The sequence below is a fragment of the Buttiauxella gaviniae ATCC 51604 genome, assembly GCF_001654835.1.
Lineage (GTDB): Bacteria > Pseudomonadota > Gammaproteobacteria > Enterobacterales > Enterobacteriaceae > Buttiauxella > Buttiauxella gaviniae.
In genome coordinates this window covers 57,672-115,342 of record NZ_LXEP01000020.1, presented here as the reverse complement: position 1 = coordinate 115,342, position 57,671 = coordinate 57,672, and the positions used below count along the sequence as shown (strand labels likewise).

At 49.4% G+C, this 57,671-nt stretch carries 57 protein-coding genes (2 of these 57 cut by a window edge); 30 read left to right on the top strand and 27 right to left on the bottom strand.

Going from position 1 to position 57,671, the window contains the following annotated elements; all coding sequences use genetic code 11:
• Both M977_RS10590 and M977_RS10585 read left to right on the top strand, forming a co-directional pair.
• On the top strand, positions 1-268 hold the 3' end of the coding sequence (locus tag M977_RS10590; RefSeq protein ID WP_064514745.1) for a dicarboxylate/amino acid:cation symporter. The gene continues 1,019 nt to the left of window position 1, outside the view; only the last 268 of its 1,287 coding nucleotides appear in the window; the start codon falls outside the window, past its left edge; it ends in the stop codon at positions 266-268.
• A 215-nt stretch (positions 269-483) separates the two neighbouring features.
• A complete protein-coding gene (locus tag M977_RS10585; protein ID WP_064514743.1) occupies positions 484-1,968 on the top strand; it encodes a M16 family metallopeptidase in 1,485 nt (494 codons plus the stop codon).
• Positions 1,969-2,129: 161 nt separating this feature from the next.
• On the opposite strand, the gene kdgK is transcribed toward M977_RS10585, so the two are convergent.
• Positions 2,130-3,062 (bottom strand): 2-dehydro-3-deoxygluconokinase, encoded by a 933-nt coding sequence (kdgK, locus tag M977_RS10580; RefSeq protein ID WP_064514740.1) that lies wholly within the window; start codon positions 3,060-3,062, stop codon positions 2,130-2,132.
• A gap of 232 nt (positions 3,063-3,294) precedes the next feature.
• On the opposite strand from kdgK, the gene pdeH reads away from it, so the two are divergent.
• The 4 genes from pdeH (at position 3,295) to M977_RS10560 (ending at position 6,829) form a co-directional block, all read left to right on the top strand.
• Positions 3,295-4,068: a cyclic-guanylate-specific phosphodiesterase gene (pdeH, locus tag M977_RS10575; protein ID WP_064514738.1), complete on the top strand. Its 774-nt coding sequence runs from the start codon at positions 3,295-3,297 to the stop codon at positions 4,066-4,068.
• A gap of 65 nt (positions 4,069-4,133) precedes the next feature.
• A complete protein-coding gene (locus M977_RS10570; protein WP_064514736.1) occupies positions 4,134-6,200 on the top strand; it encodes an AsmA family protein in 2,067 nt (688 codons plus the stop codon).
• Positions 6,201-6,278: 78 nt separating this feature from the next.
• Entirely contained in the window at positions 6,279-6,518 is a 240-nt protein-coding gene (locus M977_RS10565; RefSeq protein ID WP_064514733.1) for a type II toxin-antitoxin system CcdA family antitoxin, read from the top strand.
• A gap of 2 nt (positions 6,519-6,520) precedes the next feature.
• Entirely contained in the window at positions 6,521-6,829 is a 309-nt protein-coding gene (locus M977_RS10560; protein ID WP_064514731.1) for a CcdB family protein, read from the top strand.
• A gap of 39 nt (positions 6,830-6,868) precedes the next feature.
• On the opposite strand, the gene M977_RS10555 is transcribed toward M977_RS10560, so the two are convergent.
• The 3 genes from M977_RS10555 to M977_RS10545 form a co-directional block, all read right to left on the bottom strand.
• Positions 6,869-8,194, bottom strand: a complete 1,326-nt coding sequence (locus M977_RS10555) for an MFS transporter (RefSeq protein WP_064514729.1) — start codon at positions 8,192-8,194, stop codon at positions 6,869-6,871.
• Between the two features lie 249 nt (positions 8,195-8,443).
• Positions 8,444-9,511, bottom strand: a complete 1,068-nt coding sequence (gene yhjD, locus M977_RS10550; protein ID WP_064514727.1) for an inner membrane protein YhjD — start codon at positions 9,509-9,511, stop codon at positions 8,444-8,446.
• 55 nt (positions 9,512-9,566) lie between these two features.
• Complete coding sequence (locus M977_RS10545) at positions 9,567-10,466, bottom strand: LysR family transcriptional regulator (RefSeq protein WP_064514724.1); 900 nt, start codon at positions 10,464-10,466, stop codon at positions 9,567-9,569.
• Positions 10,467-10,585: 119 nt separating this feature from the next.
• On the opposite strand from M977_RS10545, the gene M977_RS10540 reads away from it, so the two are divergent.
• Complete coding sequence (locus M977_RS10540) at positions 10,586-11,344, top strand: SDR family NAD(P)-dependent oxidoreductase (protein WP_064514722.1); 759 nt, start codon at positions 10,586-10,588, stop codon at positions 11,342-11,344.
• 175 nt (positions 11,345-11,519) lie between these two features.
• Positions 11,520-11,765, top strand: coding sequence for a YdgH/BhsA/McbA family protein (locus M977_RS10535; protein ID WP_064514721.1), 246 nt, complete (start codon positions 11,520-11,522; stop codon positions 11,763-11,765).
• Between the two features lie 40 nt (positions 11,766-11,805).
• Here the strand turns inward: M977_RS10535 and M977_RS10530 are convergent, their stop codons facing one another.
• Positions 11,806-12,333, bottom strand: a complete 528-nt coding sequence (locus tag M977_RS10530) for a GNAT family N-acetyltransferase (protein ID WP_064514719.1) — start codon at positions 12,331-12,333, stop codon at positions 11,806-11,808.
• A gap of 82 nt (positions 12,334-12,415) precedes the next feature.
• Positions 12,416-12,589, bottom strand: coding sequence for a DUF1127 domain-containing protein (locus M977_RS24375; protein WP_074392015.1), 174 nt, complete (start codon positions 12,587-12,589; stop codon positions 12,416-12,418).
• Positions 12,590-12,766: 177 nt separating this feature from the next.
• Between M977_RS24375 and M977_RS10525 the strand changes: the two genes are divergently transcribed.
• Complete coding sequence (locus tag M977_RS10525; RefSeq protein WP_064514717.1) at positions 12,767-14,185, top strand: aminotransferase-like domain-containing protein; 1,419 nt, start codon at positions 12,767-12,769, stop codon at positions 14,183-14,185.
• Positions 14,186-14,297: 112 nt separating this feature from the next.
• Entirely contained in the window at positions 14,298-15,914 is a 1,617-nt protein-coding gene (locus M977_RS10520) for an STY4199 family HEPN domain-containing protein (RefSeq protein WP_064514715.1), read from the top strand.
• Between the two features lie 31 nt (positions 15,915-15,945).
• Here M977_RS10520 and M977_RS10515 read toward each other — a convergent pair whose 3' ends face one another.
• From M977_RS10515 to M977_RS10500, 4 genes are all read right to left on the bottom strand, one after another.
• Entirely contained in the window at positions 15,946-17,325 is a 1,380-nt protein-coding gene (locus tag M977_RS10515) for a carbohydrate porin (protein WP_064514713.1), read from the bottom strand.
• Between the two features lie 185 nt (positions 17,326-17,510).
• Positions 17,511-17,813, bottom strand: coding sequence for a PTS lactose/cellobiose transporter subunit IIA (locus M977_RS10510; protein ID WP_151993846.1), 303 nt, complete (start codon positions 17,811-17,813; stop codon positions 17,511-17,513).
• Between the two features lie 31 nt (positions 17,814-17,844).
• Positions 17,845-19,170: a PTS sugar transporter subunit IIC gene (locus M977_RS10505; RefSeq protein WP_064514709.1), complete on the bottom strand. Its 1,326-nt coding sequence runs from the start codon at positions 19,168-19,170 to the stop codon at positions 17,845-17,847.
• 12 nt (positions 19,171-19,182) lie between these two features.
• Positions 19,183-19,497: a PTS sugar transporter subunit IIB gene (locus tag M977_RS10500; protein WP_064514706.1), complete on the bottom strand. Its 315-nt coding sequence runs from the start codon at positions 19,495-19,497 to the stop codon at positions 19,183-19,185.
• Between the two features lie 295 nt (positions 19,498-19,792).
• Here M977_RS10500 and M977_RS10495 point away from each other — a divergent pair, with 295 nt between their 5' ends.
• A complete protein-coding gene (locus M977_RS10495; RefSeq protein WP_064514704.1) occupies positions 19,793-20,749 on the top strand; it encodes a LacI family DNA-binding transcriptional regulator in 957 nt (318 codons plus the stop codon).
• Positions 20,750-20,832: 83 nt separating this feature from the next.
• Here M977_RS10495 and M977_RS10490 read toward each other — a convergent pair whose 3' ends face one another.
• The 5 genes from M977_RS10490 to M977_RS10470 form a co-directional block, all read right to left on the bottom strand.
• Positions 20,833-21,165, bottom strand: coding sequence for a hypothetical protein (locus tag M977_RS10490; protein WP_064514702.1), 333 nt, complete (start codon positions 21,163-21,165; stop codon positions 20,833-20,835).
• An 80-nt stretch (positions 21,166-21,245) separates the two neighbouring features.
• Complete coding sequence (locus M977_RS10485; RefSeq protein WP_064514700.1) at positions 21,246-21,509, bottom strand: hypothetical protein; 264 nt, start codon at positions 21,507-21,509, stop codon at positions 21,246-21,248.
• Positions 21,510-21,829: 320 nt separating this feature from the next.
• On the bottom strand, positions 21,830-22,282 hold the full coding sequence (locus M977_RS10480) for an SgcJ/EcaC family oxidoreductase (protein ID WP_034460571.1): 453 nt from the start codon (positions 22,280-22,282) through the stop codon (positions 21,830-21,832).
• Between the two features lie 260 nt (positions 22,283-22,542).
• A complete protein-coding gene (gene gorA / locus M977_RS10475) occupies positions 22,543-23,895 on the bottom strand; it encodes a glutathione-disulfide reductase (RefSeq protein WP_064514698.1) in 1,353 nt (450 codons plus the stop codon).
• A gap of 91 nt (positions 23,896-23,986) precedes the next feature.
• Positions 23,987-24,829, bottom strand: coding sequence for a 23S rRNA (adenine(2030)-N(6))-methyltransferase RlmJ (locus M977_RS10470; RefSeq protein ID WP_064514697.1), 843 nt, complete (start codon positions 24,827-24,829; stop codon positions 23,987-23,989).
• Positions 24,830-24,997: 168 nt separating this feature from the next.
• Here M977_RS10470 and prlC point away from each other — a divergent pair, with 168 nt between their 5' ends.
• Positions 24,998-27,040 carry an oligopeptidase A gene (gene prlC, locus M977_RS10465; protein ID WP_064514695.1) on the top strand — a complete coding sequence of 681 codons (2,043 nt, stop codon included), beginning with the start codon at positions 24,998-25,000 and terminating at the stop codon, positions 27,038-27,040.
• An 8-nt stretch (positions 27,041-27,048) separates the two neighbouring features.
• Positions 27,049-27,801, top strand: a complete 753-nt coding sequence (rsmJ, locus tag M977_RS10460; protein WP_064514693.1) for a 16S rRNA (guanine(1516)-N(2))-methyltransferase RsmJ — start codon at positions 27,049-27,051, stop codon at positions 27,799-27,801.
• 82 nt (positions 27,802-27,883) lie between these two features.
• Here rsmJ and uspA read toward each other — a convergent pair whose 3' ends face one another.
• Complete coding sequence (gene uspA / locus M977_RS10455; RefSeq protein ID WP_034460563.1) at positions 27,884-28,321, bottom strand: universal stress protein UspA; 438 nt, start codon at positions 28,319-28,321, stop codon at positions 27,884-27,886.
• 490 nt (positions 28,322-28,811) lie between these two features.
• Here uspA and uspB point away from each other — a divergent pair, with 490 nt between their 5' ends.
• A complete protein-coding gene (gene uspB, locus M977_RS10450; RefSeq protein WP_064514691.1) occupies positions 28,812-29,147 on the top strand; it encodes a universal stress protein UspB in 336 nt (111 codons plus the stop codon).
• 81 nt (positions 29,148-29,228) lie between these two features.
• Here the strand turns inward: uspB and pitA are convergent, their stop codons facing one another.
• On the bottom strand, positions 29,229-30,731 hold the full coding sequence (pitA, locus tag M977_RS10445; protein WP_064514688.1) for an inorganic phosphate transporter PitA: 1,503 nt from the start codon (positions 30,729-30,731) through the stop codon (positions 29,229-29,231).
• Positions 30,732-30,960: 229 nt separating this feature from the next.
• On the opposite strand from pitA, the gene M977_RS10440 reads away from it, so the two are divergent.
• Positions 30,961-32,154: a BaiN/RdsA family NAD(P)/FAD-dependent oxidoreductase gene (locus tag M977_RS10440; protein WP_064514686.1), complete on the top strand. Its 1,194-nt coding sequence runs from the start codon at positions 30,961-30,963 to the stop codon at positions 32,152-32,154.
• Positions 32,155-32,200: 46 nt separating this feature from the next.
• Positions 32,201-33,445, top strand: coding sequence for an MFS transporter (locus tag M977_RS10435; protein WP_064514684.1), 1,245 nt, complete (start codon positions 32,201-32,203; stop codon positions 33,443-33,445).
• 3 nt (positions 33,446-33,448) lie between these two features.
• Here the strand turns inward: M977_RS10435 and M977_RS10430 are convergent, their stop codons facing one another.
• Positions 33,449-34,297, bottom strand: a complete 849-nt coding sequence (locus M977_RS10430) for a helix-turn-helix domain-containing protein (protein WP_064514682.1) — start codon at positions 34,295-34,297, stop codon at positions 33,449-33,451.
• Positions 34,298-34,402: 105 nt separating this feature from the next.
• On the bottom strand, positions 34,403-35,038 hold the full coding sequence (locus M977_RS10425) for a LuxR C-terminal-related transcriptional regulator (protein WP_064514680.1): 636 nt from the start codon (positions 35,036-35,038) through the stop codon (positions 34,403-34,405).
• Between the two features lie 393 nt (positions 35,039-35,431).
• Between M977_RS10425 and M977_RS10420 the strand changes: the two genes are divergently transcribed.
• Genes M977_RS10420 through M977_RS10405 form a run of 4 tightly spaced genes read left to right on the top strand, consistent with a single transcriptional unit; the run spans position 35,432 to position 40,182 of the window.
• Complete coding sequence (locus tag M977_RS10420; RefSeq protein WP_064514678.1) at positions 35,432-36,007, top strand: fimbrial protein; 576 nt, start codon at positions 35,432-35,434, stop codon at positions 36,005-36,007.
• A 54-nt stretch (positions 36,008-36,061) separates the two neighbouring features.
• Positions 36,062-36,769 carry a fimbrial biogenesis chaperone gene (locus M977_RS10415; protein WP_064514676.1) on the top strand — a complete coding sequence of 236 codons (708 nt, stop codon included), beginning with the start codon at positions 36,062-36,064 and terminating at the stop codon, positions 36,767-36,769.
• Positions 36,770-36,784: 15 nt separating this feature from the next.
• Positions 36,785-39,238 (top strand): fimbria/pilus outer membrane usher protein, encoded by a 2,454-nt coding sequence (locus M977_RS10410; protein ID WP_064514674.1) that lies wholly within the window; start codon positions 36,785-36,787, stop codon positions 39,236-39,238.
• Complete coding sequence (locus tag M977_RS10405; RefSeq protein ID WP_064514672.1) at positions 39,229-40,182, top strand: fimbrial protein; 954 nt, start codon at positions 39,229-39,231, stop codon at positions 40,180-40,182. Before M977_RS10410 ends, M977_RS10405 begins: the two co-directional genes overlap by 10 nt.
• Before the next feature lie 411 nt (positions 40,183-40,593).
• Here the strand turns inward: M977_RS10405 and M977_RS10395 are convergent, their stop codons facing one another.
• Together M977_RS10395 and M977_RS10390 are read right to left on the bottom strand one after the other, a co-directional pair.
• Complete coding sequence (locus M977_RS10395) at positions 40,594-41,985, bottom strand: M24 family metallopeptidase (protein ID WP_064514668.1); 1,392 nt, start codon at positions 41,983-41,985, stop codon at positions 40,594-40,596.
• 64 nt (positions 41,986-42,049) lie between these two features.
• A complete protein-coding gene (locus M977_RS10390) occupies positions 42,050-43,099 on the bottom strand; it encodes an AI-2E family transporter (protein WP_064514666.1) in 1,050 nt (349 codons plus the stop codon).
• A gap of 142 nt (positions 43,100-43,241) precedes the next feature.
• Between M977_RS10390 and M977_RS10385 the strand changes: the two genes are divergently transcribed.
• Positions 43,242-44,468, top strand: a complete 1,227-nt coding sequence (locus M977_RS10385) for an MFS transporter (RefSeq protein WP_064514664.1) — start codon at positions 43,242-43,244, stop codon at positions 44,466-44,468.
• Here the strand turns inward: M977_RS10385 and M977_RS10380 are convergent, their stop codons facing one another.
• Both M977_RS10380 and M977_RS10375 read right to left on the bottom strand, forming a co-directional pair.
• Entirely contained in the window at positions 44,469-45,026 is a 558-nt protein-coding gene (locus M977_RS10380) for a DcrB family lipoprotein (RefSeq protein ID WP_064514662.1), read from the bottom strand.
• A gap of 72 nt (positions 45,027-45,098) precedes the next feature.
• The gene (locus M977_RS10375; RefSeq protein WP_064514660.1) at positions 45,099-45,764 is read right to left on the bottom strand and encodes a 7-cyano-7-deazaguanine/7-aminomethyl-7-deazaguanine transporter; all 666 of its coding nucleotides are present in this window, start codon (positions 45,762-45,764) and stop codon (positions 45,099-45,101) included.
• A 175-nt stretch (positions 45,765-45,939) separates the two neighbouring features.
• Here M977_RS10375 and tusA point away from each other — a divergent pair, with 175 nt between their 5' ends.
• The 4 genes from tusA to M977_RS10355 all read left to right on the top strand — a co-directional run bounded on the left by tusA (position 45,940) and on the right by M977_RS10355 (position 49,215).
• Positions 45,940-46,185: a sulfurtransferase TusA gene (tusA, locus tag M977_RS10370; RefSeq protein WP_064514924.1), complete on the top strand. Its 246-nt coding sequence runs from the start codon at positions 45,940-45,942 to the stop codon at positions 46,183-46,185.
• Between the two features lie 198 nt (positions 46,186-46,383).
• Positions 46,384-47,367 carry a TRAP transporter substrate-binding protein gene (locus M977_RS10365; protein ID WP_064514658.1) on the top strand — a complete coding sequence of 328 codons (984 nt, stop codon included), beginning with the start codon at positions 46,384-46,386 and terminating at the stop codon, positions 47,365-47,367.
• 34 nt (positions 47,368-47,401) lie between these two features.
• The gene (locus tag M977_RS10360) at positions 47,402-47,911 is read left to right on the top strand and encodes a TRAP transporter small permease (RefSeq protein WP_064514656.1); all 510 of its coding nucleotides are present in this window, start codon (positions 47,402-47,404) and stop codon (positions 47,909-47,911) included.
• 14 nt (positions 47,912-47,925) lie between these two features.
• The gene (locus tag M977_RS10355) at positions 47,926-49,215 is read left to right on the top strand and encodes a TRAP transporter large permease (protein ID WP_064514654.1); all 1,290 of its coding nucleotides are present in this window, start codon (positions 47,926-47,928) and stop codon (positions 49,213-49,215) included.
• 75 nt (positions 49,216-49,290) lie between these two features.
• Here the strand turns inward: M977_RS10355 and zntA are convergent, their stop codons facing one another.
• Together zntA and M977_RS10345 are read right to left on the bottom strand one after the other, a co-directional pair.
• A complete protein-coding gene (zntA, locus tag M977_RS10350; RefSeq protein WP_064514652.1) occupies positions 49,291-51,498 on the bottom strand; it encodes a Zn(II)/Cd(II)/Pb(II) translocating P-type ATPase ZntA in 2,208 nt (735 codons plus the stop codon).
• A gap of 106 nt (positions 51,499-51,604) precedes the next feature.
• A complete protein-coding gene (locus M977_RS10345; RefSeq protein ID WP_064514650.1) occupies positions 51,605-52,231 on the bottom strand; it encodes a lysoplasmalogenase in 627 nt (208 codons plus the stop codon).
• A 264-nt stretch (positions 52,232-52,495) separates the two neighbouring features.
• Here M977_RS10345 and M977_RS10340 point away from each other — a divergent pair, with 264 nt between their 5' ends.
• The gene (locus tag M977_RS10340; RefSeq protein ID WP_064514649.1) at positions 52,496-52,852 is read left to right on the top strand and encodes a DUF2500 domain-containing protein; all 357 of its coding nucleotides are present in this window, start codon (positions 52,496-52,498) and stop codon (positions 52,850-52,852) included.
• A gap of 138 nt (positions 52,853-52,990) precedes the next feature.
• Here the strand turns inward: M977_RS10340 and M977_RS10335 are convergent, their stop codons facing one another.
• Together M977_RS10335 and rsmD are read right to left on the bottom strand one after the other, a co-directional pair.
• The gene (locus tag M977_RS10335; protein WP_064514647.1) at positions 52,991-53,260 is read right to left on the bottom strand and encodes a DUF1145 family protein; all 270 of its coding nucleotides are present in this window, start codon (positions 53,258-53,260) and stop codon (positions 52,991-52,993) included.
• On the bottom strand, positions 53,254-53,847 hold the full coding sequence (rsmD, locus tag M977_RS10330) for a 16S rRNA (guanine(966)-N(2))-methyltransferase (RefSeq protein WP_064514645.1): 594 nt from the start codon (positions 53,845-53,847) through the stop codon (positions 53,254-53,256). The genes M977_RS10335 and rsmD overlap by 7 nt, the downstream gene beginning before the upstream one ends.
• Positions 53,848-54,007: 160 nt before the next feature.
• Between rsmD and ftsY the strand changes: the two genes are divergently transcribed.
• From ftsY to rpoH, 4 genes are all read left to right on the top strand, one after another.
• A complete protein-coding gene (gene ftsY / locus M977_RS10325; RefSeq protein WP_064514643.1) occupies positions 54,008-55,690 on the top strand; it encodes a signal recognition particle-docking protein FtsY in 1,683 nt (560 codons plus the stop codon).
• A gap of 2 nt (positions 55,691-55,692) precedes the next feature.
• Positions 55,693-56,361, top strand: coding sequence for a cell division ATP-binding protein FtsE (gene ftsE / locus M977_RS10320; protein WP_034460521.1), 669 nt, complete (start codon positions 55,693-55,695; stop codon positions 56,359-56,361).
• Entirely contained in the window at positions 56,354-57,409 is a 1,056-nt protein-coding gene (gene ftsX / locus M977_RS10315) for a permease-like cell division protein FtsX (protein ID WP_064514922.1), read from the top strand. Before ftsE ends, ftsX begins: the two co-directional genes overlap by 8 nt.
• A gap of 256 nt (positions 57,410-57,665) precedes the next feature.
• Positions 57,666-57,671 carry the start of an RNA polymerase sigma factor RpoH gene (rpoH, locus tag M977_RS10310; RefSeq protein ID WP_034499532.1) on the top strand. Its footprint extends 849 nt past the window's final position, so 6 of the gene's 855 nt are visible here — the first part of the coding sequence; it begins with the start codon at positions 57,666-57,668; the stop codon falls past the right edge of the window.

Here is a 57,671-nt window from a genome sequence, read left to right as displayed (position 1 = left end):
CAAAGGAGCGGCGGGTGTGACCGGAAGCGGCTTCATTGTGTTGGCTGCGACCATCTCCGCTGTCGGGCATCTGCCGGTAGCAGGACTAGCGCTGATTCTGGGTATTGACCGCTTTATGTCGGAAGCCCGTGCGCTAACAAACCTAGTCGGTAACGGTGTTGCGACGGTCGTAGTGGCGAAGTGGGTGAAGCAACTGGATGAGAAACAGTTGAAAGAAACTCTTGATAATCCACAATCTGCAAAAAAAGTGAGCGAAGTCTCGTCTTAACCCCCTCAATTGCCCGCAGCGACTTGCCCTCGCTGTGGGCTGCTGCGCATAATTGACCCCTGAGCCATTTTCTTTGGCGTTTTTTTCAATTTTAAAGTGACGTTTCCGTGAAGATGCGGTCAAACGGAGTGATGAAATGCCACTTATGGTGGCTTTATTGCGTAATGCTATGTCGCCATTACACTTTTTAATCAGGATTGTTTTCAGGGGTTCACATGCAGGGCACCAAAATTCGACTCTTAGCTGGCGGATTGCTGTTGGTCGCCGCCGGCAGTAATGTGCAGGCAGAAGCACTACAGCCCGACCCAGCCTGGCAGCAAGGGACGCTTGCCAACGGTTTTCAATGGCAAGTCCTGGCCACACCTCAGCGTCCTAGCGATCGTATTGAAATTCGTCTGTTGGTTAATACTGGTTCATTGACTGAAACCACCCAACAGAGCGGCTATAGCCACTTTTTACCTCGTCTGGCGCTGACACAAAGCGGCAGCTTGCAGCCGTTACAGGCTCGTTCTCTATGGCAGCAAAGTATGGACCCAACGCGTCCGCTGCCCCCGGTTATCGTCTCTTATGACTTCACGCTGTTTAATCTCAGCCTGCCAAATAACCGCAATGATTTACTCAAAGAAGCCCTAACCTATCTTTCAGACAGCAGTGGCAAAATGGCAATTACCCCTGAAACGGTGAATGTCGCGCTGCAAACTCAAGATATGGTTGCTACCTGGCCGATAAACACCAAAGACAACTGGTGGCGCTATCGCATGCAAGGTTCCTCACTGTTGGGCCATGACCCGGCAGAAGATCTCAAGCAGCCGGTGGATAACGAACAGCTGAAGGCGTTCTACCAGAAATGGTATACCCCGGATGCGATGACGCTGATTGTGGTGGGTAATGTCGATAGCCGCAGCGTTGCCGATCAAATCAACAAAACCTTTGGCACCCTGACCGGCAAGCGCGAAACGCCAGCACCGGTTGCTACCCTTTCTCCGCTTAAAGGCACTCCAGTAAGTCTGATGACCGATAGCGTGCGTCAGGACAGGCTCTCACTGATGTGGGACAACGCCTGGCAGCCGATCCGTGAATCTTCCATGCTGTTGCGTTACTGGCGTGCTGATCTGGCTCGCGAGGCCTTGTTCTGGCATGTGCAGCAAAACCTCAGCAAGCAGAACCAGACAGACCTCAACCTGAGCTTTGATTGCCGTGTGCTGTACCAGCGTGCGCAATGTGGCATCAACCTTGATTCACCTAACGATAAACTGAATGCTAATTTGGCGACCGTGGGCAAAGAGTTGCTTAAGGTGCGTGATAAAGGGCTTTCGCAGGAAGAGTTTGATGCGTTAATTGCACAGAAAAAAGCGGAGCTTGCCAAATTGTTTGCCACTTATGCGCGAACTGACACCGACGTGTTGATTAGCCAGCGCATGCGTTCACTACAAAACCAGGTGGTTGATATCGCACCGGAACAGTATCAGAAGCTGCGTCAGGATTTCCTGAACAGTCTGACGCTGAACATGCTGAACCAGGATTTGCGCCAGCAGTTGTCGCAAGAGATGGCCTTAGTGCTGCTGCAACCGAAAGGTGAACCTGAGTTCAATATGAAGGATTTGCAAGCGACGTGGGATAAAGTGATGGTTCCTTCGAAGGCGCCTCCGATAGCGGATGAACCTAAGCTGGATGTGTCGGATATTCCGCCAGCGCAATAACATTTGCCGGGAGTCCGGGTTCTTAGGGTGACGACGGTGGTCACCCTAAGACGTTCACCTGTACAGCGGCTATATGAAACACACTATCGCCTGGCGAACGGAACTGTCTCACGACTCACAGAGATGTGAGTAAGAGACAGCTCCTCAGGGTGAAGGTTGTTTTAAGCTGGCATCGCTTCTTTAGGAATGATCGCGCCGCGATACTGAATCACGGTGCTCGCGGTCAAATGCCCGCGTTTTGCCGCTTCTTCTGCACTGCCACCAGTCAAACGCACCGCCAGATAGCCCGCGCTGAAAGAGTCACCCGCCGCCGTAGTATCGATAACTTTTTCTTTCGGTAATTTCACCGCTGGCACTTCTAATGTTGACTCACCCTGAATCGCTACCAGGCAAGAATCAGCGCCACGCTTGATTACCACTTCACGCACACCAGCTGCCTGGGTACGGTGAATCACTTCTTCAACTGGCTTCTCGCCCCACAACAAATCTTCGTCATCCAGCGTCAGGAACGCGATGTCGGTGCAGGTCAGCATTTGCTGATAGACCTGTTGCGTCTCTTCACGGCTTGCCCACAGGCGCGGACGGTAGTTGTTATCGAAGATAACCTTGCAACCGTTCGCACGGCACTGAGTCAGCAGCGCCATCAGTTTTTCACGGCTAGCCGCGTTGAGGATAGCCAGACTGATACCGCTCAGATACAGATAGTCGAACTGTGCCAGTTCTGCGCAAATAGCCTGAGCTTGATCGCTCTCCAGCCAGAAACGGGCTGCGGCTTCGTTGCGCCAGTAATAGAACGTGCGCTCACCGGTAGAGTCAGTCTCGATGTAATACAGGCCCGGCAGACGGTGCTCCAGGCGCTGAGTTAGCTCGGTGTGAACGTTTTCTTGCTGCCATGCGTCCAGCATCTGTTGGCTGAAGTTATCTTCACCCAGAGCGGTAACGTAGTGGACTTCAAGATCGGCTGCGTCAACCTGACGTGCGATATAAACGGAAGTGTTTAGGGTATCGCCACCAAAGCCGCGGCTAACTTCCGCACCTTTTTGCGACAGTTCAATCATACATTCACCGATAACGGCGATTTTGCGCGTTGGCATAGCAGTAAACCTGAATTAATGAAATTGCCACTAGTTTGCTGGTCGGCTAAAAACGAGTCAAACAATTTAAAACGATGTTTCGGAAAACTTTGAGCTAAGGCAGTTTATTGCCGATGTTAGATAACTCGCATTGATTGAGGTTGTACTGAAAGCGAACATAAAGTTCTCATGCGCCACGCCGATAACTTCTCGATGAGCCATCTGAGTTATCAAGGTAAACAGGACGTACATGATGAAGTTTAAGCAGATCACTCACCGGCTTAATACGCTTGAAGCGAGTGTCGAAAGTTTGCAGGAGCGGCGGTTCTGGTTGCAGTGCCAGCGGCAGTACACCTTTCAGCCGATTTATAAAATCGACGGCAACTTAATGGCAATAGAGTTGCTCACGGTGGTGACACATCCGGATGAACCGGAAATTCGTATTCCACCGGATCGGTACTTCACATCTGTCTCTTACCGTACGCGGCTGATGGTTATCGAAGAGCAACTTAGCCTTTTGGCTGAATGGGAATCCGTCTTCCTCGGCTATAAAATTTTAGCCTCGGTCAATGTCGATGGCCCGACATTGATGGCGATGAAACAGCACCAGCCGATTCTTGCACTTATCAACAAAATGCCGTGGGTGCGTTTTGAGCTGGTTGAGCACATCACTCAACCACAGGCTGTGACGCTTGCTGGGATGCAGGAATTTGGCCCGTTGTGGCTTGATGATTTCGGCACAGGTGTTGCGAACTTCTCCGCATTAAGTGAGATGCACTATGACTACATCAAAGTCGCACGTGACTTGTTTATCATGCTGCGCACCACCGATGAAGGCCGCAATTTATTCACCATGCTGCTGCAATTGATGAACCGCTACTGCAAGGGTGTCATCGTTGAAGGTGTTGAAACAGAAGATGAATGGCGTGATGTCCAAAGCTCTCCCGCCTATGCCGCGCAAGGTTATTTTCTCTCACGGCCCATTCCTTTTGAACAGTTGGAGAATGTGCTGATTCGCCTCTCCTGATGCCGTTTTGGCCCCACTAAACTATCTTTAGTGAAAGTGAGCCACATCAGGAAAGGGTGAAAGGCATGACAAAAACTGGAAAAGTCGTAAGTGGAGTCGTCGGGGTTTTATTGTTGTTGGTTGTGGTGGCAATCATTGTGATTGCGACGTTTGACTGGAATCGGCTCAAACCGACCATCAACCAAAAAGTCTCGACAGAACTGAACCGGCCATTCGCGATTCGTGGCGATTTAGGTGTGGTTTGGGAGCGCAACAAAGAAGAGACGGGCTGGCGCAGTTGGGTGCCCTGGCCGCATGTTCATGCCGAAGATATTATTCTTGGTAACCCACCTGACATTCCTGAAATAACGATGGTACATCTACCGCGTGTTGACGCCACCCTGGCGCCGCTCGCGCTGCTGACGAAAACGGTCTATATCCCATGGATTAAGCTGGGGCAACCTGATGCGCGGCTGATTCGCCTGTCAGAAAAAAACAACAACTGGACGTTTAAACTTGCCAGCGATGGGACAAAAGATCCCAATCAGCCGCCTTCTGCCTGGTCATTCAGAATGGACAATATTCTTTTTGATAAGGGCCGCATCGCCATTAACGACAAACTCACCAAAGCCGAGATAGAAATCCTCGTCGACCCTCTCGGCAAGCCATTGCCGTTTAGTGAAGTAGAAGGGAAGAAACCCACGGGCAAAGATGCCGCAAAAGCCGGAGATTATGTCTTTGGCCTGAAAGTGAAAGGCCGTTATAACGGTGCGCCGCTCGAAGGCAACGGCAAAATCGGCGGCATGTTAGCGCTGCGTAGCGAAGGCGAAACCGCTTTCCCGGTGCAGGCAGATGTACATTCCGGTAATTCCCGTGTGGCATTCATCGGCACCATTAACGACCCGATGAAAATGGGCGGCGTCGATTTGCAGCTTAAATTCTCCGGTGATTCGTTGGGTAATCTCTACGATCTGACCGGCGTGTTGCTGCCAGATACGCCACCGTTTGAAACGGATGGGCACCTGCTGGCAAAAATCGACACTGAAAAAGGTTCGGTATTCCGCTACCAGAACTTTAACGGGCGGATTGGCGACAGCGACATTCACGGCTCGCTTACCTACTCGCAAGGCAAGCCACGCCCGAAACTGGAAGGTGACCTCGAGTCTAAACAGCTCCGTCTGGCCGACTTAGGCCCGCTGATTGGCGTGGACTCTGGTAAAGGAGCGCAGCAAAGCAAACAGTCTGAGCAGGCTAAGGGCGAGAAAACCGTCCAGCCGAGCGACAAAGTTTTGCCGTATGACCGTTTTGAAACCGACAAGTGGGATGTGATGGATGCCGATGTGCGCTTTAAAGGCGGCCGTATCGAACACAGCGGCACGCTGCCACTGAGTAACTTATCCACGCACGTGATTTTGAAGAACGCTGACCTGCGCCTTGCGCCGCTGAAATTTGGCATGGCGAACGGCACTATCAGCGCCAACATTCATCTTGAAGGCGATAAAAAGCCGATGCGCGGCACGGCGGATATCCAGGCGCGGCGTTTGCAGCTCAAGCAGTTGATGCCAAAGGTGGAGTCGATGCAGAAAACGCTCGGTGAGCTAAACGGCGATGCGGAATTACGGGGCCGTGGCAACTCTATTGCTGAGTTACTGGGCAGTAGCGACGGCAATCTGAAACTGCTGATGAACGATGGGCTTATCAGCCGCAACCTGATGGAAATCGTCGGTCTCAATGTCGGGAATTATATCGTCGGGCAGATTTTTGGTGATGACGAAGTGCGGATTAACTGTGCGGCGGCAAACCTTGATTTACGTGGTGGGGTCGCGACGCCGCGAATATTCGCCTTTGATACGGAAAACGCGCTGATTAACGTTACAGGGACTACCAACTTTGCCAGCGAACGACTCGATTTAACCATCGATCCTGAAAGCAAAGGGATTCGTATCATCACGCTGCGTTCGCCGCTGTATGTGCGCGGCACCTTTAAGAACCCGGATGCAGGCGTGAAAGCCGGGCCGCTAATTGCACGTGGCGCGGTAGCAGCAGCCCTGGCGACGTTGGTGACACCAGCCGCTGCGCTATTGGCGTTGATCTCGCCATCCGAGGGCGGTGATAACCAGTGCAGCCGTATTTTGGGGCAAATGAAAAAGTGATTTGATTAAATAATAGTCATATTTTATAGTGCATTTAGCACGTGCTCTTTACACGTGTTAAATGCACGAGGAAACACCATGAGTGTCGCAATGAAAAATCGCAAAAGAACCGTGAGCGTAACGATCGACGATGAACTTTATCTTCGTGCTCGTGCTAATGGTCTTAATTTGTCACAGCGCCTGAGTGTTGTTATTGCTCAGGATCTTGAAGAAATCGAACGTGAGCAGTGGAAGCAGCGTAACCGTGAAGGACTTCTGGAACTCAATCGCATCACGGAGCAGTGCGGAAACTTTGCGGATGAACATCGGAAGTTCTAATCATGCAATTTCATATCTACCGTAACGGTAGCAAAAACAAAAATTATCCCTATCTAGTTGATGTGCAAAGCAATCTTGTTGATTTATTAACAACGCGAGTCGTTATCCCATTGGTACACGCTTCTTATGTTCAGGCAAAACTAGCCGAAAGGATTTGTCCAATCATTGAGATTGAAGGAGAAAGCTTCATCTTAATGACCCATGAAATGGCAAGTGTTGATGCTGCGATTTTGCGCGAAGAAGTCGGGAGTGCCCTTCCATGGCGAGCAGAGATTAAAGGCGCGATAGATTTTCTTTTTGATGGTTTTTGAGCAAATAGCGCGGTGTTACCCGCGCTGCTATTCACTTTTCTAAAGCGACAAATGGCGTGTCTCTTTCGACACCAACAGAGCAACCAGCGTAATCGCTGACATCGCCGCCAGATACAAGCCGACGTAGAACAGTCCGTAATTCGCCTGCAACCAGGTGGCGATATACGGCGCTACAGACGCACCCAGAATTGATGCCACGTTATACGAGAACGACGCACCGGTATAACGCACTTCGGTCGGGAACAACTCTGGCAGCAGTGCACCCATTGGGCCAAAGGTTAAACCCATCAGGCTCAGGCCAATCAGCAAGAATGCCATGACAAGCGTTGGGTTACCGGAACCTAACAGCGGCTGGAACACGGCTAATGCAAAGATAATCATCAGGCTGGTGATCACAATCATGCACTTACGGCGGCCGAATTTATCAGCCAGATAGCCCGCAATCGGCACCATCACACCAAAACCAATCACCGCCATCATCAGCATCCACAACACATCGTTGCGTGAGAAGCCAAGACCAACAGGCACTGCCGCAGTACTGAAGGTCATTGAATAGACCGTCATGATGTAAAACAGCGTGTAAGTCGCCAGCATAATAAAGGTGCCGATAACGGTCGCCTTCAAGTGCTTTGTCAGCAGTGTGCCGAGCGGTATTTTTACCTGTTTGCCCGCTTTGGCAATTTTGGCGAATACCGGTGTTTCGTGCAGTGAAACACGCACATACAGGCCGATTATCACCAGCACCGCAGAAAGAATAAACGGCACGCGCCAACCCCATGACATGAACTGCTCATCGGTTAAGAGCCATGAGAGCAGCAGGAAGGTGCCGTTGGCAAAGAAGAAGCCAATTGGTGCACCTAATTGTGGGAAAGAGCCGTACAGCGCACGTTTGCGTGGTGGCGCGTTCTCAGTCGCCAGCAATGCCGCACCGCCCCATTCGCCACCCAGGCCCAGACCCTGACCGAAGCGTGCCAGTGCTAACAGCACCGGCGCCAATACTCCGATGGTTTCATAGCTTGGTAACAGGCCAATCAGAACGGTTGAAACACCCATTGTCAGAAGTGATGCCACCAGTGTCACTTTGCGGCCTACGCGGTCGCCAAAGTGGCCAAATAGAGCAGAACCAATTGGACGGGCGACAAAGGCAATGGCGAACGTTGCCAGAGACTGTAGCGTTGCAGCGGTTGGGTCACCTTGCGGGAAGAAGATATGCGGGAAAACAATAACCGCTGCAGTAGCGTAAATATAGAAATCAAAGAATTCGATGGCGGTGCCGACAAGTGAGGCAACGACAACTTTTCCACGTGAGTTGACGGGTGTGGCATCAGTTTCGGTATTGATTGAATCAGCGATGGTGGCTTGCATAGATTTTTCTTATTTATAGCGAACGAAAGCCATATTACGCATAGCAAAAGGCGTATTTCAACGCGCGGTTGCCTCCCTCGCTGTGCGATTAACGCGCAATAAGAGGATAATTTTTAGACCAGAAAATAAATATCCACGTCGTGCTTCTCATATTTAAAAAATTAGCGGATAAAACTGCTTTTAGGTTAAATAAAAGTTACAGGCTGGATTTATGTGCTGAAACGGTATCTCGTACCAGCCTGTTATCAATCAACTTTGAGTTTTACCCGGCATTCTCGGGTCATCCTTGTATTGTGCGGTGGCAATCCACGCGGCACAAAACAGCGTCAGACGGGCGAAGAAATAGAAGAAGGCCATCAGACCTAAAACAGAGCCAAATGCTGCGCCGGAGGGTGATTTTATCAGCGCTGGCAAGCTGTAGGTCATGATGATTTTGATAACCTCAAAACCAATTGCCGCAATCAATGTGCCACGAATCAGTGCTTTCTTGCGTGGACGGTGGCGTGGAAGACGCCAGAAAATCCAGAAGAACAGCAGGTAGTTAGCAAAAATAGAGATCGCTAACCCGACTAAATGCCAAACCGGTTTTAACCATTCGATACCGTCGAGATGCAAAAGAGTTATCAGGAATGCCTGGGCTGAACCGGCAACCGACGTGATAGAAAGCGTCACAATCAACGCCACCAACAAACCAATTAGCGACACTAAATCACGCAGATACTTTATCCAGAACTTCTCCTGATCTTGTGGATTCCTTTCCCACTTATCCCGCGACTGAGCACGCACCGCTTCACGCAAATTCCCCATCCAGTTGATACCTGAATAGAGCGCAATCAGCAGGCCGACCAGGCCAACGGTTGTACGCTGTTGCACCGCAGTATTGATGGTGCTTTTCAGCGTGGCGGCAAGTGTTGGCTCGCTAACGTTGGTGAGGATTTTTTCGAAAATTTCTTCGAGCAGTGTAGGGTGCGAGGCGAGGATATAACCGGCAGCGGCGAACGCCACCATCAAAATCGGGATCAGAGACAGGAACGAAAAATAGGTGATAGCTGCGCCAAACTGATTGCCCATGCGGTCATTAAACCGTTCGGTGGCACGTAACAGATGCGCGACCATCGGGCGTTTCGCGGCTTTATTGACACTGGCAATCGTATGATTAACCGTCTCATTTTTTGTCTTGATATTGACCAACTGCTCCGATTCATCGAGCTTCTCGGGAGCAGCAGGTTCGGGTTTGGGGTGCGTCTGAAATTTGGCGACAGGCTCATAATCGAGCGATTCAGTTGGGCGTTTCTCGCTGTTATCCGATGTAGTCATCAGGTTATTTTTTCCTTTACATAAAACAAGCTCTTCACGAAATTATAGCCTGGTGCTAGTCCACATACCCTTTAACCAGCCCCGTCAGCCACTCCATAAACAAATGAACGCGGCGTGAAAGGTTGCGACGATGTGGATACAGCAAGGAAACCGGCATCGGTTCGGCGCGATATTGCGGCAGGATCTCTACCAGTTTTTTACTCTTCAGCAACTCTTTTACGCCGATACGAGGCACCTGGATGATACCAAGCCCGGCAAGGCATGCCGCCTGATACGTTTCGGTGCTATTCACCGTTATCACGCCACCCGTTTTTACCCAGCGCGTGTTTTTATCTTCCAGGAATTCAAATCCTTGCGGTCGGTTGCCGAGATTGAGTGCGTAATGCACCACAGCGTGAGAGGCGAGATCGTCAAGATTCTCTGGATAACCGAAGCGTGCCAGATAATCGGGGCTGGCACAGTTAATTAAAGTCAGTTTCCCTAGCGGGCGTGCCACCAGGCCTGAATCTTTAAGCTGCCCAACACGAATAACGCAATCGAACCCTTCGCGCACCACATCGACCATGCGATCGCTGCTACTTAATTCCAGCTCAATACCCGGATATTGCTGCAAGAAAGCGGGCAGTTTGGGGATAACTAAATTTCTAGCCACGCCGACCGGCATATCCACGCGCAAACGCCCGCTGACACTTTTGGGATCGTGTAAAAAAAGCCCATCTAATTCGTCCAGGTTAGCGAGTAAATCGCGGCAGCGTTCGTAATAGACCATTCCATCCTGGGTGAGTTGTACCCGACGCGTGGTTCGATGTAATAGCCTTGTTCCTAGCACCCCTTCTAGCGCCTGAATCTGACGCGATACGCTACCTTTAGGTAGGCCCAGAGAATCGGCTGCACGAGTAAAACTCTCCAGTTCAGCCACTCTAATGAATAACTGCATTGCTTGTATTTTATCCACTATTTTTCCTTATTGTTGTTGTGGCTGAAACAGTGATGCTCAATTTGCAATCTTTATTGATTTTGTAGCACCTAATAAGCTCTATCTCAATCATCCAACAGTCATCAACGAGGCAAATCATGAGTCAAACAATCGCATTAGTGACCGGCGGCAGCCGTGGATTAGGTAAAAACGCAGCATTGAAACTGGCAGCGCGTGGCGTGAATATTATTCTGACCTACAACAGCAAGCAGCAAGAGGCGCTAAATGTTGTTCGCGAAATTGAGTTAATTGGCGTTAAAGCCGTGGCAATTCAATTGAATGTCGCCGAAAGTGCAGGGTTCTCGGCCTTTGCGAAAGAAGTGAAACAGCAGCTACATGATGTATGGCAGCGCGATTCATTTGATTATTTACTGAACAACGCTGGAACAGGTCTTGATGCCCTGTTCGAAAAAACAACAGAAGAGCAGTTTGATGATTTAATGAACATCCATCTGAAAGGACCATTCTTCCTGACTCAGCACTTGCTGCCGTTGATTAAAAACGGTGGCCGTATCCTGAATGTCTCGACTGGCCTGACGCGTTTTGCGCTGCCAGGGAAAGCTGCTTATGCCGCAATGAAAGGGGCGATGGAAGTGCTGACGAAGTACCAGGCCAAAGAGTTGGGTGCGCGTGGGATCTCGGTGAACATTATCGCGCCGGGTGCAATTGCGACTGATTTCGGTGGTGGCGTAGTGCGTGACAACGAACAGGTAGCGAATGCTATTGCTGCACAAACCGCATTAGGGCGTGTCGGGCAGCCGGATGATATTGGTGATGCAATTGCTGTGCTGCTCAGTGATGAAAGCCGCTGGATGAATGCGCAGCGCATTGAAGTTTCTGGTGGGATGTTCTTATAAGAAAGGGCATTTGCGAGGGTGAAGTTCATCTCACTCTCGCCTGTTAAATATTGGTCAAAAATACTGAATGATATGAGCGAATCATTCCACTATCACCATTTGTGATACGGCATTATTCTTATCACATCGAAAGCGAACAAGCTTTCTAACTTAAACAAGCTCAAGGATATACATCATGAAAAGCATCAAATATTTTGCCGTAGTTATGACTCTGGCTGCTTCATTCTCAAGTTTTGCTGCAACCACTCAATCTGTTGAAAGCCAGAAAATCGGTACAGTTTCGGTGAGCGGTGCTGCGAATATCGATAGCCTACAGGCACAACTGCAAGCAAAAGCTGAGCAGGCTGGCGCGAAATCAATCCGCATCATTTCTGCTGGTGGCGATAACAAAGTGTTTGGTGTTGCCGAGATGTATAACTAAGAATTCACGCTGTATGGGCCGCCGTTGTGCGGCCCGTGTTTTATCTGAACTCGCTGCGTAACAAACCAAATATCCAGTCATCCTGCCAGGTTCCAGAAAGAAAATAGTTTTCTCGCAGTACCCCTTCGGACTGAAAACCGGCTTTCTCCAGAACCTTTTTCGAACCGATATTCCCGACCGTTACTGTTGCTGTTAGTTTTCGGATCGCACATTTCTCAAAGGCAAATTTGCACACGGCATGAAGCGATTCATAACCGTAACCTTGCGCATGAAACTCCGGATCGAGAATAAAGCCCACTTCTGCCATGTCCTCATCACCACGCACAAACCCAGTAAAGCCAATAGGTGTGCCGTTATGTCTGTCGCGCATGAACAGGCAAAGCCAGTGTCGACTATGCGTTTCCCAGCGAACAAGGCGTGAATTAAAAATCTGGCGAACCTCAGCTTCTCGTCGTTCATCGGAAACATAGCGCATCACGTCTGGATCTTGCTGTAAGCGCAAAAAGAACGGCCATTCTTGCTCGGTAATTTGGGTTAAATTTAGTCGTGGCGTGGAGAGTGAAAGCATATTGATCGCTCTTATGTGTGGGTACACATAAACATTACATATCAAAAATAACGGCGCCATAGTTATGCGCCGTTATTAAGGGTTACTTCCAGCGGGATAAATCATCACATGTCAGCCCAATATCTCGTAATTGTTCCTTGTTCAATCTTTGCAACGTACGTGCTGTCTGGCGGTTTAACCATCTCTGGCGCAAATAACGGTAAATCATCACAAAGCCATAAAACGGTTTGTGCGGACGGTTCTCTTCAAAGCCCATAGTGTTGCTCCTCATCGTGTTGATGGGAACAATCATGCGCCGCCATACAGATTGCTGGCAGACGCAAATATAACTTTTATTTAACATACAGACACGCTAAAACAAGATCTGAATGGTGGTTTTTCCATAACTCTGTACTGCTTTTTCTGTCTGTATGGTGAAATAAGAGGATACAGCATGACGCGTTACCAACATCTTGCCACTTTGCTGGCAGAACGCATTGAACAAGGCTTGTATCGCAGTGGTGAACGCCTGCCTTCGGTGCGCAACCTGAGTAGCGAACACGGCGTCAGTATCAGCACCGTACAGCAGGCCTATCATATTCTTGAAGACCGCCAGCTCATCTCCCCGCAGCCGCGCTCTGGTTACTTCGTGACACCGCAAAAATCTCAGCCTCCGGTGCCTGCGCTGACACGCCCGGCGCAGCGCCCGGTAGAAATTACCCAATGGGATGCGGTACTTGAGCAATTAACCGGAAGAGAAGATGCCGGAAGTATCGCTTTTGGCAGTGGTTTTCCCGATGTGACCCAGGCGACGATTAAACCGCTGTGGCGTGAAATGAGCCGCATTGTGCAGCATCAGGAGCCCGAAATTTTGGGTTATGACTGCATTAACGGTAAGCAGGTGCTGCGCGCACAAATTGCACGTTTGATGCTCGACAGCGGCTGTGTCGTCACCCCAGACGATATTGTGGTGACCACCGGTTGCCATGAAGCGTTGTCGATTGCGATTCGTGCTGTGTGCGAGGCAGGAGACATTGTGGCGGTTGAATCGCCATGCTTCCATGGCACCATGCAAATGCTGCGCGCATTCGGCATTAAAGTGGTTGAAATACCAACGGATTCCGAAACTGGCATCAGTGTGGAAGCGCTTGAGTTAGCATTGGAACAGTGGCCGATTAAAGCGGTGATTCTGGTTCCAACCTGTAATAACCCGCTCGGTTTTATCATGCCAGATGCGCGAAAAAAAGCGGTGCTGAATCTCGCGCAACGGTTTGATATCGCGATTATTGAAGACGATGTTTACGGCGAACTTGCGTATGAATACCCACGCCCGATGACGATTAAATCGCTGGATGTTGATGGGCGGGTGCTGTTGTGCAGCTCATTTTCAAAAACGCTGGCACCGGGACTGCGCGTGGGCTGGATTGTGCCGGGGCGCTATTTCGACCGCGCCATGCATATGAAGTACATCGTGACCGGTAGCAGTACCACTTTTACCCAAATGGCGGTCGCGGAATTTGTGCGTAACGGCCATTACCATCGCCACCTGCGGCGCATGCGCCAGCACTATCAACGCAACCTGGATGTATTCACCTGCTGGGTGCGCCACTATTTCCCATGTGGGATCTGTGTTTCTCGGCCACAGGGCGGATTCCTGATGTGGATTGAGTTGCCGGAACATATTGATATCGTGCCGATCAGCGAAACGCTGCGTCAGCATAATATCCGTATTGCGGTGGGGTCGTTGCTGTCGGCTTCCGGGAAATATCGCAACTGTATGCGGCTGAATTATGCATTGCCGTTCAATGCCGAGACTGAAACCGCGCTGCGTAATATGGGCGAGATCATCGGGCATGTTTTTGAAAACGGTTAATTTTCCTACTCTTTTAAAGCCATAGACTGTTACCCATCTGAGATAAAATTGCGCCTCATGGCGTTGTGTACCCATGCCAGGCGTACATGCGTTTTTAATTGAAAGGAAAATCATGACCAGCGCTGCACAGTTGCTGATGCGGGAAAAGTTCGAGACTTGCCTGAGTGTGATTCGCCAGGCGTCATTGCAAATCCTGCCACTTCTCACTATCAAAGCCAGTGAAGGCAAGGATCCGCAATGGTTTTTTCAACAGCTCGAGCAAGCCCGTCTGGCGCTGGGAAGTTGGATGGCGGTGGCAAAACGATTAAATCTTAATGATGCTGAGATTTCACATTTCACGCTGTTGCTACGTCATCTACAGCAATTGGTTCCGCAGTATGAAAGCGGCCAGGAAGTTAGCCATAACCAGCTAATCGCGGCATTGCGCTTTGTGAGTTATCTCGAGCTGGTGCGTGTAAAGCAGCCTTTGCTTGGCTACTCCACCGAAATCGAAAATAATGATAATACTCAGCAATATAAAGCGACACGCCAGATGCGTGCGCTGGAGCTGATGCTTAAAGGTCTGGTTGATCAAAGCTATGCCAGCCAATCACAGTTGGTGCATAAGCTGAAAACGCAGTTTGGTGCTGATTGTGTCCGTCGTTGGTTGAAAAATGGCGAACGTGGCGATGTGCTAAGTGGGATGCGCTTTAGCGAGTTGGCCTTGATGGTGGTCGATAAAAAAGAGTACGCGAACCATTACGCCGGGCTATTCCAGCACTCATTGAAACTAAGCTTACTGATTGATCAGCGCAAAACACTGCAAACTTTTCTCAATGATGTGCGTGAAATTCGCAATGTTCTGGTTCAACAGCAACCCCTCACTTCCGTACAACTCACCTTGCTCGATAGTTACTATCAAGAAAGTAGCGATGCCATTCAGCGCGCATTCGATGAGGGACGAACGAAGGTCAACCCGGCGATGTTTCTGGCTGCCGATGATTCACAATTACAGGCCTGGCTCATGCAGGCGCAGAAAAAATATCAGGCAACCGGACGCGATACCGAAGAGGTGCGCGATGCTATCGAACGGCCTGAGTTGCGTAATACCAAAAGAAAGCAGGACTCTGGCGAAACGTTATTGATGCTGATGTGGTGCATAGCGGGAGTGGCAGTGATTGGCGCCGCCATCTTTGGTATGTACTTTCTGAGTGATTTCACCAATAAACCTGCCGTTGCGAAAAATACGCCAGTCAAAATCACAATCATCGATTCTCTCCCGGAAACCGAAAGCGCGCGTGAAAAGCTGGCAGATATCGGAATCACATGGGATGAAGGCAACTTACGCTCGGCAATCGAACGCGGCGATACCGCTGTCGTACGGCTATTTATGCAAGGGGGGATGAACTGGAAAGTCTATTTCACCGAATCTGCATTAGCGGGTGATTACCGCGACGCGCTCAATACTTTGCTGCAGTACCGATCGCAGATGGATGAAGACCGGCCATGCCGGCGCATGATCAGAACCATTAGTCAGGCGATGCACGACGGGCAAAGCCTGACTTCACTACGGAAACAGTTTTTGGTCACTTTTTGCAGTGCACCTGAAGCCATTAAACGCCAGAAAGAAGAGTTAGATCGCGCGAAACTACGGCTGAGTGCGCGGCAACAAAATAAAAACGCCCAAGCCGCAGCCGAAGAAAATCGCACATTGGAAATTCAAAAAGCAATTTATGACGCAATGCGGTGAGGAAAGTCCCCACCGCAGGCGCAGCTTGAATTTACCACCAGGCTTCCCACATAGCGCCTACGTTGAACGAATCAAGCTGCGTATTATCCTGCCCTGCGACACGCGTGGTGTGGTTGTTCTCCACCTGACCGCCGGTAACGTAGAAGCGCAGCATTGGGCGGAACTCAGGCCCCATCGCGATAGAAATGTTCTGCGACAGCGTCAGTTTCCAGCCTTTGTTATCACCATCATTCTCGTAATCTACGCGCTGATAACCCGCTTCAAGCCACGTTGAATGGATGTCGTTCCAGAAGTACATCGGGCGAACGATGGCACCGTAGTTGCGGCGGTTATCGAGCGTTTGCTCGTCATTATCGTAATCGTGGAAGGCCAACAGATATTCCACCTGCGCTTGCTGAGTGAACTTATAGTTCCCTTCGAAGCTGGTATACACGGTGTGCAGGCCATTGGTTTTGTTATAAACGCTGTTATCCGAGTGGTCAGAATAACGGGCAATAATTTTGTTCAGGCTATTTTCACCGGTGTGGCTTAACACCACCGCGGCTTGCCAGGCTTTGGAACGTTCGTCGCTATCAATGGCTTTGGAGTCAAAACCATAGTTGGCATACAGCTCGAAATCGATTGGGCCGAATTTGATGCCATGCAGTTTTGACGTTGCCGCGTAGTTACCTTTATCGCCAGTGCCGGAGCCACCAGTACAAGAGATACGTGACGGGTTGCCGCCATCTTCAATCATTTCAGGATTACACTGCTCCACCGAAGCAACGGCCGCCATGTCCAGTTGAGCAAAGCCGAGATCGAGGCTTTTCACCCCGGCACCTTGTCCGTCGTGGTTCATCCAGAAGTAGTCGTTGATCCCTTGTTGTGGGCGCTGATGGAAGTCACGACCCGCCCAGAAATAGGCATTTGGTTGTGCTTCAAAAAGATTTGTGACTCCCGCGTAGGCTTTTTTCAGGTTAACTTCATCACCCCAGTGGTCAATCATCACGCCGATGTCCCAGATGGCTCCGTTATCGGCTTTTATGATTTTGGTGAGCTGGAATTCGCCGCCATTGCCTTCGTTACCTAAACGACCAATTGCGGAGGAGCCGTTATAGGAACCGTCAACGCCAATGTATTTTTGATCGCCTGCCTGGAAATGCGCACCGTAACGCGCATAACCGGTAAATTTAAGCCCCAACGGAACAGCCTTATCTGGCGTGGTGGGAACTTGCGGCGTAACCAGGGTATCGGTTCTATTGAGTCGTGCCGCTTCTATTTTCGCATCACGGTCGGCCAGTGCTTTGTCGACTGCTTTCGCCACTATTTGATCGATCTGTTCTTGAGTCATTGGTTCTTGTGCGAGTACAGAAATTGGGCAAAGCGCGGCGATAACCGCCATTGTTAATGGAAGCTGTTTAATTAATTTCATTATAATCTCAATTTAGTAATTTATTTTTCAGACAATAAATATCCTGCTCTGGATTAATAGAGGCGACTCTATGGCCAAAGCATATTTATATTTTTATACTTTCATCGGATTGGACTTAATTAAAATTATTTACGTAATTATTTCTCCGTGCCAGAGGTTAAATAGTTTTTGTTTTTACGTAATACTTAGCGTTGATAAAGATGAATGATTTCGTTCGAAAGTTCGCGTGCCAGCATGGATGTCATTAAATGGTCTTGCGCGTGCACCATAATTAATGTCATGGGTTGCTTAGCTTCACCGGCATCTTGTTCAATCAATTTAGTTTGCATCTTATGGGCTTCACGGGCGTAACCATCAGCTTCATGTAATAGCAGTTTGGCTTCTTCAATATTTCCCTGTCGCGCAGAATGCAGTGCCTCAAAACACAGGCTGCGTGATTGCCCGGCATTCATAATAATTTCCATGACGGCTTCTTCTAATTCGATCATCATTTTTCCCAGATTTATTAGACGGCGATTATTAATTGCTGATAGCCGTTTCTGTCAAAGGTGAACGCGCTTCGTTTTCCACGGATGTTTTCTGCAATGAACGCTCATAAGCACGCAGGAATGGCAGATAAATCAAGGTGGAAACGACCATGCAAATCAAGCACATCACCACCGGGCTAAAGGCCCAGTTTGTTGCCCATGAAGCGCCAATCGGAGCGGGTGTCGTCCACGGCGTTAGGGAAACGACTTGCGCCAGCCAACCCAGTTTTGTGGCGGTATAAGCCAGAACGGCGTTGACCATCGGTACGCAAACAAAAGGAATGAATAACAACGGGTTCATGATAATGGGCGCACCGAACAGAATCGGTTCGTTGATATTAAAGAAGCTTGGCACGATGCCCATTTTACCAATGGTGCGTAAGTGCGTGGCTTTACTACGCAGTAATAAGAACGCCAACGGCAGAGTGGAGCCGACGCCGCCAATCAATAAATAGTGGTCCCAGAAACCTTGCAGGTAAATGTGTGGTAATGCAGCACCAGCGGCAAGCGCAGTCTGGTTTGCAGCAAGGTTTGTCATCCAGAATGGACTCATGATGCCGGTAACAATCAGCGAGCCATGAATACCTGAGAACCAGAAAATCTGGCACAACAACACAGACAACAAAATAGCGGGCAGGGAATCCGATGCGGAAACCAGCGGTTCCAGTAGGTGCATAATCGCTTGCGGCATAATCATGCCGGTTTGCGCTTCGATGAATAAATTCAGTGGGTGCAGCGTGCCAATAATCACGACCACCGGGATCAGAATTTCAAATGAACGCGCAACACCTGTTGGCACTTCTTTTGGCAGACGAATCGTGACTTTGTGCTCTTTAAGCCAGGCGTAAATACGCGTGGAGTAAATCGACGTAATCAGCGCGGTGAAAATACCCTGGCCTGAAAGGTACTGAGTCGAGATTTTGCCATCAGCGTACGGTGCAGCAACCAGCAAAAACGCCATAAAGGCCAGCAAACCGGACATCACCGGGTCGAGATTAAACTGCCGCCCCAGACTTGCGCCAATACCGACAGAGATGAAGAACGTCATCACGCCCATACTCAGGTTAAACGGCAACATCAGTTGTTCACGGTAAGTCTGTGAAAAATCCAGCCATGCGCGGGCAAAGCCAAGGGTGGTATCGGCCGAGAAAGGCGGGAATATAAACACCAGCATAAAGGAGCCGATGATCATAAACGGCAGGGCCGCGGTGAACCCATCACGAATGGCGATAACGTACTTTTGTTGCCCCAGACGACCCGCCAGCGGGGTGATAGATTGCTCAATCACCGTCACCATAGATTGATATAGCGAACTCATATGAACACCCTTTTAGTGAGCCGCTTCGATAAGCGACAGAGCATAATCCAACACCTTATCGCCACGTTGCATGCCGTAATCCATCATATCGATGGCTTGAACGGGAATGCCGTGAGAGGCGGTCTTTTCTGAAAGCGTACTTAACATATATTTCACTTGCGGCCCGAGCAGCACCACCTGGTAGCGCGGAAACTGCACGTCAAATTCAGCGACACCGTAAGCCTCTATTTCAACAGGCATTCCTCGCTCTTCCGCTACACTCAGCATCTTTCTGACCAGCAGGCTGGTGGACATTCCGGCAGAACAACACAACATGATCTTGACCATTAACACTCATCCTCAAAATGTAAATAAAGTATTGCGGAAATGATTTGATACTTTATGGAAACCGTTTTCCATCCGCAGCCAACCGATCTGTGATACTCATCAACATCCAGCGTTTATAGGCTTTGCTTATTGGATCGTCATCACAAAATTATCTGGTTGAGATGCGGTTTGGACATCATGCGGAAAATCGGTTTCCATAGAAAACCGAAACGACTATACTTAAAACTGGTTAGAATGTGAGCCAGGGCTGTATTTAGGATGACAGGCATAAGCCAGAGCCTGATAAAGGAAAATGATGTCTACAATCAATGATGTATCGCGTTTAGCTGGGGTGTCTAAAGCCACAGTATCTCGGGTATTGAGTGGATCTCGTGGGGTGAAAGAAGCAAGCCGTCTGGCTGTGCTTAAAGCGGTGGAAGAGTTGCATTACCGGCCGAATGTTATCGCGCAATCCTTACTTAGCCAGTCAACGGGCTGTATTGGCGTGATTTGTGCGCAGGACAATATTAACCAGACCACGGGTTACCTGTACGCGCTGGAGAAACACCTTAGCCAGCATCAAAAACACCTGTTGCTGCGTTTTGCCAATAGCAAAACCGAGGTGTTGCACGCGCTTGATGAGCTGACCTGCGGCCTGTGCGATGACGTGCTGGTTATCGGTGCCCGTTTCCCGCTCAATATCAGCCATGAGAATGTCATTCTGGTGGATTGTGTGGATGTCGACTCCAGCAACAGCATTCAGTTTGATCACGCATTTGCTGCGGAAACTGCCTGTAATTACCTGATTAAACAGGGGAGAAGGCAGATTGCCGTGATTAACCCTGACTCATGCGGTTCCGTTGACCAAATCCTGCTGGGTTACAAACGTGCGCTGGAAAACAATTTCTTGCCGTTTAACCGTAACCTGATTTTTATGGACTCAACCTCTTCGTCGGTTGCGCTGCAAGTGCTGCTCAATAACAGCACCACGCTGAATTTCAACGCGTTACTGGTGGCCGACGAGCAAGAAGCGCAGCGCATTATTCCGCAGTTGCAGGCGTTTAATAAATCCGTGCCGAAAGACATTATGGTGTTTAGCCTCGCCGGGTCACTGCATTTGCCAGGCATTCCGACTATTCCGGCCATTGAGTATTCCATGGATGCGATGGCGGCAAGAATTGTTGCGTGGCTGACCGAGAAAACCAAAAATGCGCTGGGTTCGAACGTGCTGCGTGGGGATCTGATTATTCCTGACATGGCCGGTAGAAAGTAAACTTTCTACAAAGACCAGAAACTAAAAATCCCGGCATCTAACGATGCCGGGATTTTTGAATATTCTCTTAGACAAACAGTGCATTAATGCGTCGCTTCACCAATCAGAGCGCCACCGCCAGCACCAACTGCGGCACCTTTTAGCACGCTGTTGCCGGTTGCCGCTGCAGCAACACCCCCCACTGCGGCACCAATTGCACCACCAGTTCGAGCGGCCTTACCTGTTTTTCCGTGTTTAAACATGGCTCCGGTACCACCACCGATAACTGCACCACCTACCGTACTTTTCACGTCTTTGCCTGTTGCTGCACCAATTGCAGCACCGGCTAATGCACCGCCAGATGTTTTATCAATAGCAAATACATTACCTGAAAATGCGAAGGTTAAAAGTAACAAGCCTGGGATATATTTTTTCAAAAAAAGAGTCCTCCTGGACATAAAGATACACAATGTTATGCGCCTAACAAATATTCTATTCTGAATAGATAACGATCTGTTTAATATTTAATATCGCGAGCTTCTTCACGGCCATTCTGTTTATTCTGACGTTTGTCCTGGCGGCAATCGTGATTGCTTTTATCATCACTTGTAACGCATTCACGCTTCTCGTGGCGAGAGTCCTCACGAGTATCCTGGCGAGTGTCGCGCGCTTCGCGTCGTTGCTGGCCTTGTTGAGTGGCATTGGCATTGCTGATAGAAAAAGTCGACAGCAGAATTACACCAGCCAGAACACCCAATAGTGTCGATGATTTATTATTCATGAGGTAAATCCTAGGGGGTAAACAATGTGCGAAATGAATATCTCAATTCAAACGGTCATAAGATTTATAGTATAGTTCTGCCAGTTACGTCTAAATGTAAGCAAATAAATTAAATTATATTTTTATTTGCACTTCCTTTAATTTCATCTCATATATATATGAAAATTAATGAGTTAGCATTTTTGATTATTAGAGCTTTATTTCTTTTCTTTGCTGCAAATTCTTTCATCTTTCATTATTTTTTGAATGATCACGCAAAGAAAAAGCCCCCGCATGGCGGAGGCTTCAACTGAAATACTGGCGGGACTATCTACCCGTTTTTATGCTTCTGGCATCGCAGAAGAGTGGTGGGTAGAGATTTTCCACTCTTTACCATCCCACGCGTAAGTGAAGGTATAACGCGCTGAGACTTTGGATTTATCAGCGAAGGTGAAGGTGTAAGTCCCGGCATCTACCGCTTTATTACAACCCAGTCGCACAGTACGGCTGTCAATTTTGCCAAACGGCTTCTTCTCTAAGAAGTGCTCGAAATAATCAACTCGCTCGGCGTCAGTCAGGCGGACTTTATTGGAAACAGTCGGCAGCAATACGGCATCGCTCAGATAATTATTTGCTACTTTTTTAGCATCGCCGGTTTGCAGGGAATCGTTCCATTTATCAAACAACCCTTCGATCTGCGCTTTGTCCACTTTGACGCAGTCAGGCGCTGTGGTAGCCATTGCAGAGCCTGAAACAAGAAGCAGTGAACCGACAATACCGAGTACCTTTTTCATTATTATCCCTTTGTTTATGCTGTGTTTTTCCTGTTAATCAAACTACCAATAATAATATGGGTATACAATATGATTTATGTATAGTTACATTTCATTACTATAACCTACGTAAATCATTCAAGGAGTGGCAAAAACAAGCGTTCCGATGGCTTGAAACCGCAATGAATCAACTTTTAACTGAATAGTGTTCCTGGAAAAAACACATAAAAAAACTGACCTGTTACAGTCAGTTTTTTAAGATTCGATGACTTCGAGATTAGTTATCTCATGGTAACGAATTCTTCAGATCCGGTTGGGTGAATTGCCACGGTGTTATCAAAGTCTTTCTTGGTTGCGCCCATTTTCAGTGCCACCGCAAAGCCTTGCAGCATTTCATCCATCCCATAACCAATGCCGTGAATACCGACAATCTTCTCATCCGGGCCGGCGCACACCAGTTTCATGCGGCATGGCTGGCGGTGCGAAGTCACTGCGGTGTACATCGCGGTGAAAGATGATTTATACACTTTCACGTTATCGTCGCCGTACTGCTCACGCGCTTGTGGCTCGGTTAAACCGACCGTGCCGATTGGCGGGTGGCTGAATACCACGGTTGGCACGTTGCTGTAATCGAGATGCTCGTCAGGCTTGTTGTTAAACAGGCGTTCAGACAGGCGACGACCCGCTGCAACTGCGACAGGTGTCAGTTCTACAGCACCGGTGTTATCGCCCACGGCATAAATGCCCGGCACGCTGGTGTTCTGGAATTTATCGACTTCAATGTAGCCTTTGGCATTGGTTTTCACACCGGTTGCCGCCAGGTTGAAGTTGTCGGTTTCTGGCTGGCGGCCAATCGCCCAAATCAGGCAATCCACCGTTTCAGAGCGGCCATCTTCCAGTTGCAGCGTCAGACTGCCATCGGCATTTTTAACCACCGCTTTCGGCACCGCTTGCGTGTGCAGCGTTGGGCCTTCGGTGTTAATCACTTCCAACAGGGTTTCCACAATCAGTGGGTCGAAAGTACGCAGCGGCGCATGCTGGCGCACGAACAGATGGGTTTCTGAACCCAGCGCGTTAACCACGCCTGCGATTTCAACCGCGATGTAACCTGCACCCACAACCGCTATGCGTTTTGGCAAAGCAGGCAGTGCGAAGAAGCCATCAGAATCAATACCATATTCAGCGCCTGGAATTGACGGGCGGCTTGGGCGGCCACCGGTGGCAATCAGGATGTGGTCTGCGGTGATGGTTTCGCCATTTACTTCAACCGTGTGCGCATCGACAAACTTGGCAAAGCCACGAATGACGTCAACGTTGTTTTTACCCAGCACATTGTCATAAGAGGTGTGGATACGGTCGATATACGCGGTACGGCTGGCAATCAGTTTGTCCCAGTCGAACTTATTCACTGTGGTGTCAAAACCGTAATCCGGGCCGTAGTTGTGGATAGCTTCTGCGATTTGCGCCGCATGCCACATCACTTTTTTCGGTACGCAACCCACGTTAACGCAGGTGCCGCCTAACTCTTTCGCTTCAATCAGCGCGCACTTCTTCCCATACATCGCAGCACGGTTAATGGAGGCAATACCGCCGCTGCCGCCGCCAATGGCGAGGTAGTCATAATGTTTGGTCATAATGTTTCCCTAATGAGTCGAAAAAATATGCGCGATTGTAGCGCGCCGAGAAATTTTAGAGCAAAGGTTCCACCGATGTCTCTGATAGCTATTACTCAGGCACAACCCAGCTCAGCGTAGTCGAACCGTTGCCTGATGGAACCAGTGTTTTATGCAGCCAAGGCAGTACATTAGCCATTTGCTGTTCCAGCTTCCACGGTGGGTTGATAACAATCATGCCAGAAGCAGTCATACCACGGCGGTCACTGTCCGGAAGTACCGCCAGCTCAATTTGTAAAATACGGCGAATGCCGGTTTCTTCCAGCTCGCGCAGCATACGTTTGATCTGCTGGCGCATAACTACCGGATACCACAGCGCATACGTGCCTGTTGCAAAACGTTTGTAGCCATCGTTGATACCAGTAACTACAGCCTGGTAGTCGGTTTTAATTTCATACGGCGGGTCGATAAGAATCAGACCACGACGGGAAACCGGCGGCAGTTTTGATTTCAGTTGGGTATAACCGTCAGCGCGTTCAACGCGTGCGCGGTTGTCTTTCTGGAATTCAGAGCGCAGCAGTGGGAAATCAGACGGGTGCAATTCGGTCAGTTGCAGGCTGTCTTGCTCGCGCAGAAGGTGGCGTGCAATCAGCGGAGAGCCTGGGTAGTAACGCAGCTGGCCGCTATGGTTATAAGCTTTAACCGCATTGATATACGGCTCAAGTTCCGCTGGCAAATCATCGTGTTGCCAGATGCGGCCGATCCCTTCGAGATATTCACCCGTGCGCTCAGCATGTTCGCTGCTCAGTTTGTATCGGCCTGCGCCTGCATGAGTATCCAGATACAGAAAAGGCTTATCCTTCTCTTTTAAGGATTCAATAATCAGACTTTGAACGGTGTGTTTCAGTACGTCGGCGTGGTTGCCGGCGTGAAAGCTGTGGCGATAACTGAGCATGGCTTGAAGGGTTTCCAAAGACAAAAGAAGAACAACTATTCTGCACAGTATACAGCCTTATGCTTCGTGCCTGGCATTGAAATTAACTACACTAAGCCTCATCTTAATAAGATTGCTTTTGTAGCGCGCGAGCCGCGCTCCACTTCTCAGATATCAGGAACCGCGCTTATGACCAATCCATTGTTAACGCCTTTCGACCTGCCGCCGTTTTCCTCTCTCAAACCTGAACATATCGTCCCTGCCGTGCAGCAAGCGCTGGATGATTGCCGTGCGAAAGTCGAAAGCGTGGTAGCACAGGGTGCGCCTTATAACTGGGATAATCTTTGCCAGCCGCTGGCTGAAGTGGACGACCGTCTGGGGCGTATTTTCTCCCCGGTCAGCCACCTGAATTCGGTACAAAACAGCGCAGAACTGCGTGAAGCCTATGAGCAAACGCTGCCGCTGCTGTCTGAATACAGCACTTGGGTTGGGCAGAACGAAGGGCTGTATCAGGCGTATCGCGACCTGCGCGATGGTGCGTTTTATGCCGATCTCAGCGTTGCTGAGAAAAAGGCCGTCGATAACGCGCTGCGTGATTTCGAGCTCTCTGGCATTGGTTTGCCGGAAGAAAAACAGAAGCGTTACGGCGAAATCGCTGCGCGCTTGTCTGAACTGGGATCGACCTACAGCAACAACGTGCTGGATGCGACCCAGGGCTGGACGAAACTGATTACAGACGAGGCACAGCTTTCGGGTATGCCGGAAAGCGCTCTGGCCGCTGCACGTGCTCAGGCGGAAGCTAAAGAGCAAGATGGCTGGCTGCTGACGCTGGATATTCCAAGCTATTTGCCAGTACTCACTTACTGCGACAACCGCGAACTGCGTGAAGAGATGTATCGCGCTTATGCCACTCGCGCCTCCGATCAAGGCCCGAACGCAGGCAAATGGGATAACACCCCGGTGATGGAAGAGATTCTGGCACTGCGCCACGAGCTGGCAGAGCTGCTGGGCTTTGGTAACTATGCGGAAAAATCTCTCGCCACTAAAATGGCAGAAAACCCGCAGCAGGTTCTGGAGTTCTTAACCGATCTGGCGAAACGTGCGCGTCCACAGGGCGAAGCGGAGCTGGCGCAACTGCGTGCATTCACCCAAAAAGAATTTAACGTCACCGAGCTGGAACCGTGGGATATCACCTATTACAGCGAAAAACAGAAACAGCATCTGTACAGCATCAGCGATGAGCAACTGCGTCCGTACTTCCCGGAAGACCGCGCGGTAAACGGTCTGTTTGAAGTGGTAAAACGCATTTACGGTATCACCGCGAAAGAGCGTAAAGACATCGATGTCTGGCATTCGGATGTGCGTTTCTTCGAGCTGTATGACGAGAAAGGCGAGTTGCGCGGCAGCTTCTATCTCGACCTCTATGCGCGTGAAAACAAACGCGGTGGGGCGTGGATGGACGACTGCGTAGGCCAGATGCGTAAAGCTGACGGTTCGCTGCAAAAACCTGTCGCTTACCTGACTTGTAACTTTAACCGCCCTGTAAATGGCAAACCTGCACTGTTTACTCATGATGAAGTGATCACGCTGTTCCATGAGTTCGGCCACGGCTTGCACCACATGCTGACTAAAGTCGAAACGGCGGGTGTTTCTGGCATTAACGGTGTGCCGTGGGATGCGGTCGAACTGCCAAGCCAGTTTATGGAAAACTGGTGCTGGGAGCCGGATGCACTGGCGTTTATCTCCGGCCATTTTGAAACGGGTGAACCGTTGCCAAAAGAATTGCTGGATAAAATGCTGGCGGCGAAAAACTACCAGGCGGCGCTGTTTATTCTGCGTCAGCTGGAGTTCGGCCTGTTCGACTTCCGCCTGCATGCTGAATTCAACCCGGAGCAAGGCGCGAAAGTGCTGGAAACTCTGTATGAAATCAAGAAGCTGGTTGCGGTTGTGCCATCACCAAAATGGGGCCGTTTCCCACACGCCTTCAGCCACATCTTTGCAGGTGGTTATGCAGCGGGTTACTACAGCTACCTGTGGGCCGATGTGCTGGCAGCCGATGCGTTCTCGCGCTTTGAAGAAGAGGGTATTTTCAACCGCGAAACCGGCCAGTCATTCCTTGATAACATCCTGACCCGTGGCGGTTCAGAAGAGCCAATGGAGCTGTTCAAACGCTTCCGTGGCCGCGAGCCTCAGCTCGATGCGATGCTGGCTCATTACGGTATCAAGGGCTAAGTCATTCTGTGAAAATCTGTTTACTAACTGAATCAGGCGCCGACTCCGGCGCCTTATCACTTTTGAGCGAACGCTGGGGTCTTGAGCACGATGAAGACTCGCTGATGGCGCTGGTGTTAACGCCTGACCATCTGGAATTGCGTAAGCGCGACGAGCCAAAACTCGGTGGCATTTTTGTCGATTTTGTTTCGGGTGCGATGGCGCATCGCCGCAAGTTTGGCGGCGGGCGTGGCGAAGCGGTAGCAAAAGCGGTTGGCATCAAAAGCGGCTATTTGCCGAGTGTCGTGGATGCCACAGCCGGGCTTGGGCGTGATGCGTTTGTGCTGGCGTCTGTGGGCTGCCGGGTGCGAATGTTAGAGCGTAACCCGGTGGTTGCGGCTTTGCTCGATGACGGCTTGCGCCGTGGTTACCAGGATACAGAAATCGGCGGCTGGTTGCAGGAACGCTTGCAGTTGATTCACGCGTCCAGCCTGACGGCGTTAAGCGATATTACACCGCGCCCGGAAGTGGTTTATCTCGACCCGATGTTCCCGCATAAGCAGAAAAGCGCGCTGGTGAAGAAGGAAATGCGTGTGTTTCAGTCGCTGGTGGGGCCGGACGAAGATGCAGATGGTTTGCTGTTGCCTGCGCAAAAACTGGCGACAAAGCGTGTGGTTGTGAAACGCCCGGACTACGCGCCACCGCTCGGTGGTGTGGAAACGCATAACGCTGTGGTCACCAAAGGCCACCGTTTTGATATTTATTCGGGTACGGCAGTTTAAAGCATCAAAAAAAGCCCCGCATCGCGGGGCTTCAAAGTATTTATACCTAACGCACCTGCAGCGTGAAAGACAATGGTATAACTTAATCTTCGTCTTCGTCACGCAGCGGAACAATCAACATATCAACGTGAACGGTGTTGATAAGCTGGCGTGCGGAAGACATCAGTTTGCTCCAGAAATCCTGGTGATGACCGCAAACAACCAAATCCATGTCGTATTTCTTAATGGCATCTACCAGAACCTGGCCCAGATCGCCGCTACCGCTCAGAGTTTCAGTAATCGGATAACCTGCACCAGTAGACAGTTCGCTTAACGCGTGGTGGGTTTCTTCAGAAATACGCTTCTGCATATCACCCAGATTTACATCAATCAATCCGGTGTAGAGATCGGAGTAATTTACATCAACATGAATCAGGGAAACCTTCGCGTTGTATGGGCGAGCCATAGAAACTGCTTTTTCCACCAGTACTTTGCTCTCCGGGGAGAGGTCTACCGCGATTAAAATGTGTTTGTAAGCCATAATTTTACTCCTTCCATAAGTTGTCGATGACCAGCCTGGTCGGATAGCACAATGTGCTGCTGTGGTGCTACCCGCGTGTAAAGACCTAAATTGTAGATGATATTTCTACCCTATAGCGAATGATAGAAATCGTCAATGTGCCACCGTTGTATACATTGAAGACCCAAATAGCCGTTATCGTTTTGATAAAGATTAATGATGTGGCAAAAAAATTAGCGGATCTCCTACACTATTAAATAAGCCGTTCCGGAATATACCCGTCGTCTTTCAAGTTGCATGTGCGTTGGCTGCGTTCAATCGCCCGAATCACTTACTAGTGTAAGCTCATCGGGACTCATTATCTTGCCGCCTGCCTGCAACTCGAAATCCATTGGGTATAGTAATGCGATCCGGATCGGTTTTTTGGGCTCGCTAAACGGTCTTTCTGGTTTTCGGGGTGAGCGGTTGCCCTGGAGTGATGTTCTGGGGCTTCACCGGGAGGGGAATTATGATGATCAGCACCGTTGCGCTTTTTTGGGCGCTTTGTGTAGTTTGTGTTGTGAATATGGCGCGCTATTACTCATCTTTGCGTGCGCTGCTGGTGGTATTACGCGGGTGTGATCCGCTGTTGTATCAATACGTCGATGGAGGCGGTTTTTTTACCTCTCATGGCCAGCCCAGTAAACAGATCCGCTTAGTGGGCTATATCTATGCTCAACGCTATCTTGACCATCACGACGATGAGTTTATCCGCCGCTGTGAACGTCTGCGCCGCCAGTTTATTTTGACCAGTGCTTTGTGTGGATTAGTCGTAATAAGTTTGATTGGTTTAATGCTTTGGCACTAGTGATTTAAGCAGCGTATAAAAAAAGCGGGCCAGTAAACTGACCCGCTTTTTGCTTTTTGCTTTTTGGTGACTACACCACTCTTAAATAAAGTGCAGTGAAATCCAGTAAAGAGAACCAGAAAGCAGAATCGACACCGGCAAAGTAAACACCCAGGCCATCAGGATGTTGGTTACCGTTTTACGCTGCAAACCGCCACCATCAACAACCATCGTCCCCGCTACGGAAGAAGAAAGCACGTGAGTGGTAGAAACCGGCATACCGGTGTAGCTCGCAATACCAATGGAGACGGCGGCTGTCATCTGCGCGGACATACCCTGCGCATACGTCATGCCTTTCTTACCAATCTTCTCACCGATAGTTGTCGCCACACGACGCCAGCCAATCATAGTACCGAGGCCGAGTGCCAGAGCAACCGCCATGATAATCCAGATTGGTGCGTACTCGATGGTATACAGCAAGTCAGTTTTCAGCTCTTTCAGGAAGCGCTTATCGTCCGGTTTGGTTTCCGGCAGAGCAGCAACTTTCTCTGAAGTATCTGAAATGCAAAGCAGCAGACGGCGCATATGGCTACGCTGCTCAATGCTCAGCTTGTCGTAGCTGTCGATATTACCCAGCAGCTCTTTTGCACGCTGTACCGCAATCATGGCGCGGCTGGCATCGCAATGGAACTCAGCAGGTTTATCCTGGCCCTTCACTTCTTCAGGGGTCGGGATAGCTGGATTGAGATCAACAACATGCTTAATCACATCGCCATGCTGCGCGTAGTACTGCTCAAGGTGGGTGATGGCATCACGGGTACGAGCAATATCGTATCCAGAAGCATTCATGTTCACCACAAAGCCAGCAGGCGCTACACCAATCAGCACCAGCATGATCAAGCCGATACCTTTCTGACCGTCGTTTGCGCCATGAGAGAAGCTCACGCCAATAGCGGAGATAATCAGAGCGATACGAGTCCAGAATGGAGGCTTTTTCTTGCCGTCTTGTTTTTCACGTTCGGCAGGTGTCAGGTGGATACGACGGCGCTTTTTGGTGCCGCTCCAGTAGCGACGTAGCAAAAAGATTAACCCGCCCGCAATCACCAGACCCACGATTGGGGAAAGGATTAACGACATGAAGATCCCAATGACTTTCGGGATATTCAGCGCATCAACTACCGAGGTTCCGGTCATCAGTGCGTTCGTCAAACCAATACCAATGATGGCACCGATAAGCGTATGGGAGCTGGATGCCGGCAGACCAAAATACCAGGTGCCGAGGTTCCAGATGATAGCGGCCAGTAACATAGAGAACACCATGGCTAAGCCATGAGCGGACCCTACGTTCAACAGCAAATCGGTTGGCAACATATGCACAATCGCATACGCAACACTCAATCCACCGAGCAGAACGCCGAGGAAGTTAAATAATGCCGCCATTGCCACCGCGAGGTGCGATCGCATTGCACGTGTATAGATAACAGTTGCCACTGCGTTAGCAGTGTCATGAAAGCCATTGATCGCTTCGTAGAAGAGAACAAACGCCAGAGCAAGTAATAGCAAAAGCCCGGTATGAAGATCCAGGCCGTTAAACAGAAATTCCATAGACGTTACGCCATTTTGAGGACATGAACGCGGCGCATTATGTAAGACAACTCTGTAATGCGCCAACAGAAATATGGACTTTTCTTGATGTTTGTCCTTCCTGGGTCAAACAATGAAAAGATTTACATATTTATTTTCAATCACCTGCAATTGTTAAGACGCATTTAGCTGGTGCGACCAGGCTGCTATCTTTACAATTCCTTGCATTAAGCATAGTCGGGAGTAGGTCGTGGAAAAGTTTGATGCCGTAATTATTGGTGCGGGAGCCGCAGGAATGTTCTGTGCAGCGATGGCTGGGCAGGCGGGAAGTAAAGTGCTACTCATCGATAACGGTAAAAAACCGGGCCGTAAAATCCTGATGTCAGGTGGTGGGCGCTGCAACTTTACTAATCTTTATATCGAACCTGCCGCATATCTCAGCCAAAACCCTCATTTTTGCAAATCTGCTCTGGCGCGTTATACGCAGTGGGATTTTATCGATATGGTCGGTAAGCATGGTATTGCGTGGCATGAGAAAACCCTGGGTCAACTTTTCTGCGACGACTCAGCACAACAAATTGTCGACATGCTGGTTGCGGAATGTGAAAAAGGGCAAGTCACTATCCGCCTGCGCAGCGAAGTGCTGGGCATAGAACGTGACGAAAACGGCTATACCATCCAATTAAATGGCGACAGCGTGCAAGCGGCAAAATTGGTCATCGCAACGGGTGGACTGTCCATGCCGGGCCTTGGGGCAACGCCTTTTGGTTATAAAGTTGCCGAGCAGTTTGGGCTGAAAGTTCTCCCGACTCGCGCAGGCCTGGTGCCGTTTACTTTGCATAAACCTCTACTCGAACAGCTCCAGGTGCTTTCTGGCGTATCCGTTCCTTCAGTGATTACTGCGGAAAATGGTGTCAGTTTCCGTGAAAGTTTGCTGTTTACCCATCGCGGTTTGTCCGGGCCTGCGGTATTGCAGCTTTCTAGTTATTGGCAGCCTGGTGAGTTTGTGAGCGTTAACTTACTTCCTGATACCGATCTGGACGTATTGCTGAACGAACAGCGCACCAGCCACCCAAATCAAAGCCTGAAAAACACTCTGGCGATGGTGTTACCAAAACGCCTGGTAGAGTGCCTGCAACAACTTGGGCAAATTCCCGATGTCACGCTTAAGCAGCTTAACGTGCGTCAACAAAGTGAGCTGATTGAAACCCTGCAAGCCTGGCAAGTACAGCCTAATGGCACCGAAGGTTACCGCACTGCAGAAGTGACGCTGGGTGGGGTGGATACTAAAGAACTCAGTTCACGCACCATGGAAGCACGCAATGTACCGGGCCTTTATTTCATCGGTGAAGTGATGGACGTAAGTGGTTGGTTAGGCGGGTATAATTTTCAGTGGGCATGGAGTTCAGCCTGGGCGTGCGCGCAGGATTTAGTGAGTCCATAACTTTTCATAACACCACAGCGAAGCGAAACAGTTTCGAGGAATATCAGTGAGTACAGATACGGCAGCGATATCTTCTAAGCGGGCATTTTACTACGCGCCGTTCCGCAATTTGTTTTTTGCTCGTCTGCTGACGGTACTGGGCAACGGCATCGCACCCATTGCTCTGGCGTTTGCCGTGCTCGACATGGGGGGATCGGCCGCTGATTTGGGTATTGTTATTGCTGCTCGCTCGATTTTTAACGTCGCTTTCTTATTGATTGGCGGTGTACTTGCCGATCGCTATTCCCGCAGTCGTGTTCTGCTGTACTCATCGGTTATCGCTGCAATCTCACAGGGGGTTGTTGCTGGCCTCGTTCTGGATGGCTCGGCAACCATCATGCTGTTGGTGATACTTGGCGCTATAAACGGTGCAGCCGCGGGGGCCTCGTTACCCGCTTCGCAAGCTATGGTCCCACAAACTGTTCCGGTGCATTCCTTACGGGAAGCGAATGCTTTTATCCAGTTAGGTATTTATGGCGGAACGGTCATTGGTGCATCACTGGGCGGTGTTCTCATAAGCGTAATGGGGCCGGGCTGGGGATTGGCCATTGATGCTTTAGGATTTGCAGCATCAGCACCACTGTATTTAATGATTCGAACTAATTCGGCACAACCTCAAAGCGCGCAATCCAATATCTTGCAGGATTTAAAGGACGGTTGGGTGGAGTTTATTTCTCGCTCATGGGTCTGGGCAATTGTGGTGCAATTTACCATCGTGAATGCGGCTTTTAGCGGGGTGATGATGGTGCTGGGCCCGGTAGTCGCAGATGCAACATTTGGCCGAACAGGTTGGGGCATGGCGATCGCCGCCCAAAGTATGGGCTTGATTGTCGGCTCTGTTATTGCGCTTCGTTGGCGGCCACGTCGGGATTTGTTAATTGGCACAATTTTGACGGCATTTTGCGCAGGGCCAATTGTGATCCTGGCTTTGATTCCGTCGACCTCAGTTTTGATGGCGGCATTTTTTATAGCTGGTGTTGGTTTTGGGTTGTTCGGTGTGGCCTGGGCGCAATCGCTACAAACTCATATCCCGCCTGAAAAACTTGCACGTGTTTATGCCTATGATGCATTGGGTTCATTTGTGGCGATTCCGATTGGCGAAATTGCCGCAGGCCCTCTTGCGATGCACTACGGCAACACTAATGTTTTACTGTCTTGTGCAGCTGCGGTTCTGGTTGCGACCTTCGCAGCCAGTTTCACGCCAGCGATCAGAAAGCTCGATAATACTGCGCAAGTTAGACAACACAGCTAGTTGTTATTCGGCTACTGTTTCTACAGGGATGTAGTATTCACAATCCAGAGCATTATCAGGCCTGGCGTAGCCGTTATAAGTAAAAACCTCAATGTCAGGGGCTGGTCTACGTTTTAACCTGTGTTTAGGGAAAATGTTGAGATAAATATGTTTTGAATACTTAGAGTATTCTTCTTTATTGCACCTGAATGAAAATCTGGCATATATCCCCGAAGGGTAGGGGTGATCACCCGGCTTTTTGTTTACCTCTTTATTATGTACGCCAATAACCGAACTTATTTTTATCCGCATTGAGTGTTTTTTATGTGCGTTATATTCTGATATATACCAAATGTTTTGCTTCTGGTTATTTAAATGATTGATGATGCTATTCCAGCGTACATCTAAAATGTTCTCGTTGATCGGGATAGTGATTTCTTGATGAGACATCTGGCCAGAGATATATCCTTCTGGCAAGGTGCATATCTGAAAACTGCCTACGTCAATGCGGCTAAAGTTGAATTCTTCCAATAATGGCGAGAAGTCCCAACAGCAACTTCTGCGGTACTGAAGTGGGGTCAACCCTGCGGCTTTTTTAAATTCCCGGCAAAAGGACTGCTGAGAGTCGTAGCCAAATTTTGCAGATATATCAATTACATTCATATTGGTTAGACGCAGGAATATAGATGCCCGAGTCACCCTGCGCTTACGAATGTAGAGACCGATAGGTATTCTTACATGATGTTTAAAAATAGTCTGGATGTGCCGGCGGCTGTAACCCGTAAATCTGGATATATCATCAATGTTAATATTCACATCGATATTATTTTCGATGTAATTTAATACTTCCTGTACGATATTCTTTTTAAGCATGTGGCAATACATCCTTGAGCGCGAAAGTCCCTTATTAGATATACATATTGGATTTATTTAGTCAATCAACCCCGTTATTATTGCACTGTGGGTCAATTGATGTAATTAATTAATAAGTTGATGGTTAACCCAATTTACAGCCTGTATTCGATTATTTACCGATATTTTCTTAAAAATATTATAAAGATGAGTTCGTACTGTGTTTTCACTGATAAAGAAGGATTGAGCGATGCGAGCATTAGACTCACCTTTACATAACTCGTGCAGAATTTCGTATTCCCGTATGGTCAAATTGCCTGAGTTTTTATCAGCATATGTTTGTTCCGGTGAGGTTTGAAGGCAAGCGTTGGCATTATCCTCATGCTTATTTTGCATCATATTTTTTATGGCTTTAACCAGACTGCCAGGTGTTGTGTCATTGGGTAATACGGTATCGAAGCGATGCCAAATCGATTTTTCATAAACAGACAATGCCCTCGAGCAGTTAAGCAGGCATATCCGCATGCTGGATTGGCTTTCCGCAAGCAACTTTGGCCAGACTTTGTTGGATTTACTGCTGGCTGCATCTGTATCGTAAATAAAGATAGACTTCTCAGAAGCATAAAACATCATTGGTTTCTTTACATTCAGGACCACAACCGGGATCTTAATTTCCTGATTCAAGCGCTCCAGAAGAAGATGATTTTGCACTGAGGGTCGGGTAACTAAGAACAATTTTTGCTCTGCTGTGTAGTTAAGCATGGGTCTTCCCTCTATAGAGTTATTTTCTCCAGGACAGTAAATTTACTATCATCCATTAATTGGGCTAACGATAAGATGTTAGACCTAATGAGATTTAGCTTATTGTGCATAATAATAAATCGGTTTTACCGAATTATTAAGCAGAAGTTATTTGTCTCTAATGTAAGCTCGTTGATATTTAATGGTTTAATTTGTTCAGTGATCTTTCATAAATTAAAATACATTCTATTAAATAATGTATTTTAATATTAATGTATTAGTGGCAAGCACTAAGCATTATGCAAATACGTTAATCTCCGTAGTTACTTATATGTTTGCTTATTTATAATAATTCTGAGGTAAATACCTCTTGATAGATACAGATTTACTGTATTCCTAACAAAAGGAAATATTATGAATAAGGTATCAATTATTGCTTTATTGACGTGTGCTAGTTTTGCTCCTGTTGCAATGGCAGAACATCAGAATGGGTCAATATCAGGAGATTGGTTTAGCTCTGTACATTTTACAGGTTTTATATTTGATAGCTCTTGTCAAATTTCTAACTCTGATAAAGACAAAATTGTTAAGCTCCCTGCTGTAAAACATTCTGATGTCAAAACAGGCGAACAAAAAAATCATGCGATACCATTTACGATCAGGATTCATGGATGTAAAACGTTTAATAATATTGGACCGAATATCGCTTTAGATCGTAATAGTGAGAATACGACGAAAGACGGTTATCTAAAAAATACAGCATCTGGCCCTAAAGATATTGCATTCTTACTAATGAATGACCAGAAAGAACCCCTAGACCTTAAGCATATAACTTATCATAAGCCTGTTGGTCAAATGGGCTATTCTGAGAATGATGCTCTCTTCTATAAATTTCATGTAGGTTATATAAAACTTGATAATACATCTGAAAAATCTAGTACCGCCGGACCTGTCGTGGCGCAGATGCATTATCGTATAACATATAAATAATATAAAAACACCATAGCCATAAATGGCTATGGTGTTACTCACATGGAGGTCACTATGAGATTTTTAATTCTGCTATATTCCATGCTATTAACGCCATTGTCCTATGCCGACAATATCATCGTTAATGGAACGCGTTTTATCTACCCGGCTAATGCTCCAGAAATCACTATCCAAATGACCAACACAGGCAGTGCGCCATCTCTGGCTCAAATCTGGTTAGATGAAGGCGATCCTGATGTGCCACCAGAAAAAATCTCTACACCCTTTATAATATCTCCACCTATTGCTCGCGTTGATGCGAAAAATGGTCAATCGATAAGAATTAAAAAACAGGAATTGCAAACGATCTCCATAAATGACAGAGAGTCACTGTGGTGGCTAAATATTCTGGATGTCCCTGCTATCGATAAAAATGAGTATAAAAAAGATGCTGGCATGCTAAATATGGCGATCCGTTCCCGATTTAAATTTATATGGCGACCTGAAGGGTTAGGTAATCGAGCAGATGCGGAAAATAAATTAGAATTACGCTCTGCAAGAAATAAAATTACGGTTCTTAACCCTTCGCCATTCTTTATCACGATTGTCGATATTAAAACTGCTTTAGGTTCCGGTCTTTTAGAAGAAAGTGAGATGGTGGCACCCAAGAGCCAAATGGAATTTAAAGTAAAAGAGAATGTTTCTCACGGGCAAAATTTAGTTGTCCAAAGTATTAACGACTACGGTGGAGTGGTTGAAACAAAAGTCATTACTCATGGATAGTAAGGATATAAAAAGATGGATCTCTATAAGAAAACTGTTATCACTCCATTTTTAGTATTGGCAAATATTTCATTTCTGCCAATCAGTGCTAATGCAGAGGATGATATTCGTTATACGTTTAATAATGCTATTTTGATGGGAAATGCTAAGAGCAACGATCTTAGTGCTTTCGATATAAAATCATTGCCACCAGGGCGTTATAGTGTTGATGTTTATGTCAATGAACATTGGCGTGGTCGCCACGATGTTATTTTTAATAAAACCAAAGATGGTGACTTAGCAACCTGTCATTCCGCTTACTTTCTCGAGTCTGTCGGAGTTAACACTCTACGGATGAATAAATCTCTGGCGGAGGAAAAAAATTACTGTGGCACGATTAATAAATGGGATGTTTACGGTAATGCGGTAGAAACCTTTAATGCCGGATTGTTGGAATTACGGATGAGTGTTCCACAAGCATATCTGGATAATACCGATAGCAACTATGTGCAGCCTGAGCAGTGGCAGAAGGGTATTCCGGCAATTAATCTCGGTTATATGGCTGATTACTACTCGATGCAGCAACGTGGCGATAGTCGCTCCAGTTCGGATAGTGCCTGGCTCGGGCTTGATGTAAGAGCTTCTGCATCGGGTTGGCTGCTTGAACATTTTGGTAGCCTCGACTGGAACAACGACAGTGGAAAGCATTATTCCAGCAACCGGACTACCTTAAAAAAGCCATTGATTGGCTGGAAGTCCATGCTCAGTGCCGGACAATTTTATACTGATAGCCAGCTGTTTGATGGTTTAAGCATTTTGGGCGCATCGCTCGAATCACAGGATCAAATGCATCCGGATAACACCTTGAGTTGGGCGCCCAATATCAGAGGGATGGCGGAAACGAATGCACGTGTCACCGTGACACAGGATGGAAGAGTTATTCATCAAACATCCGTACCGGCAGGACCTTTCTCAATCGAGTCTATTTTACCGGCAAATACGGGCGGAGATCTGCTGGTCACTATTCAGGAATCTGACGGGCGTATTCGGCGTTTCTCTGTTCCTTATTCATCAGTACCACAATTATTAAAACCGGGCGTGAGCCGCTATAACGTTTCGCTTGGGAAAGTCGATGAGCAAGATAGCAATGAATCTCCCTTTGCTGCACAGGCGACGTGGCAGTACGGCCTAAACAATTATGTGTCGCTCTATTCTGGTGCTACAGGATTTGATCATTACCAGTCGGCGTTAGTGGGCGCTGGGTTGAATACCTTTTTTGGCGCTTTCGCTCTCGACATAACGCAGTCACGCTTTAATTTCGATAATCAGGAAAACCATGGGCAAGGATACCGCCTGACCTACAACCGAACCCTACCATTGTCGCAAACCTCATTCTGGCTGGAGGGAAAATTCAATGCGAAAAACTTCTTTGGGCAGCGTGATGCTTTTGAACAGCAAGACAGTGGTTCGGAATACGCAGTATTACGCGAAAAACAGTCCTGGTCATTAAGCCTGAGCCAGCCTTTTCAGGATGGATGGGGATCATTAAATATCTCTGGTTCGATCAATAAATACTGGGAACAACAGGATAGTTATCGACAATATTCTGTCGGCTATAGCAATAACTGGGGCAATTTAAACTGGACGCTTTCAGTACAGCGTTTATGGAATGAAGATGAATATGGTGGCGTAACGAAAGATGATCAGGTTGCGCTGAACTTTAGTTATTCACTCCCGCGTTCAGACTCCGGGTATACACAAATATATTCAGACAGCTACAGCAGTAATGGTAAAGCCAGCAATACGCGTATGGGCTTCTCAACCTCAGTTGATGAAGAAAATAATATGATGCTAGGCCTTAATGCAGCCTATGGCCGCGGCGGAGATATGGACTGGGGAATGAATGGAACTTACCGTTCACCTTACAGCACTCTGAGCACGACATTAAGCCAGGGTAATGACTGGCATCAGGCTAGTGCGGGGATGAGTGGTTCAATGATTACTCACCGTAAAGGGGTGACCTTCTCCCCAGAAAGAAGCGATACGGTAGCACTGGTTTATGCCGCAGATGCAAAAGGTGCGCGTTTAGATGGAGCGCCAGGAACCCGTTTTGACTCAAATGGTTATGCAGTTATGCCGTGGTTGCGCGCCTGGCGTGTTAACGATGTGGTGATTAACCCAAAAGGCGCGGATGACACCGTCACTTTCCAGCAAACACAAAGAAAAGTTGTGCCCTTTGAAGGCAGTGTTGTTCACGTTGCTTTTGACACAAAGATAAATAAACAGACCATTATTCATCCCAAACTGCGCAACCAACAGACTTTACCTTTTGGCGCGGTTATCAAAGACCAGGAAAATAACCATATTGGTTATGTCGGTCAGGGTGGGCTTCTCTATATTGACCAAACCCAATCACCTACTGTGAGTGTTTCGTCAGAAAATGGAGTCTGCACAATTGATATTAAAAGCCAGGAGGCGATATGTCGTTAGTTCGTGCAGGGTTACCACTACTGATACTTCTGGCGGTAAGTTTTAATTCCCAGGCTACATGTATTGTTAAATCACAAAAAATAACTTTATCGCCGGAAACGGTAACCAACAGAAATAATCATGCTTTAGGCTCAGTGCTAAAAAAGAGTTCATTTGCTGTGCAGCTCCCACCGTCTCCTGAGTGTGAGGAGCTTATTAAATTTAGTGCTGATGTTCCAGGTGGAGCGTCGAAGATGAAAACTCCCGGAGTTTTTCAAACCAATGCAAAAGGCGTTGGTATGAGAATGACTTTGGTCACATCAAGTGGGCGCGAAATAGCCTGGCCTTCAAAATTTTCTGCAAGCATGTCTGAATTATCTGGGGCCAGAATCAATATGGAGTTGATTAAGGCTGATGATGGAATATCGGCCAGAGGAGGCTCAGAAGGTATGCGTTTTGAAATAAATAACCTACTGCAGAGTTCACCGCTGATAGATATTTATATTCCGGCTGGCTTTGTCACCATTCTGAATCGCTCATGCAAAATTTATGGTGATAAAACACGCAATATTACGCTGCCAGGCGTCGTTCTGGACCGGTTCAAATCCCCTGGTTCGGTGGCAGGTAAAACCCCTTTTGATATTCATTTATCTTGTGCAACCGATGATAAAACGCCCTCTGCTGTTTTCTTGAAATGGAATGGGCAATTCGGCAAAAACTCGGGTTCTGACGGAGTGTTAAGCAATTCAGTGGCAGGACGTTCTTCTGCTAAGGGGATTGGAGTGCAAGTGCTCGGTGACGATCATCAGCCGCTTAATTTTCATGAAATGAAAAAAGTGGAATTGAGAAGCTCCAAATCCGACAAATATTCCGTTCGATTTTATTCGCAGTATTACCAGATAGATGAACAGGTACAACCGGGGAAAATCCACGCCAGCCTGTATTTCAATATTGATTACCAATAAATAAGTGAGACGAAATATGCATGCAACTCTTGTTAAGACCAGAGACCAGATATGGGTATCACACAATAATCAATTTGGTCATCAATATCTCACGGCATATGCTGTGTTTGAGCGAGATATTTCCGGGCAAATGACCATAGAACTGGTTATTAATACACAGCGAGGATCTCAGCGAACCCGGCAGAAAATGTTTGTTTCCTATCAGGCTGGTTGCCCATACCCCCTGACGCAACTTTTCTTTACCCTGCAATCCGGTGAATTTGCCCAGTTACATATTGCTGTCAGAAGCCCGGAAGGGCATGTAGTTGAGTATCACTGGACACCTGAACTTGTTCACCAGGTTCAATGCTCGAGTAAACAAGACTAGATAACTCCTGCGCGCGGAAGATATCCGGCGCAGGAAGATAAACATTATTGGCAAATTAGCGCCAAATCTTTATTCAGCAAATAGGGCCGCAAATATCCCACGGTGTTTGACAGCGGCAGCACATCTTCGTGTAAGTGAATATTCAGTACGTCACGGATGTAATCTCTGCGAGCGCTGATGCGTTGCCATAATTCCGGGTAGAGGGTGGCTATTTGCTGGCGCAAATGTTCATCGGCAAGGGCAATGGTGTCTTCGATGCTCGCTCCCGCGTAACCTTTACGTGATGGGATGATGTCGATTTGCAGCAACATTCCGCTGGATAAAGCGATATCCGATGCAGGGTAAACCGGCGAGCACAGCCACTCTTCATCGGCAACCAAATGGCCAGGGTTGAGGTGCCAGTGGTATTCGGCTTTAGGCAAAACACGCTCAATCAAGTCGTAGACTTCGTGGCCCTTCACCCCGACGCGCATATTCTCAAGCCAGGCGACGACCGCGCGATAATACGGGATGGCGACCACATCGAGATAATCACTGACCTCATCATGAAGTTCATCGGCCTGGCTGACAACGTATGCCGCACGGCTGGTTAAACCGCCCTTATAACTGACAGTTAATGAAAACTTATCGCCTTTTTGGATCTGCTTATCCGATGGGTACAGGTTGGCATTTTCAAAACGATCGCCCGTAGCAGCAATGGTTACGACGTTATTGGCTTGACCATCGGCGGCAAGCAGGGCTGCAATCGACTTTTCAGTTTTCCCTAATTCAATTGCATTCAGTGCGGTAAGCGCCGCGCTTGATGCCAGGTTTGCACCGTATTCATAGTGCGCAATTTCATTGGCATTATTGGTTGTCCTTGCTCCCTGGCGCGGAGAAATAAACAGATCTGTGGCGTTGAGTAGTTCATACGCTGGAGTCAGCGCGCTTTGAAGCGCCAGGAAAATAAAGGTGGGGATATCAAACAGAGACTTATTGTTGTCGTTGATGCCAGTGAAAAGCTTCCAGCCCGCAATACCAACACGCTCTTGCCCATGCAGCCCGGCTTGTTGCAACACTTCGCTTAGCGAAAGTGCGGTGTCCATCGGCTGGTTTGGCAGTGAAAACCACGGCGCATGTATCACACTTGCTGGAATTCTGGAGTGCTGTGCGAGTTTGAGATTTTCATTCCCAAGAACCAGCACCGCCTCACCGCTTTTATGTAGAACCAGCAAGCCTTCTTCAAAGCGTGGGATGAAACCAGTCAAATACTCAAAATTCCCGCCATGCTCTTTATCGGCATAAACGACGAGCGAATCCAGATTCTGCTGCGCCATTCCCTGCAAAACTTTGCGCAAACGCTCCTCAATAGTCTGGTTGTTTAGCACCACGCTTGGGGTGTTCAGATAAATTGCTGGCTGCTCAATGGCAGCAAGTGTGATTATTGGCTGCGGCATGGGTGAGTCACTCCTTTTTCTTTTCCCGGGTGAACATTAACTTATCACCCGGGAAATTAAGAACCTATCCCGGCAACCGACTTTTTGGTCGTCCTTGCCCAAGCAACACTGCAAGTTTGGCGCCGCCCTGAGTGGTTTCCATCAGAATCTTACATACGCTGGTAAGCGGCACAGACAGAAGCATACCCACTGGGCCGAGCAGCCAGCCCCAGAACAGCAATGACAGGAACACCACGAAGGTCGACATTCCAAGCCCGCGCCCCATCATGCGTGGTTCAAGGATATTCCCAAGCAGCATATGCACTGCAAGGAACAGTACGCCAACCAGAATCATTTCGTAGGTGCCGTTAAACAAAAACGCCTGAATCATTGGCGGAATAGCGGAAATGACCGAACCAATATTGGGGATGTAATTGAGCAAGAATCCCAACACGCCCCACATCAACGCAAATTGCACGCCCAGCAGTTCGAGGCCAAGCCAGATAATCAGCCCGGTCCACAGGCTGATGAGCGTTTTTAGCGCCAGATAATGCGTCACGCCTTTGAGTGCGCGGTGCAGGCTGGCGATATGAATTTTCGGGTTGGAAAGGGCGAAGCGCAGTTTGTACGGAACGTGGCGCACCTCGAACAGCATAAATACCACCGTCATCACCAGTAGCAGAATACTGGCCATGGCGCCGGAAAGCCCGGTCATTAGCGTTGTGGCGTAAGACATCACTTTCTCAGAGTCCATACGCTGCAACATACGCTCCGGCGATAATCGCAGGTGCATAAACGGCAGCATTTTTTCGAGCTCAAACACTTTCTGCGTCAGCATCTTGTTGTACTTCGGCAGCATATCGATGAATTCAGACATGGATGCCGCCAGCACACCCACCAGTATCGTCAGCACAACCAACATCGCAAATACGACTATCGAGATAGCCAGCGGGCGGTTCACTCCCCGGCGAATAAACCACGTTACTAACGGGTTAAGCACAATGGCAAAAAAGAGTGCCAATAATAGCTGGACGATAATGTCTGCCGCAGCATGAATCCCGGCAAGAATAATCACCAGCGCTGAAAGCTTTATTAGAATATGTAGCCCGGTTTTATCGGGTTCTGGAGAGAGCATGAAAAAATCCTGAAAAGGAGGGATTCTCTAAGTGTAGCGCTTCGTTTAATTCGCACCCGCAGGGCGAGTCTGAAAGTCTGTTGCTGAAATGTGAATCTCGACGTGTATATACTGGGGAACGCTGTTTTAAAAGTGAATGCCCATGCCTGACCTCACACCCGCCCCCGCATTAAGCAGTTTCCGACTCAATCTACAGATTGTTTCTGTAGTGATGTTCAACTTTGCAAGCTACATGACCATCGGCCTACCACTGGCTGTTTTGCCGGGTTACGTTCATGACGTGATGGGCTACAGCGCGTTTTGGGCCGGGCTTGTGATAAGCCTGCAATACTTCGCCACGTTGCTCAGTCGCCCACACGCCGGGCGTTATGCCGATATTCTTGGCCCGAAAAAAATCGTTATCTTTGGTTTATGCGGCTGCTTCCTCAGTGGGGCGAGCTACATGCTGGCAGCGTTTGGTAGCGCCTGGCCGTTGGTGAGTCTGGTGTTGCTGTGCCTGGGGCGCGTCATTTTAGGGATTGGGCAAAGTTTTGCAGGAACCGGTTCAACGCTGTGGGGTGTTGGCGTGGTCGGTTCGTTGCACATTGGGCGGGTCATCTCCTGGAACGGGATTGTAACGTACGGCGCGATGGCGATGGGTGCACCGCTGGGCGTGTTGTTCTATCACCTTGGCGGGCTGAAATTACTCGCAGGAATCATTATGGCGGTGGCGTTGGTCGCCGTGCTGCTGGCATTGCCACGCCCGACGGTGAAAGCCAGTAAAGGCAATCCGTTGCCGTTTCGCGCGGTGCTGGGGCGCGTCTGGCCTTATGGTATGGCGCTCGCACTGGCTTCTGCGGGTTTTGGCGTGATCGCAACTTTCATCACGCTGTTTTACGACGCCAAAGGCTGGGACGGCGCAGCCTTCGCATTAACACTCTTTAGCTGCGCGTTTGTGGGCACTCGCTTACTTTTCCCGAATGGTATTAACCGGCTTGGCGGCTTGAATGTGGCGATGATTTGCTTCTCAGTCGAGATTTTCGGCTTGCTGCTGGTGGGCTTTGCGGGCGAACCCTGGATGGCAAAAGTGGGAACTTTCCTGACGGGCGCGGGCTTCTCTTTGGTGTTCCCGGCGCTGGGTGTGGTCGCTGTGAAAATGGTGCCGCAACAAAACCAGGGAAGTGCGCTTGCGACCTACACCGTGTTTATGGATTTATCGCTGGGGATTACCGGGCCATTAGCTGGGTTCGTGATGGCATATGCGGGTGTTTCGGTGATTTATCTGGCAGCGGCGATGCTGGTTTGCATTGCGCTGCTGATGGCGTGGCAGTTAAAAAAACGGCCCCCGGTTGAGCAACCGGGGGCCGTATCATCATCACAGCAACAATAGTTATTTGATGGTGATGGTATTAATGATGTTCTCAGCGGCAGTTTGCGCCAGTTGCTGATTATCCGCAGGCAACGTTATCTGCATAGTTAACAGCTGGTTATCTACTTTACCCAGGATAACAGATGAGTAAGCTGTCTGGCCTTTTGCAGAGATAATGCTGTCTAACTGTTGCAGCGTATGGCCTTTAATCTCGATAGATTTGTTGGTCACGACTTGCAGCTGTGGGTCACGAGCACGTTGTTGTTCTTCAAGACGTTTTGTCAAAGCTGCCAAATCGTCAGGCGTATTGTCACCGACAATCACAATGACCGCTTTCTGACCAGTAGCATCAGAATATACGTGCATGTTGTTTGCCTGAGTGCCCAATTTACCGCTCTGGTCGGTCATATCGGCGGGCAGTACAAAGCTAATTTTGCCGTCCAGCAAGCTAACCGGCTGGCCAGCTGTGCTGCTTTCCGCCGCTGCATCCGTTTTGGCCGTTTTGCTATCACTGTTATCGCAAGCGGCCAGGCCTAATACCAGCAGGCCAATACCGACATATTTTACCAGGTTACCCATGACTTCTTCCTTTACGTTAGCAAGCCTTTGCGGCCGATCTCATCATCTTATCACAAGATAATTCAACCACCGTCAACCCGGCTGTAACGCCGAATTTTCAGACTTATCTGCCAGACGTTTCAACAACATATTCAGCAAAACGCCGTACATCGGCAGGAAGAATACAATGCTGATTAGCACTTTAAAGCAGTAATCTACGATGGCGATTTCGACCCAATGCTGCGCCATAAAGGCATCCGGACTGCGCCAGAAAGCAATAAAGAAGAAGGAAAGCGTGTCGCTGATATTCCCGAACAGCGTGGATGCCGTTGGCGCAAGCCACCAGTACTGGCTTTGGCGCAGGCGGTTAAACACGTGCACATCCAGAATCTGCCCCAACGCGTACGCCATAAAGCTTGCGACAGCGATACGGGCGACGAACAGGTTGAAGTGCAGCAATGCTTCGAACCCTTGCCAGGTGCCCATGTAAAACAGTGCAGAAATGGCGTACGAAATAATTAGTGCGGGCAGCATCACGGCAAAAATTATGCGGCGTGCTAGAGGTGCACCAAAAATGCGTACCGTCAGGTCGGTTGCGAGGAAGATAAACGGAAAGCTAAACGCGCCCCATGTGGTATGGAAACCAAAAACCGAGACCGGTAATTGCACCAGATAGTTACTGGAGGTGATCACCAGCAAATGGAATAGCGATAGCCAAAACAGCGCTTTAGTGCGCTGAGTAGAATTGAACTGCGTCATTTTGTAGCCTTTTTAGTGGTGGGGTGAGGGAACCCAATACGCTTTTTAAAGCGGGGGCGATGATACTGCTTTAGTCCCGCTTTGCAATGGTTAATTTTAACGCAATCGTTCACGTGACTTGCACGAGAATCTTCCCGGCGTAAACTATCGCGGTTTGTTAAATTCGAGACCGATGATGACCGATCTTTTTTCTAATCCTGACCACACTCTTGATGCCCTGGGCCTACGCTGCCCGGAACCCGTCATGATGGTACGCAAAACAGTGCGCAATATGCAGGCTGGCGAAACCCTGCTGGTGATTGCTGATGACCCAGCCACTACGCGTGATATCCCTGGATTTTGCATTTTCATGGAACACGAACTGCTTGCTAAGCAAGTGGAATCATTACCTTACCAATACCTGTTGCGTAAAGGCCAGTAACGTCGCGCCAGCCCTTTGCTCCCCGCTTTGGGCTTCTGAACCCTCTTTGCATCTCTAATGAACCCCAATTTCATTTTTTGTCGCTTTTTGTGAAGTGCTTCACCCACGCTTTTCTCCACGTAGTCTAATTTTTAAACGACAAATTAAAACATTGTTTTACTTCCTACCTCACATTTCTACCTCTGCTGGAGCGACACAATGAAGAAGATCTTTCTGCCTGCTTTTGCTGGTTTATGTTTGTCTACCGCGTCAGTTCTGTTTGCACATTCTGCTATCGCGCAAGTGATTAAAGCTGCCGACGTTCACCCGGAAGGGTATCCGAACGTGGTTGCGGTTCAGCACATGGGCGAAAAACTCAAACAAGAAACCAACGGTGATTTAGAAATTAAAGTGTTCCCAAGCGGCGTGCTTGGCGATGAAAAACAGATGATTGAACAGGCGCAAATGGGGGCTATCGATATCATTCGCGTTTCGATGGCACCGGTTGCGGCAATCCTGCCAGATGTTGAAGTTTTTACCCTGCCGTACGTGTTCCGCGATGAAGACCATATGCACAAAGTGATCGACGGTGATCTGGGTAAACAAATTGGCGACAAGCTGACTAACAACCCGAAATCCCGCCTGGTCTTCCTCGGCTGGATGGACTCCGGTACACGTAACCTGATCACTAAAAACCCGGTGGTGAAGCCTGAAGATCTCAAAGGCATGAAAATCCGCGTTCAGGGCAGTCCGGTAGCACTCGCAACACTTAAAGATATGGGCGCAAACTCGGTTGCGATGGGGGTGAGCGAAGTGTATAGCGGCATGCAAACCGGCGTTATCGACGGTGCTGAAAACAACCCGCCAACCTTTATTGCCCATAACTACATGCCGGTCGCCAAAAATTACACCTTGAGCGGCCACTTCATCACGCCAGAAATGCTGCTTTATTCCAAAGTGAAGTGGGACAAATTAACGCCTGACCAGCAGCAAAAAATCCTTACCCTGGCGCGTGCTGCACAAATGGAACAGCGTGAACTGTGGAATGCTTACAACAAACAAGCGCTGGAAAAAATGAAAGCCGGTGGCGTTCAGTTCCATGAAATTGACAAAGCCTGGTTTGTGAAAGCGACTGAACCGGTGCGTAAAGAATACGGCGATAAACATCAGGATCTGATGAAAGCTATTGCTGACGTTAAGTAACTATTGTCGCTAACGCATTTGTGGAGGGCATCTTATGTCCCAACGCTACTCAGACTTGATGGATAAAGTTTATTTGCTGGCGATGGTTATTGCCGGGCTGTCTCTTTTGGTGATGACCATCATTATTCCGATTGGGATTTTCTCGCGTTACGTTCTGAACCGTGGGGAATCCTGGCCGGAACCGGTAGCAATAATCTGCATGGTGACCTTCACGTTCATCGGCGCGGCAGTCAGTTACCGCGCCGGTTCACACATTGCGGTGAATATGCTGACAGACCGCCTGCCGCTGGCGGTGCAGACCTTTTGCGCACGTATCGTCGATTTGCTGATGCTGCTCATCTCACTGGTGATGTTCTATTACAGCTTCTATCTGTGTGCCGATTTATGGGAACAGCCTGTTGCCGAATTCCCGGTTCTCACTTCCGGTCAAACCTACCTCCCGCTGCCTGTCGGCGCGATTTTAATGATTCTGTTTGTTGTCGAGCGACTGTTGTACGGCTCTCAAGAGAACCGCCCAATCGTGTTGCTGGGTAATCACGGTTAAGACCAGGGGATAACATGGACGCATTTATATTATTAGCCACACTAGCGGTGCTGCTTGCAGTGGGAATGCCCGTGGCCTTTGCCGTTGGGCTAAGCGCCATCGTGGGTGCGTTATGGATAGATTTGCCGCTGGAAGCGATCATGATTCAAATCACCAGTGGGGTGAATAAATTTACCCTGTTGGCGATCCCGTTCTTTATTCTGGCGGGGGCGATTATGGCGGAAGGGGGAATTGCCCGTCGTCTGGTGAACTTTGCGTATATTTTCGTTGGCTTTATTCGCGGCGGCTTATCGCTGGTGAATATCGTGGCGTCCACTTTCTTTGGCGCGATTTCCGGATCGTCCGTGGCGGATACAGCGTCCATTGGCAGCGTGATGATCCCTGAAATGGAGGCAAAAGGTTATCCACGCGAATATGCTGCTGCGGTTACAGCGAGTGGATCGGTGCAGGCGATTTTGATCCCGCCAAGCCATAACTCGGTGATTTACTCGTTAGCTGCAGGCGGCACTGTTTCTATCGCAACGTTGTTCATTGCGGGCGTATTACCAGGGTTACTGCTCGGGGTCAGCTTGATGGTGATGTGCCTCGGGTTTGCCCATAAGCGCGGTTACCCGAAAGGTGAACGCATTCCCTTCAAGCAAGCGGTGAAGATTTTCTTCGATGCACTTTGGGGCCTGATGACGGTGGTAATCATCCTCGGTGGGATTTTGACCGGGGTATTTACCGCAACCGAATCGGCGGCTGTCGCCTGCGTTTGGGCGTTCTTCGTGACCATGTTTATCTACCGTGACTATAAATGGAACGAACTGCCAAAGCTGATGTTCCGCACCGTAAAAACAGTCTCTATCGTTATGATTCTGATTGGTTTTGCGGCAGCATTTGGCGCGGTCATGACTTACATGCAGTTGCCATCGCGCATCACCGAGTTCTTCACGTCGCTGTCTGACAACAAGTACGTCATTCTGATGTACCTCAACGTCATGCTGCTGCTGATTGGCACCCTGATGGACATGGCGCCGATTATCCTGATCCTCACGCCAGTACTGCTGCCGGTGACAAATTCGCTGGGCATCGACCCGGTGCATTTCGGGATGATCATGATGGTGAACCTCGGCATCGGTTTGATTACGCCGCCGGTCGGTTCGGTGCTGTTTGTCGCCAGTGCGGTGAGTAAGCAGAAAATCGAAGTAGTGGTTCGCGCTATGCTGCCATTCTACGCCATGTTGCTGGTGGTGCTGGCGATGGTGACCTATATTCCGGCCGTTTCATTGTGGCTGCCGCATATGTTGGGCATGACGAGTTAAGTTTTGAAATCCCCACTCTGCCTTCGGATGATTTATTCTCTGAGGGCTAGAGTGAGGGAGGTCTGAAGTTATAATTTATTTTTTCCGCAGCAACCGCAGAGCATTCGCGGTCACCAGAGCGGTCGCACCCGAATCAGCTAACACGGCAAGCCACAGGCCGGTGAGTCCCAGCAGCGTGGTCACCAGGAAAATCCCCTTCAGGCCCAATGCGATAGTGATATTTTGACGAATATTATTATGCGTTGCGCGGGCCAGACTTATCATGCCCGCCAGCTCCGTCAGGCGGTTGTGTGTGAGAGCTGCGTCTGCAGTTTCGAGTGCCACATCGGTGCCGCTTCCCATGGCAATGCCGATAGTTGCGGCTTTCATGGCGGGAGCGTCGTTGATGCCGTCGCCAACCATCGCCAGCGGTGCACGGGCATTGAGTTCATTCACCGCGCTGACTTTGTCGGCAGGCAACAGGCTTGCGCGATAATCCATGCCTAATTCCTGCGCGATGGCGGCTGCTGCACGTGGGTTATCACCCGTTAGCATCACGCTCTGAACACCAAGCTTGTGCAGTGCAGCAACTGCCATTTTTGCATCGCTGCGTAAGGTATCGCGTAATGCCAGAACGCCAAGTAACTTGCCTTCTTGTAACAGGGCAACCACCGTCTGGCCTTCGGCTTCAAGCTGAGTGATTCGCTGCTGCCAGGCCGCATCCAGCACGGTATTCGCGAGCTTACCCGGCGCGCTTAATAACAACGTTTCGCCATTAATCTCGGCTTCCACACCAATACCTGCCAGCGCCCGGTGCGCACTGGTGTCGGGCAATGCCAGATGACAGTTTTGCGCCTCACGCACTATCGCCAGGGCAAGCGGGTGTGACGAGCCAAGTTCCACTGCTGCAGCCAGCGCCAGCAGGTCGTTTTCACCGATCTCGCCATTCACTGCAATGGTGGTGACTTGCGGTTTGCCTGCGGTCAGCGTCCCGGTTTTATCGAAAGCGATATGCTGAATTTTGCCAAGGCGTTCGAGTGCCGCACCACCTTTAATTAACGCGCCACGGCGAGCGGCCGCCGCAAGCCCTGAGGTGATCGCCGCAGGGGTAGAAATCACCAGCGCACACGGGCAACCAATCAGTAATAGCGCCAGACCTTTGTAGATCCACTCGCCCCAGCTTTGCCCGAACAGCAGCGGAGGAATAACCGCCGCGAGCAGCGCAATCGCCATAATAATTGGGGTGTAAATCCGGCTGAAACGGTCAATAAAGCGCTCTATCGGTGCGCGACGTTCATCCGCTTCTTCAATTAAACGCAGGATGCGGTCGATTGCGCTATCGCCTGGTTCGGAAATGACTTCGAGCTGAACAAGTCTGTCGACGCTGGTGCTTCCTGCCGGGACTTTTTCATCTTGCTGGCGTTCAACCGGAATGGACTCGCCGGTTAATGCGCTTTCATCGAAACTGGCAAAAGGCATTAGCAAGCGGCCATCAGCAGGCAAACGCCCACCGGCAGCGACTTCGATAACATCTCCCGGACGTAAATCAGCGAGCGCGATGCTTTCACGTTCACCATTACGAATACGAGTCGCGACTTCTGGTTTCAGCGCCATCAGTGCGCTCACACCACGGCGCGCGCGGCTGGCGGCGTAAGATTCCAGGCGTTCACCAATTAAGAACAGCAGTAATACCATCGCGGCTTCTGCGGTCGCCCCGATAAACAGTGCGCCAATAGCGGCAACACTCATCAACGTTTCGATGGCAAACCAGTTACCGGTGCGCATCAGGCGCACTGCCTGGCGTGCGATCGGCCACAGGCCAACCAGTGTGGTGGCGATGAACGCTATGTTGCCGAACGGGTGGTTAAACTGCTCAAGACCCCAGCTCAGCGCCATCATAACTATCAGTAAGATGAGCGGTAAATTTTCATGCCAGGCGGATGTTTTCGGGGCGGGGGCGGCACTGTTTCTCAGGTTGTAACCTGCGGCTTTCACGGCTTTTTCAACGTCGTCTCGAACATCGCGCTGCGCGGTGACCAGAAGTTTTTCCGTGCTGAACAACACCTGGACGCGCTGCACATCGGCAATTTGTTTGACGGCGTTTTCAACTTTGCGGGCGCAGGCGGCGCAGTCCATGCCATCGACCAACCAGCTATAACGTTCGCCGGTATCAGGCAGCATTTCTGTTTCCGGGGCTACAGTGGCGTTGCTACAGCAATCATTACCATGGCATGCGTCCGTTTTTATCGGCAACGGGCTGAGCTTTGCCTTCGCAAATTGTGGTGTTTTTGGGGAGTTGAGCATGCGCCCTCCTGGGTAATGATAATGTTCTCATTACGCATGTTACTCTCTGGAGTTGACTCCAGAGTCAAGAGGGAAATTTTAGGGGCGGTAAATACCGCCCGCAAGGTCAAATATACAGAGCGCGGACAATCATAAAGTGCCCGGCAAAATAGCATGCCGCAGCGATGGCGCTGTCACCTGTGAAGCGGCGGCGGTAATGGCTGCCCAGCCAGACTATGTTGCCCAACAGCAGCAGCGTTGCGCCAATAAAGCCTGAGAAACTCGGGCGTGTTGGCAGGAAGAAATAGAGCTCACCGGCCAGCCACACCATCACCAGCGTCATGCCGATAAACGTCAGAATCGGCCAACGGAAGGTTTCGAGGCGTGTCCAGATGACGGCGGTCAGTAGCGCGCCAATAACCAGCAGAACCAGCGGCAAAGGCCAGAAGAAACTGAACGTCATTTGGCTGGCAAAATAGAGGGTATACAACAGGTGCGACAGGAAAAACGCCCCGATGGCATACAACATGCGCTGGGTTGGAAGCAGGGTGAGAGCGTCACCGAGCAGCGTTGCCGCAAGCCCCGCGAGGATCAAATAGCCAGTTGCGTTGAACATCGGTGCTTGCCAGGCCAGCAGTAATAAAAGCAAAAGGGTGACAGGTTTGAAGACCCAGCGTTGCCAGGTTGGCCCACGGTAGGAGGCATCAACGTACAGCCAACCGGAGAAGAATACGGCGATGAATGACCAAAGCATAGCATGTCCCTTTTCTGCCCTTCATCCTTCAAGTTGCAGGGGTGTTGGCTGCGCTCACTAACCCCAGTCACTTACTCAAGTAAGCTCCTGGGGATTAGCTCCCTTGCCGCCTACCTGCAACTCGAATGCTAAAGGACATTGAATTTAAATGTATCGCACAAAAAGCACGATGCTACCTGTCAGTCTAGTGGTTAACATCGTCAGATGACAACGCCACTGCGTGCAGGGTATTCTTAAAAGTGCCTGACAAATCGAGATAAATCTATGAGTAAAATGCCACTTTTCTTCATTGCTGTTGTTGCGGTTATCGTCGTGGCGGCGTCTTTTCGCTTTGTGCAGCAGCGCCGTCAGAATGCTGAAAATGATGCGGCGCCGGTGATGGAAAGAAGCGTATTGGTGGCGACAAAACGTGAATCGCCAACCACCGATCGTCGTACACGACAGCGCCAGGTCACACCTGTCGAAGATACAATGCGTTATGAGGTTTGGTTTCGCCCACAAAGTGGCGGAATGGAACTAAAAATGCGCGTGACGGCAGAGCAGTATCACTCGATGAGCGTGGGGGACGCAGGGACTTTGCAGTACAAGGGAACGCGCTTTGTGGGCTTCATCCCCGACTAATAACAGGCTATTTTATTTGCCATTTTTGACCAGGGCAGTGCTCGGAATCCTCACGTACTGCGTGTACGCTCCGGTTCCTCCGCGCTGTCCGTGTCCAAACTGGCTGCAACAATTACGCCTGGTGGCACCGCATTATGATTATTTGCCCTGGCGGAGCTTCTTCTGCCAGACCAGCAGTTCAAACACCCCAAAAATGAAAATCTTAATCTGCTGAGCGCGGCTCAACGGTGGGCTGCCTTTTGGCTGAGTCGATTTCAGCAACGCTAACTGCATACCATGCATCAACATGGTGAAGATCAGCGCGACGTTAATGAAGATATTCAGCGGGCGTGGGAAGGGATGGACAATATTTAGTAACAAAAATGCCCAGACGCCGAGCATCAGCAATCGGCCTATGTTAATCAGCATGACTCTGCTCCTTGAATTTCACGGCTATACAAACGATATGCGACCTGTCCCGCGACTTTTTCACGATGCAATGACCAGCTTCCAGGCACCGCTGGCGTTCCGTTTTCCACTTCGCTTTCAACGTAAATCAGCGCTTCGTTAGCCAGCCAGCCATTACTTTCCAGTAAGGCTAATGTCTCTTCCAGCAAGCCTTTGCGGAATGGTGGGTCAACAAAAACGATGCTGTGCGGTTCACCGGGCTGCGCCAGAAAATTAAGCGTGTTGGTGTTCACGACTTTTCCGTTGGTCGCTTTCAGCGTGGCGAGATTTTTTTGCAACTGCTGTGAAACATTGCGATCCATCTCCAGCAATGTGGCACGGCTCGCGTAACGCGACAAGGCTTCAAGTCCCAACGCACCGCTTCCTGCAAAACAGTCCAGCACAGTGGCATCGACCATGGTGGGTGCCAGCCAGTTAAACAGCGTTTCACGCACTCTGTCCGTGGTAGGACGCAGGCCAGGGCTGTCTGGAACGGGCAGTTTGCGGCCGCGCCATTGGCCACCAATAATACGGATCTGGCCGGTGCCAGTAGATTGCGGTTTTTTCATGAGACTCACTGCGATGCAATTTCTTGCCGTCTAGTGTAACGGTGTGTGTAAGGCGGGGAAAGTGATAGACTAAGGCATTCATTAGATAATTATTTTCAGTGCCCGTGGCATGCTCAATCGGGCCTGTGCCATGAATTAACAGCGAGGGGTGTGTTCGCAAATGGCGAAAGAGAAAAAACGTGGCTTTTTTTCATGGTTAGGCTTTGGCCAGAAAGAGCAGGCTTCTGAACAAGAACCAGAACAAAAAGTAGCAGAAGAACAACCGGTTGCCGAAGAAGTTGTTGAGCAAATTATTGAAGCTGAACAACCGCAAGCCGCTGACGAAACTGCACAGCCAGAAGAGATTAAGCCAGAAGCGCAAACTGAGATTCAGCCAGAAGTTTTACCTGAAGCTGAACCTGTTGTGCTTGAAAAGCATGAAGAACCTGAAGCCTTCGCTGAAGAGATCGTAGAAGTCACTGAAAAACTCGTCGAAAGCGAAGTGGCTGCGGTTGAAGCGGAAATTATTCCAGAACCAGAACCAGAACCAGAAGTTACCGCGCAAGCTGCGGTCGAACACGAAGAGTTGCTGGTTCCTGAAGAGATAGTCACGCCAGAAGCGGCGCAGGTTGAATCATTAGAAGAGTGGCGGCCTGAGCAAGAACCTGTCGTATCTGAAACTGTTGTCGAAGCGGTCGTTGAAGCCGAACCGGTTGTCGAGACTGAAGAACTTGTTGAACCTGAAGAGGTTGCAGTCGCTCCGGTTGAAGCTATCGTAGTTGAAGATATTGCGGTTGAAGAAGTTGTTGTTGAAGAAGCTCCGGTAGAAGACGTCGTTGAAGACGTTTCAGTTGCCGCCGCTATCGTTGAAGAAGCTGCGGAGGAACTGGAGCCTGAGGAGACTCAAGCCGAAGAGGTCCAGCACGAACAAGAGCGACCAACCAAAGAAGGTTTCTTTGCTCGCCTTAAACGCAGCCTGATTAAAACCAAACAGAACCTCGGTTCCGGATTTATCAGTCTGTTCCGCGGCAAGAAAATCGACGATGATCTGTTTGAAGAACTCGAAGAGCAGCTGCTAATCGCTGACGTTGGTGTTGAAACCACGCGCAAAATCATCACAAATCTGACAGAAGGCGCGAGCCGTAAAGAGTTGCGTGACGCAGAAGCGTTGTACGGTCTGCTGAAAGAAGAGATGGGCGAAATACTCGCGAAAGTTGATGAGCCGCTGAAAGTTGAAGGCAAAACGCCATTCGTTATCCTCATGGTTGGCGTTAACGGCGTGGGTAAAACCACCACTATCGGTAAACTGGCTCGTCAGTTCCAGCAGGAAGGCAAGTCGGTGATGCTGGCCGCGGGTGATACCTTCCGCGCCGCTGCCGTGGAACAACTGCAGGTGTGGGGCGATCGTAACAATATTCCTGTTATTGCTCAGCACACAGGGGCTGATTCCGCCTCAGTGATTTTCGATGCCATTCAGGCCGCGAAAGCACGTAATGTCGACGTCCTTCTGGCGGATACCGCTGGGCGTTTGCAGAACAAATCGCACCTGATGGAAGAGCTGAAGAAAATTGTTCGCGTGATGAAAAAACTGGACGGGGATGCACCGCATGAGGTTATGCTCACCCTCGATGCCAGCACCGGGCAGAATGCGATTAGCCAGGCTAAATTGTTCCATGAAGCCGTTGGATTGACAGGCATTACGCTAACCAAACTCGATGGTACAGCCAAAGGCGGCGTGATTTTCTCCGTTGCCGATCAGTTTGGTATTCCGATTCGCTATATTGGCGTCGGCGAGCGTATTGAGGACTTGCGTCCGTTTAATGCGGGCGATTTTATTGAGGCACTTTTTGCCCGAGAGGATTAACAATGATTCGCTTTGAACACGTTAGTAAGGCCTATCTCGGTGGGAGACAAGCGTTGCAGGGAGTGACCTTCCATATGCAACCTGGCGAGATGGCTTTCCTGACCGGCCACTCAGGCGCGGGGAAAAGTACCCTGCTCAAGCTTATCTGCGGTATTGAGCGGCCAAGCGCCGGGAAAATTGCTTTTGGCGGCCATGATATTAGCCGCCTCAAGAGCCGCGAAGTGCCGTTCCTGCGTCGCCAGATTGGAATGATCTTCCAGGATCACCATCTGTTGATGGACAGAACCGTTTATGACAACGTGGCAATCCCGCTGATCATCGCGGGTGCCAGTGGCGAAGATATTCGCCGTCGCGTTAGTGCGGCACTGGATAAAGTCGGCCTGCTAGATAAAGCGAAGAATTTCCCGATCCAACTCTCTGGTGGTGAACAGCAGCGTGTGGGGATTGCCCGCGCTGTGGTGAACAAGCCCGCCGTTTTATTGGCGGATGAACCAACCGGTAACCTCGATGACGCACTCTCGGAAGGGATTTTGCGTCTGTTCGAAGAGTTCAACCGGGTGGGTGTAACCGTTTTGATGGCGACGCACGACATGGGGCTGATATCCCGCCGTAATTATCGCATGTTGACGTTAAGTGACGGTCATTTGCATGGAGGCCTGGCAGGTGAATAAACGCAGCGCGCTCAATCACATAAAGCGCTTCAGCAACAAGCTGGATAAAATCAACTCGCTGAATAAGCTAGGGGATTTAGGTCGCTCGGTGAAAAAACGTGGCAAAGGGCCTCAGTCGAAAAGCAAATCTCTAAAAGGTGGCGTGAACGAACAGTTCCGTTACGCCTGGCAGGGCGCTTTACAAGACCTGCGCAGCAAGCCATTAGCTACTTTCCTGACGGTGATGGTTATCGCCATCTCCCTGACGCTGCCTAGCGTGTGCTACATGGTTTACAAGAACGTGAATCAAGCCGCCACACAGTATTATCCTTCCCCACAAATCACGGTTTACCTCGATAAAGCGCTGGATGACAATGCCGCGCAGCAAGTGGTTGGCGCGATTCAGGCAGAAGAGGGCGTCGATAAAGTTAACTATCTTTCCCGTGACGAAGCGCTGGGTGAGTTCCGCAACTGGTCGGGCTTTGGTGGCGCGCTGGATATGCTGGAAGAAAACCCGCTGCCTGCGGTTGCCGTGGTTAACCCGAAACTCGATTTCCAGACCACCGACCACCTGAACACTTTGCGTGACCGCGTCGCCCGTATTAACGGTGTAGACGAAGTGCGCATGGATGACAGCTGGTTTGCACGGCTGGCGTCGCTGACAGGCCTTGTGGGCCGCGTAGCTGCGATGATTGGTGTGCTGATGGTTGCCGCAGTGTTCCTGGTCATCGGTAACAGTGTGCGCCTGAGCATTTTTGCCCGCCGCGACTCCATCAACGTGCAGAAACTGATTGGTGCGACGGATGGATTCATCCTGCGTCCGTTTTTATATGGCGGTGCGTTGTTAGGTTTCAGCGGGGCATTTTTATCGCTGATCCTGACCGAAGTTCTGGTGTGGCGGTTATCTTCTGCGGTGACAGAAGTGGCGCAAGTGTTTGGAACTAAGTTCGATCTTACCGGTTTAGGCTTCGATGAATGCCTGCTGTTACTGCTGGTTGCGTCCATGAGTGGATGGTTGGCGGCATGGATCGCAACGGTACAACATTTACGTCGTTTTACCCCAGAGTAAAAATTTTTTGATATACTTGTTCCCTGCTACGAATTACCCGTCAGCAGGGGACACGCTCCCACCTCGGTATGTGTTTCTCCTGCCCAGTTTCATAGCTCTGTCACATTTTGTGTGTAATATATGCACAGCTTTACAGTGAACTTGTGGATAACATCACTGTCTGAGTTTACTGTGGATGGTACGGTTTGGCGCTTGACGTGTGGTCAGGTGCAGCATGGTGTAGCAACCTGTACGTTAGTCTTAAGAGAGGGTTTGAATGACC

Excerpts from the sequence above, each read along its gene's own strand:
- M977_RS10360 (WP_064514656.1), top strand. The coding sequence starts at position 47,402 with ATGTCCCAACGCTACTCAGACTTGATGGATAAAGTTTATTTGCTGGCG.
- M977_RS10540 (WP_064514722.1), top strand. The coding sequence starts at position 10,586 with ATGAGTCAAACAATCGCATTAGTGACCGGCGGCAGCCGTGGATTAGGT.
- M977_RS10495 (WP_064514704.1), top strand. The coding sequence starts at position 19,793 with ATGTCTACAATCAATGATGTATCGCGTTTAGCTGGGGTGTCTAAAGCC.
- M977_RS10380 (WP_064514662.1), bottom strand. The coding sequence starts at position 45,026 with ATGGGTAACCTGGTAAAATATGTCGGTATTGGCCTGCTGGTATTAGGC.
- M977_RS10365 (WP_064514658.1), top strand. The coding sequence starts at position 46,384 with ATGAAGAAGATCTTTCTGCCTGCTTTTGCTGGTTTATGTTTGTCTACC.
- zntA (WP_064514652.1), bottom strand. The coding sequence starts at position 51,498 with ATGCTCAACTCCCCAAAAACACCACAATTTGCGAAGGCAAAGCTCAGC.
- yhjD (WP_064514727.1), bottom strand. The coding sequence starts at position 9,511 with ATGACTACATCGGATAACAGCGAGAAACGCCCAACTGAATCGCTCGAT.
- M977_RS10485 (WP_064514700.1), bottom strand. The coding sequence starts at position 21,509 with ATGAATAATAAATCATCGACACTATTGGGTGTTCTGGCTGGTGTAATT.
- tusA (WP_064514924.1), top strand. The coding sequence starts at position 45,940 with ATGACCGATCTTTTTTCTAATCCTGACCACACTCTTGATGCCCTGGGC.
- ftsE (WP_034460521.1), top strand. The coding sequence starts at position 55,693 with ATGATTCGCTTTGAACACGTTAGTAAGGCCTATCTCGGTGGGAGACAA.
- M977_RS10335 (WP_064514647.1), bottom strand. The coding sequence starts at position 53,260 with ATGCTGATTAACATAGGCCGATTGCTGATGCTCGGCGTCTGGGCATTT.
- uspB (WP_064514691.1), top strand. The coding sequence starts at position 28,812 with ATGATCAGCACCGTTGCGCTTTTTTGGGCGCTTTGTGTAGTTTGTGTT.
- rsmD (WP_064514645.1), bottom strand. The coding sequence starts at position 53,847 with ATGAAAAAACCGCAATCTACTGGCACCGGCCAGATCCGTATTATTGGT.
- uspA (WP_034460563.1), bottom strand. The coding sequence starts at position 28,321 with ATGGCTTACAAACACATTTTAATCGCGGTAGACCTCTCCCCGGAGAGC.
- M977_RS10345 (WP_064514650.1), bottom strand. The coding sequence starts at position 52,231 with ATGCTTTGGTCATTCATCGCCGTATTCTTCTCCGGTTGGCTGTACGTT.
- M977_RS10525 (WP_064514717.1), top strand. The coding sequence starts at position 12,767 with ATGACGCGTTACCAACATCTTGCCACTTTGCTGGCAGAACGCATTGAA.
- kdgK (WP_064514740.1), bottom strand. The coding sequence starts at position 3,062 with ATGCCAACGCGCAAAATCGCCGTTATCGGTGAATGTATGATTGAACTG.
- M977_RS10515 (WP_064514713.1), bottom strand. The coding sequence starts at position 17,325 with ATGAAATTAATTAAACAGCTTCCATTAACAATGGCGGTTATCGCCGCG.
- M977_RS10560 (WP_064514731.1), top strand. The coding sequence starts at position 6,521 with ATGCAATTTCATATCTACCGTAACGGTAGCAAAAACAAAAATTATCCC.
- pitA (WP_064514688.1), bottom strand. The coding sequence starts at position 30,731 with ATGGAATTTCTGTTTAACGGCCTGGATCTTCATACCGGGCTTTTGCTA.
- M977_RS10410 (WP_064514674.1), top strand. The coding sequence starts at position 36,785 with ATGGATCTCTATAAGAAAACTGTTATCACTCCATTTTTAGTATTGGCA.
- M977_RS10340 (WP_064514649.1), top strand. The coding sequence starts at position 52,496 with ATGAGTAAAATGCCACTTTTCTTCATTGCTGTTGTTGCGGTTATCGTC.
- M977_RS10415 (WP_064514676.1), top strand. The coding sequence starts at position 36,062 with ATGAGATTTTTAATTCTGCTATATTCCATGCTATTAACGCCATTGTCC.
- pdeH (WP_064514738.1), top strand. The coding sequence starts at position 3,295 with ATGAAGTTTAAGCAGATCACTCACCGGCTTAATACGCTTGAAGCGAGT.
- M977_RS10480 (WP_034460571.1), bottom strand. The coding sequence starts at position 22,282 with ATGAAAAAGGTACTCGGTATTGTCGGTTCACTGCTTCTTGTTTCAGGC.
- M977_RS10385 (WP_064514664.1), top strand. The coding sequence starts at position 43,242 with ATGCCTGACCTCACACCCGCCCCCGCATTAAGCAGTTTCCGACTCAAT.
- M977_RS10405 (WP_064514672.1), top strand. The coding sequence starts at position 39,229 with ATGTCGTTAGTTCGTGCAGGGTTACCACTACTGATACTTCTGGCGGTA.
- M977_RS10570 (WP_064514736.1), top strand. The coding sequence starts at position 4,134 with ATGACAAAAACTGGAAAAGTCGTAAGTGGAGTCGTCGGGGTTTTATTG.
- gorA (WP_064514698.1), bottom strand. The coding sequence starts at position 23,895 with ATGACCAAACATTATGACTACCTCGCCATTGGCGGCGGCAGCGGCGGT.
- M977_RS10520 (WP_064514715.1), top strand. The coding sequence starts at position 14,298 with ATGACCAGCGCTGCACAGTTGCTGATGCGGGAAAAGTTCGAGACTTGC.
- M977_RS10555 (WP_064514729.1), bottom strand. The coding sequence starts at position 8,194 with ATGCAAGCCACCATCGCTGATTCAATCAATACCGAAACTGATGCCACA.
- M977_RS10535 (WP_064514721.1), top strand. The coding sequence starts at position 11,520 with ATGAAAAGCATCAAATATTTTGCCGTAGTTATGACTCTGGCTGCTTCA.
- M977_RS10420 (WP_064514678.1), top strand. The coding sequence starts at position 35,432 with ATGAATAAGGTATCAATTATTGCTTTATTGACGTGTGCTAGTTTTGCT.
- M977_RS10585 (WP_064514743.1), top strand. The coding sequence starts at position 484 with ATGCAGGGCACCAAAATTCGACTCTTAGCTGGCGGATTGCTGTTGGTC.
- M977_RS10430 (WP_064514682.1), bottom strand. The coding sequence starts at position 34,297 with ATGCTTAAAAAGAATATCGTACAGGAAGTATTAAATTACATCGAAAAT.
- M977_RS10390 (WP_064514666.1), bottom strand. The coding sequence starts at position 43,099 with ATGCTCTCTCCAGAACCCGATAAAACCGGGCTACATATTCTAATAAAG.
- M977_RS10500 (WP_064514706.1), bottom strand. The coding sequence starts at position 19,497 with ATGGTCAAGATCATGTTGTGTTGTTCTGCCGGAATGTCCACCAGCCTG.
- ftsY (WP_064514643.1), top strand. The coding sequence starts at position 54,008 with ATGGCGAAAGAGAAAAAACGTGGCTTTTTTTCATGGTTAGGCTTTGGC.
- M977_RS10530 (WP_064514719.1), bottom strand. The coding sequence starts at position 12,333 with ATGCTTTCACTCTCCACGCCACGACTAAATTTAACCCAAATTACCGAG.
- M977_RS10510 (WP_151993846.1), bottom strand. The coding sequence starts at position 17,813 with ATGATCGAATTAGAAGAAGCCGTCATGGAAATTATTATGAATGCCGGG.
- M977_RS10565 (WP_064514733.1), top strand. The coding sequence starts at position 6,279 with ATGAGTGTCGCAATGAAAAATCGCAAAAGAACCGTGAGCGTAACGATC.
- prlC (WP_064514695.1), top strand. The coding sequence starts at position 24,998 with ATGACCAATCCATTGTTAACGCCTTTCGACCTGCCGCCGTTTTCCTCT.
- M977_RS10395 (WP_064514668.1), bottom strand. The coding sequence starts at position 41,985 with ATGCCGCAGCCAATAATCACACTTGCTGCCATTGAGCAGCCAGCAATT.
- M977_RS10375 (WP_064514660.1), bottom strand. The coding sequence starts at position 45,764 with ATGACGCAGTTCAATTCTACTCAGCGCACTAAAGCGCTGTTTTGGCTA.
- M977_RS10470 (WP_064514697.1), bottom strand. The coding sequence starts at position 24,829 with ATGCTCAGTTATCGCCACAGCTTTCACGCCGGCAACCACGCCGACGTA.
- M977_RS24375 (WP_074392015.1), bottom strand. The coding sequence starts at position 12,589 with ATGGGCTTTGAAGAGAACCGTCCGCACAAACCGTTTTATGGCTTTGTG.
- M977_RS10425 (WP_064514680.1), bottom strand. The coding sequence starts at position 35,038 with ATGCTTAACTACACAGCAGAGCAAAAATTGTTCTTAGTTACCCGACCC.
- M977_RS10355 (WP_064514654.1), top strand. The coding sequence starts at position 47,926 with ATGGACGCATTTATATTATTAGCCACACTAGCGGTGCTGCTTGCAGTG.
- M977_RS10505 (WP_064514709.1), bottom strand. The coding sequence starts at position 19,170 with ATGAGTTCGCTATATCAATCTATGGTGACGGTGATTGAGCAATCTATC.